Raw genomic sequence first — 57,671 nt, forward strand, 5'->3', positions numbered from 1 at the left:
GAAGGCCTCCTGCGCCACTTCGGTCAACAATCCCTGGTTTTCCACGAGCACCACGAATTGCCGCGCCAGCACCGCGGCCACCAGAATCCCGAGTCCCGCCAGCAGCGGTCCGTGCCGCATCATGCGCAGCGCATGGCCCAGCCCGACGGCCGCGGCCAGCAACAGCGGCAGGTAGGGCAGCCACAATCGGACGCGCGAGGTAATGTCCTGCCTCGTCGTCAGTGCCGGGGGCTCTTGGACGCTGACCAGGCCGGCCAGCGCCATCATTCCCAATCCGGCCACCCTGCTGACGTCGACCAGATCGCCGGTGTGATAGCTGCCGATCCCGGTCTGAAACAGCACCAGCATGTCGGCCAGCATGATCGTGGCGACGCCGCCGGCCAGCAGGCTCAAGCTGCGCCGCCCCCCGGGCCGGCCGCGCGACAACAGCAGAATCGCGGTCGTCATGAGCGCCACGTCGGCGATGACGTGGACCACTGTCGTGGGCCGTGAACTGCTGTCGGTCTGCAGTAGTTTGTCGAGAACGAACACCCAGCAGGCTACGAAAAGCGATACGGCCACGATGACGCCGTCGAGCGCCAGACGCCACACGTTGTGACCGCCGGGCTTGGACAGCAGCAGCATCGCCGTGAAGACTCCGATCGGATACAACAGCAGCACGACCTCCGCCGCCGCGGGGTGACTGGCGTGCTCGAAGTCCGGGCGTACGTCGTAGACGGCCCAGATGATTTCGCCGGCGGCCCACCCGGTCAGGGCCACCACCAGCGCCAGCCACCCGGACCTGTAGCGTCCGTCGGCGTGTCGCGCCGCGGGGCCGGCGCAGGCGGCTGCGAAGAGCAGGCACAGCACCGTCACGACGTGCACGACGGGACGGGTCGCGTATGGGCCCTGCCAGTCCCATACATACGAAGCGATGACCAGCGCCGCCGCCAAGCTGTAGGCGCCGACGACGGCGCAGGTGACTGCGACGCTCAGCCCGGTGAACGGGCACTGCGTTCCCGTCCAGCGCTTCATTCTTCGCTCCAGCTCGCCCATGCATTGATGCAGGCGAAGTACCCAGGAGCTTCACCGCACGCCATCACAGAATAAACTCACAGAATAAACTGGGGCCCGCGGTCTGGCTGGACTACTGCCGGCCAGGTCGGTTCTGTCGGGCGCTGTTCAGCTGCGCGCGTCGATGCGTGCCAGAGCCTCCCGCAGTATCCGGCCGGTGCCCTCCCGGTCCGGGTCCCGGCGTATCAGCATGCCCTTGGCGACCGACAGCTTGTCGCCGTTGCGCCGCGGCAGTACATGCAGGTGAATGTGAAAAACCGTCTGGAATGCGGCGCGGCCGTCGTTGATGGCGATGTTCGTCGCGTCGGCCAGGTCGGTCGTCTTGGCCGCGCGTGCGACGCGCTGGCCGAGGGCGATCATTCCGGCCAGGGTCTCCGCCGGCGTGTCGTCGAGATCGACACTGTGTCTTTTCGGAAGCACCAGGGTGTGGCCACGGGTGAACGGCCGGATGTCGAGGATCGCCAGGTAGCTGTCGTCGTCGTAGATCTTGATGGCCGGGGCTTGCCCGGCAGCGATCGCGCAGAATACGCAGGACATGTGGCCACGCTACTGGGTCGTGGTGATCGCGGTGGGTCACCGCATTGCCTTCGGTGAGACGCCGGGCGGTCAAGCGGAGCCAGACGCCGCGATACGACCACCATCAGCACCACCGAGCCCGCCGGATACGCTGCGGCAGTGGACCCTCGCGATCTTGCATTCGCAGGTGCGGCCGAGCAGGCGCGGATGCTGGCCGACGGTGACATCGACGCTCCGTCGCTCCTCGAGCTCTACCTGCAACGGATCGAGCGGCTGGACAGCGAACTGCGTTGCTACCGGACTGTGCGCTACGACGCCGCCCGCGAGGAAGCCGAAACGGCTCAGCAGCGTCTGGACGCCGGCGAGCGGCGCCCACTGCTTGGTGTTCCGGTCGCGATCAAGGACGACGTGGATGTCGCGGGTGAGGTCACCACCTACGGCAGCGGCGCGCACGGGCCGGCGGTAGCCGACGACGCGGAGGTGGTGCGCCGGTTGCGGGCTGCGGGCGCGGTGATCATCGGCAAGACATCGGTGCCCGAGCTGATGATCATGCCCTTCACCGAGTCGTTGACATTCGGTGCGACTCGCAATCCGTGGAACCCTCGTCGCACGCCGGGCGGTAGTAGCGGCGGCAGCGCGGCCGCGGTGGCGGCGGGTCTGGCGCCGCTTGCCCTGGGGTCCGATGGTGGCGGCTCGATCCGGATCCCGGCAACCTGGTGCGGTGTGTTCGGGCTGAAACCGCAGCGCGACCGGATCTCGCTGGAGCCACACGACGACGCGTGGCAGGGACTGAGCGTCAACGGCCCAATCGCACGATCGGTGCGCGACGCGGCATTGCTGTTGGACGCGACGAACACGGTGCCCGGTCCCGACGGCGAATTCGCCGCCGCGGCCGCACGCAGGCCCGGCCCGCTGCGAATTGCGTTGAGCACCAAGGTGCCGACGCCGATGCCCGTACGGGTCGGCAGGGCGCAGCTGACGGCGGTCGAGCAGGCCGGCGCGTTGCTGCGCGATCTCGGTCACGAGGTCGTGGAGCGAGACCCGGTGTATCCGGCCGCGCTGTATGCGAACTATCTGCCCCGGTTTCTGCGGGGCATCAGCGATGACGCGGACGCGCAGGCCCACCCCGAGCGTTTGGAACCGCGCACCCGGACCATCGCCCGCCTGGGTTCGTTCTTCTCCGACCGGCGGATGGCCGCGTTGCGCACGGCCGAGATCGGCCTGAGTACCCGGATCCAGGCGATCTTCGACGAGGTCGACGTGGTGGTCACGCCGGGCACCGCGGCCGGCCCGTCTCGCATCGGCGCGTATCAGCGCCGGGGTGGTGTGTCGACGCTGCTCTTGGTGGCGCAGCGGGTCCCGTATCAGCAGGTCTGGAATCTGACCGGCCAGCCTGCGGCTGTCGTGCCGTGGGACTTCGACGACGAGGGGCTGCCGATGTCGGTGCAACTGGTCGGCCGTCCGTATGACGAGGCAACGCTATTGTCGTTGTCCGCTCAGATCGAAGCCGCCCGACCGTGGGCGCACCGGCGGCCGCCGGTGTCATGAACCGGCGTTGACAAGCGCCGTCCAGGCGGTCAGTTTCGCCGACCGCGCGATCGCGTGCGCAGCGCTGGTCGAGGGCAGGCGACGGCAGGGCAGCGCGGGCCGGTCGGGAATGAGTCGCTCGAACAGGCGGGCCGCGGTCGCGCCGTTGAAGTACACCCGGTCGACCCCGGGGTAGGTGCTGAACAACCAGCCAAAGTCATTGGCCACCAAGCTTTTCGGGTCAATCGCGGCATCCGCGCTGCCGATCCGGCGGCAGCTGCGCAGTACGTCCCACAACGCCACCTCGTGTGACTGCAGCGCCGCCAGGCGATCGGGATAGCGTGCCGCGCAGTCGAATCCGAGAAGTTCCGCGACGATCGGCCAGAAGGCGTTACGTGGGTTGGCGTAGTATTCACCCGCGGCGAGAGAGCGGACGCTGGGGAAAGAGCCCAGGATCAGCACCCGGGCGCGGTGGTCGATCACCGGCGGGAGCCCGTCGAGCAGCGGTTCGGTCATCACCTCACATGATGACGTCCCCGGCTCTAACGTGGATGCGTGGCAGATCAAGCGGACGCCCCGAACCTCGACGACCTGCTCGACGGACTCGAGGGTCAAGCGCGCGCCGAGCGCGCCGACCTGGTGCGCTGGCTGCTCGAACAGGGCATCACTGCCGAGGAGATTCGGACGACCAACCCGCCCTTGTTGCTGGCAACCCGCCACCTCGTCGGCGATGACGGCACTTGTGTGTCGGCGCGGGAGATCAGCGAAACGTACGGCATCGACCTTGACCTGCTGCAACGGGTGCAACGTGCCATCGGGCTGGCCAGGGTGGACGACCCGGACGCGGCAGTTCACATGCGTGCCGATGGCGAAGCCGCGGCGCATGCGCAGCGGTTCGTCGATCTGGGTTTGAGCCCCGATCACGTGGTGTCCGTGGTGCGCGTGCTCGCCGAAGGCCTGTCGCATGCGGCGGAGGTGATGCGTTCCACCGCCTTGTCGGCGATCATTCGACCGGGTGTCACCGAATTGCAGATCGCGCAGGGATCGAAGGCCCTGGTGGGTCGGATCGCGCCGCTGCTCGGCCCGATGATTCAGCAGATGTTGTTCCTGCAGTTGCGGCACATGATGGAGACCGAAGCCGTCAATGCTGGTGAACGGGCCGCGGGCAAGCCGTTGCCGGGAGCCCGTCTGGTCGCGGTTGCCTTCGCCGATCTCGTCGGGTTCACCAAGCTCGGCGAGGTGGTCTCGGCCGAGGAACTGGGTCAGCTCGCCGGCCGCCTGGCGGATCTGGCCCGCGACCTGACCGCTCCACCGGTGCGCTTCATCAAGACGATCGGCGACGCGGTGATGTTCGTCTGCCCCGACCCGGCGCCACTGCTGGACACCGTTCTCAAGCTGGTCGACATGGTGGACAACGACAACGACTTTCCGCGGCTTCGGGCGGGCGTCGCGTTCGGCATGGCGGTGAGCCGGGCCGGGGACTGGTTCGGTAGTCCGGTCAACGCGGCGAGCCGGGTCACCGGGGTAGCGCGCCCGGGTACCGTGCTGGCGACGGATTCGGTCTGTGACGCCGTCGGCGACGACGCCGGGTTCAGCTTTTCTCTTGCCGGAGCCCGTCGGCTCAAAGGCATCAAGAGTGAAGCTAAGTTGTTTCGGGTGCGTAGCGACTAGCCGCGAGCAGTCGCAAAGTCGTACGGCGCGAGCCACTTTCGTGCGAGTTTACGTCTGCTCGCCGGAGGGTCGAAGGACCTGCACATGGGCAGGCCCGGCGTGACTCGTTGGGGCGTTGCTGACTCCGCCTACTGCGGGTCTGACGCGGCCGTTTTTCACCCTTCTTCCGGCGCTTGATATGCGGTCACTACCGGGCCTGCTTCGCCCCTAAAAATACAACTGCGCATGCCTGATGGCAACGGTTCGCAGCGGATTCGGAGCGGGCGCTCACCGGTAAGCGTTGTTCGCCGCTGGCGAAATATTCGCCGATACACGCGTAACGGTGTAATCATGTAATCATGAAAATTCATCATCACGGGCGCCGCCACGGGCGCCCCGGGGGCTGGCAGCAAGCCGAGCAACCCGATGCCAGCGGCGCACCCGAGTGGTTCGCCGGCCGTCTGCCTGAAGCGTGGTTCGACGGCGACCCGACAGTCATCGTCGACCGCGAAGAGATCACCGTCGTCGGCAAGTTGCCCGAAGCTGCCGAGGAAAGCTCCGAGCGGGCTGAGGGACGGGTGTCTCGCTTCCGGGAGGAAACCCGGCCGGAGCGGATGGCCATCGCCGACGAGGCGCAGGAGCGCTACGGACGCAAGGTCTCCTGGGGTGTGGAGCTCAACGGCGAACGGGCTCTTTTCACTCACATCGCAGTGCCGGTCATGACGCGACTCAAGCAGCCTGAACGGCAGGTGCTCGACACGCTGGTCGACGCCGGCGTGGCGCGGTCCCGCGCCGATGCACTGGCCTGGTCGGTCAAGCTGGTCGGCGAGCACAGTGAGGAGTGGTTGGCCAAACTGCGCGAAGCCATGTCGGCAGTCGACGATTTGCGCGCACAGGGTCCCGGCCTCTCGGGTTGACCCGGGGCGCCGGAGCCGCTACTTCTCCTTATTGACCTTCGCGATGATCTTGTCGGCGATCTGACCGCCTTGATCGGTGATCTGATACCCGCAGGCCTTCACGTCGGCAATCACGTTGTTGGCAACTTCCATCGCCCGCTGGCACTCCCAGCCGTTGGCGCCTTCCTGAGACGTCGCTACCGTGATCCTCGGCGAGGATCCTTGGACTTCGGAGAATGTCCAGCGGTAGGTCTTGCCCTTGTTAGTAACGGTGATCGTCTTGCCCGCGCAGTTCTTCCACCTGTTCAGCGAAGTCTGCAGGAAGGACCTGGCTTTGTCCGCAGTGGGGAAGGCGATGGCGGCCTGGTTGACCCAGTGGTCGTAGTCGTCGCCCGGCTCGGATGACACCAGCCCGCTGATCCCGGTGTATCCGCTGCCCGCGTAGGCCGGTTCCTGACTGCCATACACCGCACCCTGACAATCCGGCGCCGAGAGTGTGACCGGCGACGAGTCCATCGCCGTGATGGGTTCACCGGGTTGAATCGCCGATGCACCCATCACCGAGTTGATCTCCGAAGGGGTCAGCAGCAGCGAGCTGAGCCGGTCTTCGGCGATGGGCTTTTGTTTGACAACCGGGTCGGGGCGCGTAGCCACCCAGATGACCACGCCGCCGACGACGAGTACGAGAACAATGACAGCGGCGGCGATGATCGGCCACGGATTGCGCTTGCCGGATGTCGGCGGTCGATGTCCCTGGTTCCATGACGACGGGAGCGGACCGGACGCCATCGGCGTATTCGGGGGAGCGCCGGTCCAGCCGCCGCTCTGTCGGTACTGGGGATTGTTCTGGGGGCCCGAGGCGGGGATCGGACCGCTCACCGGACTCCATGCGGGATGGCCGGATGAAGCCGGCGGCCGCTGTTGCTGTTGCGGGATCGGACCGGAGGGTCCCGACTGCCCGGGGCCGCCGTACTGCGGCGTCATCGGCCGCTGCGACGGCGGCGGCGTGGTCGCGGAACCCGGACGCTGCGGCGGCGCCACCGTCGTGGCGGGCACGGTCGGCGGTGACGACGCCGTCGGAGGACCGGGCAAAGTGGCTTCCTGACTGCGACGCAGGATGTTCTCCGCGTGGTCCTGGTCAGGAGAACTGAGCGCTTCGTGGGCCGCCAGGGCCAGGTCGCCGGCGCTGGTGTAGCGGTCTTCGGGCTTTTTGGCCATGCCGCGCGCGATGACCGCGTCGAAGCTCTTGGGGATACCGGCGCGCGCGGTGCTGACCTGCGGCACCGGGTTCATCAGGTGAGCCGTGACCAGCGAACCGGCGCTGTCGGCGCGATACGGCGGCCCGCCGGTCAGGCATTCGTAGAGCACGCAGGCCAGTGAGTAGATGTCGGCGCGGTAGGTGACCTCGTCGTTGGAAAACCGTTCGGGGGCCATGTATTTCCAGGTGCCCACGGCGGTGCCCAGCTGGGTGAGCTTTTCGTCGGTGGTGGCGCTGGCGATGCCGAAGTCGACGAGGTAGGCGAAGTCATCGCGGGTGACCAGGATGTTGGGGGGTTTGACGTCGCGGTGCATGACGCCGGCGGCGTGGGCGGCGTCGAGGGCCGAGGCGATCTGGGTGATGATGGCCACCGCGCGCGGTGGGGTCAGCGGGCCGTAGCGTTTGAGGACGGCGTCCAGGTCGGTGCCCTCGATGAGACGCATTTCGAGGTACATCTGCCCGTCGATCTCGCCGTAGTCGTGGATCGGCACGACATGGGGTTCTTGCAGCCGGCCGGCGATGCGGGCCTCGCGCTTCATGCGCTCGCGGAAGACCGGGTCCTTGCTGAACTCCGCGGTCATGACCTTGACGGCGACCGTCCACTCTTTGACGGTGTGCTCGGCCTCGTAGACCTCGCCCATCCCCCCGCGGCCGAGCAACCGCTTGAGTTCGTAGGGCCCGAACATCGACCCCACCCGCGAGGCCTGCGTGTCGCTCATCGCTGATCCTCCCAACCAACCAATGTCGCCGACACTATCAACAACCTCCGGGCGGACGCGCCCAACGCAATCGCAGGTTGGGGCCACCGTCAGCGTATTGGCTACCTTGCGTTCACGTGGCTTATGTGCACTCGTGGCAAACCGGCGGCACGGACACCGATGCCGGGCTACGACGCGTGGACACCGCGTAGATTGAGGCGCCATTGGTTCTTGCCGACGGTCAGCGTGCTCCATCCCACGCCTCCGGTACGCGAACCAAACCCTGCAGCGGACGGGAACGCTATGGGATGGGCGAGATTGTGTTGGTCAAGAGTGGTTTGCCCACCACTTGTACAGCTGGTCGAGGGTGGGCACCTGCTGTTGCCCACCGACCAGCGCGTAGACCAGGGTCTGTTCGTTGCTCCACATCACCTGGGGGGAATCGCCCTTATACACGCCGCAGGCCATTTGCCCCAGGATGGTTTTCGGGTCCTGGGTGTGCCACCAGTTGCCGGGAGAGGCTTTTCCGCCGGGGCACTGTTGGATGGTGAAGGTCGTGGTGAACTGGCCGAAGGCTTTCTTCAGCGATGCCACGTCCGGATACAGCCCGTAGGCCGATACCCGGGGGCCGTCGGCGTCGGTGTTCTGCCCACATGACACCGACACCAACGCACCCGGCATCGTTTTGCTGTCCGTCGTGCAGGACCCGGCGGGGTAGCCCGTAGGCAGCAAACTCATCAGCCGGGCTTGCGCCTGCGGCGGAAGGCTTGACGACGGCGCGGAAGTCGATGTGGTCGGCCGGCTGGTCGCAGTGGTCGTAGATCGAGTTGTGGTGGTTCGTTGCCCGTGAACACCGTCGTCGTTCCTGTTGGCTGCCCAGATGCCCAGGCCGGTGAGCATCCCGACCAGGATGACGGCGGCGATACCCGCGACGATCGCCCACGGGTTGCGGGTGCGCCTCGGGGGAGCCGGGTTTGCGTTGTGCCATGGTCCGGCGAACGGCCGCGGCGTGTGCTGCATGGGCGCCGGACCAGCCGGCGGGGGTGGCGGTACCGGACGTGCCGGGGCCGCTGCGGGTACGCCGGGTTGGCGGCCGCCCGGAACGGGTGGGAAGGGACGCGGCGGCTCAGGCGTGCGGCGAATCGGTCCGGGTGGCGAGAAACGTTGCGTGGGCTGCTGTTTCAACAACCAGTCCGGTATCGCGGACTCCTGGCTGCGGCGCACGATCGCGGCGGCCTGGTCCCGGTCTGGCTCGCTGAGCGCTTTGTGCGCGGCCCGGGCGAGGTCGCCGGCGCTGGGGTAGCGGTCCGTAGGCTTCTTGGCCATGCCGCGGGCGACGACGGCGTCCAGTGACCGCGGAATGCCCTGTCGTGCGGCGCTGGGCCGCGGGATGGGATTGATCATGTGGGCACTGATCAGCACGCCGGCGTTGTCGGACCGGTAGGGCGCATTACCCGTCAAGCATTCGAACAACACGCATGCCAGCGCGTAGATGTCGGCCCGATGCGTTATCTCGTCGCTGGAAAAACGTTCGGGCGCCATGTATTTCCAAGTGCCTACCGCGGTGCCCAGTTGGGTGATCTTCTCGTCGGTCTTGGCGCTGGCGATGCCGAAGTCGACCAGGTAGGCGAAGTCGTCGCGCGTCACCAGGATGTTGGGCGGCTTGACGTCGCGGTGCATCACGCCGACAGCGTGGGCGGCGTCCAGGGCGGAGGCGATCTGAGTGATGATGGCCACCGCGCGCGGAGCCGGCAGCGGGCCGTATCGGGTGAGCAGGTCGTCGAGGTCGGTGCCCTCGATGAGGCGCATCTCCAGGAACATCTGCCCGTCGATCTCGCCGTAGTCGTGTATCGGCACGACGTGCGGTTCCTGCAAGCGGCCGGCGATGCGGGCCTCGCGCTTCATCCGCTCGCGGAACACCGGGTCGCTGCTGACGGTTTCGGACATCAGCTTGACGGCGACGGTCCAGCCCTTGACCGAATGCTCGGCCTCGTAGACCTCGCCCATTCCCCCGCGGCCCAGCAGCCTCGTGAGGTGGTAGGGCCCGAACTCAGACCCCACCCGCGAGCCCGGCGTTTCGCTCACCGCTGCACCTCACCGCCTCCCCGCCACGGCCAGTGACGCGACGAGATCAGCCGTCGCGATCCAATATCGTTGTGCGGCTTGAGCACCGGTCGGGCGACCCACCCTGCTGTCGGCCGGTCGACGTCGCTCAGCCGTACTTGGCCCACCAGTTGTGCAGGTCTTCGATGGTCGCCGGATCTCCGAAAACGTCACTGAGCATCAACTTGCCCTCATTGCTCCAGATCACGTTCGGGTGGTTCTTGTAGGTGCCGCACGCGATCATCCCGGCGGTGACGGTCGGGTCGCGGTCGTAGTGCCAGCCGTCAGGCGACGGACCCTCTCCGGGGCAGTTCGCGAGCTGGACCGCGGCGATGTCGTCGTTGAAGGCCTGCTTGAGTGCATTGAGGTTGGGGAACAGCCCGTAGATCGCCCGGCTGGGCCCGCCCTGGTTGATGTTCTGCCCGCAGTCGACCATCGCGATCGTGCCGGTCCATACGCTGTTGGGCTTCGGTGTCGTCGGTGTGCACGTTCCCGTGGGATAGCCGGAGGGCAGCATGGAAAGCAGCTTGCTCTGGGGGTCGCCGCCCGGTGTGGTGGTCGCCGGCGAACTCTTGGTCGGGGTCGGCTTGCCGGAGCTGGTAGTGGCCGAGGTGGTCGTATCGGCCGTCGTGGTGCTGTCCTCCTTGCGCGTGGCCAACCAGATGCCGACTCCGGCGAGGATGAGCACCACCACCAGGGCGGCGGCGCCGGCCACGATGGGCCAGGGACTGCGTTTTCCGCCCGAGGGCGGACCGCCCTGGTTCCAGGTCGGCGGGCCACCCGGCTGTTGCGGGCCGGACGGGGCACCGCCCCAGCCGCCACTCTGCCCGAAGTACTGGGGCGCCTGGGCGGGGATCGGGCCACTCGACGGGATGGGTCCGCTGCCCGCAGACCAGGCGGGGGCTCCCGCCGGTGTCTGCCGTTGCAGCGGTCCGGAACCGGCCTGGTCGCCATACGCAGGCGGCGGCGTGTATTGCGGCGGTGGCGGTGTGATCGGGGGCTGACCTCCGGTGGGCACCGACGGTGCCACCGCGGTGCCCGGCAGCGTCGACTCACGGCTGCGGCGCAGGATGTCCTCGGCGTGGTCCTGGTCGGGGTCGCTCAGCGCATCGTGCGCGGCGCGGGCGAAGTCGCCGGCGCTGGCATAGCGGTCTTCGGGCTTTTTGGCCATGCCGCGCGCGATGACCGCGTCGAAACCCTTGGGGATGCCCGCACGGGCGGCGCTGACCTGGGGCACCGGGTCCATCAGGTGCGCGGTCACCAGCGTGGTCGCGCTGTCGGCGCGATAGGGCGGGCTGCCGGTGAGGCATTCGTAGAGCACGCACGCGAGGGCGTAGATGTCGGCGCGGTAGGTGACCTCGTCGTTGGAAAACCGTTCGGGGGCCATGTATTTCCAGGTCCCCACGGCGGTGCCCAGCTGGGTGAGCTTTTCGTCGGTGGTGGCGCTGGCGATGCCGAAGTCGACGAGGTAGGCGAAGTCATCGCGGGTGACCAGGATGTTGGGGGGTTTGACGTCGCGGTGCATGACGCCGGCGGCGTGGGCGGCGTCGAGGGCCGAGGCGATCTGGGTGATGATGGCCACCGCGCGCGGTGGGGTCAGCGGGCCGTAGCGTTTGAGGACGCTGTCGAGGTCGGTGCCCTCGATCATGCGCATTTCGAGGTACATCTGCCCGTCGATCTCGCCGTAGTCGTGGATCGGCACGACGTGGGGTTCTTGCAGCCGGCCGGCGATGCGGGCCTCGCGCTTCATGCGCTCGCGGAAGACCGGGTCCTTGCTGAACTCGGCGGTCATCAGCTTGACGGCGACCGTCCACTCTTTGACGGTGTGCTCGGCCTCGTAGACCTCGCCCATCCCTCCGCGGCCCAGCAACCGCTTCAGGTGGTAGGGCCCGAACATCGAGCCCACCCGCGAGTCTGTTGCCTCGCTCATCGCTGATCCTCCTCAACCAAGCCGAATCCCGCCGACACTATCAACAGCCTCCGGGCGGTGCATCGAGCGCAACCACCGGCTTCAGCAACCATGACGGTAATCGCGACCGTGGGCGCTTGCCAATAAGACTGCCGACACCTGCACTGGAAATGCCGCACCTTTTTCCGTGCCGCCGGGGCCGGCGTTCGGCGCAGCCAGGTAAGGATCGCGAAAAGTATTGTCGCAAATGGCAACCCCGCCGTGGTGGCGGCCCAGGTCGGCGGCGCGCCGCCCCATGACCGTGCGGCTTCCGCGGCTGATGCGCCGCCATCACGAAATTCCTTGTGCTCGTTGAGCATTGATGCAACCGGTGTCAGGTCTGGGTATGCGCGGCGATCTGGAACGTGAATTCGTGGTCGCAGATCCGGATGTGGTCCCCGTCGTGGATGGTGGCGGCTGTGCGGATCCGCTGGTGCCGCACATGCACACCATTCGAGGACCGAAGGTCATTGATGATGTAGTTGGTCCCGGTGTCGACGATGACTGCGTGGTGCCGGCTCACATTCGCGCTGTCCAGGACGATGTCGTTGTCACTGAGCCGGCCTATCCGGGTCGACGCCGACCGCAGCGGATAGTCGCGTCCGGTGTTCACGTCGTGCAGGTAGGCCGTCACCTTCTGCGCGGCAGCCATGGTGCGCTTGTCCAGCACCGTCACGGTGCCGACGGCGGTCACCTTCGCGTTCTGCTTCACGTCCAGGGTCTCCTGGCGCAGGATCCGCTCGTTGAGCGCCCGCAGTGTCGGACCGGGATCGATGCCGAGGTCGTCGGCCAGTGTCGTCTTCACTCGACGGTAGGCATTCAGGGCATCGGATTGGCGGTCGGTGAGGTAGTACGCGGTGATCAACTGAGCCCAGAGCGGCTCCCGATAGGGGTGCTCGACGGTCAGGGCCTCGAGTTCGGTGATCACGCCCGCCGCCCGTCCGCACGCGATCTCTGCCTCGGCTTTGGCGCTGTGCGCGATGATCTTGTCCTCCACCAGTGCGGTGGCGAACGAGTTGACGAACTGAAAGTCCCTGAGGTCATCGAGTACCGGTCCGCGCCACTCGCTGAGCGCCGCCGACAGATGGCGGCTGGCCTCGTCGAAGCGGCCCGCCGCGGCCGCGTGCACGCCCGCCGTCTTCTCGGCGATGAAGCGGCCGAGGTCACAGGTGTTTTCGGGGATGGTGAGCCGATAGCCCGGTGGCGCCGCGGCCAGCACCAGGCGAGGGTCGACCCCCGCGGCGCCGACCAGCTTGCGCAGGTTGGACACGTAGGAGTGAATGCTGGCGCGGGCCCCGGATGGCGGCCATTCGTCCCACAGCGCGGTGATCAGCGTGTCGACGCCGACCGGCCTGTTGCGGTTGATGACCAGCATGGCCAGCACGGCCCGCTGCTTGGGGGTGCCCAGCGGCACCAGGGTGTGGTCAATGTTCATCTCCAGCGGTCCGAGCACACCGAACTCGAGGTGTTTGTCCACCATCGCGTTACCAGCCATTCCGGGTCCTCCTCGGCCGTCGATGCCTTCCGAGCAGCGAGGCGCCAGTACGGCGACCTTCCTCATTATTGTGTCTTGATCGTTGTCGGTCTTGTCATTGTGGGTCGTACGGCCTGTCGTGTTGAAGCATTGTCATGCGAAGTTCGCCGGATCCCAGGCCGATAGGAGCCGGCACGTCGCCCGCCGCCGGACCCGATCGCTGCACCGAAATGCCGTTCAGGCCACGACGTTCATCTTCTCCTGACACGAATTGTCTTACCTTTCAACGTCACTTGATCCCGGTCACGACCACGAAGGCTGCTCGCCGACGCCCTGGTGGACAACTCCAGCGGGATCTGCTCGTCGCGGCCGTTCGCCGCTGTCGACACCGGTGACCACCACCGCGCGATCGGATACCGGATTGCCGTCGTCGTCCTTGTTCTCAATGGGTTCCCCCCAGGACATTTCGGATTGACGCTGACGATGACGGCGTGGCCACCGCCGAGGTACTGCTCCACGGCTTCCATGCCGGTGGCGACGCCGTTCTTGGCGGCCGGGTCCTGACGGGATGTGGATCGGGCCCGGGTGCCTGGTGCTGCGTCGAATTGTCCCGCCGTTCAGCACGACTGAAGCGGCGGGCCGCCAACCCTGTGGGCTGGCTGCCCGCCGGTCCGTCAATCATTTGTGCGTTTCCTGGGTGACGGTCATGAAGTTGTGGCTGGTGGCCCAGGCCTTGACGAAGACCGCCATCGGAATCTGTTCGTCGCGACCGTCCTTGTTGCCGCTGTCGTTGAGGTGCACGATGCCGTTGGCGGTGTCGACGCCGGTCACCACCACGGCGTGGTCGGCGCGCGGCTGGCCGTCGTTGCCGCGGCTCTCGATCGGCTGGTTCCAGATCATTTCGGCGTTGAGTCCGACGATGATCGCACGCCCGCCGCCGAGGTACTGCTCGAGGGCTTCCATACCCGTGGCGACGCCGGTCTTGCTCGCGATGTCCGCATCGGTGTTGGTGGCGTGAATCCCGTAGTGCGCCAACAGGGCCGGCAGGTCATCGGGGTCGGTGCCCATCCCCGAATTGGGGTCGTTCTTGTCGGCGGGCTTGACATAGATCGAGCCCGGGTGGGAGGTGCTGGGAGTGGACTGGGCGACCTTGATGATGGAGTGTTCGGAGGGGAGTTTGCCGGTGATCTGTCCGACCACGTCGGCGCTGGACATGATGGCGCAGTCGTCGTAGTTCTGGTGACGCCAGTATTTGGCGGCGGCCGTCGGGTCGCCGTACATGGTGGTGGTGCCTGCTTCGGCAGGGCTGGCGAGTCCGAGTGCAAGCGCCCCGGCAATGGTGGCGCACAGGGCGGTCTTGGCGATCGAGGAGATCGTGAGGTGCTTCATCGTGGTGTCCTTTTCTCGGAAAGTCCTCGCTCCGCTGTCGCGGATGGCGTGTTGAGAAAAGGCTCAGACGTTGGCCTTTTTGTTATCTCTACGAATTCTTGGAGTGATCTGAGGTGTCTGCGGGGATCGGGCGGCTCAGGTGCGGGTCATCTCGTAGTAGGCGCCGCGCCGGGCCAGTAGCTCGGCGTGGCTGCCTTGTTCAACGATCCTGCCCGCATCGACGACGACGATCCGATCGGCGTCGCGGATCGTGGAAAGACGGTGAGCGATAATGAAACTCGTCCGGTCGCGGCGGAGTTCGCGGGTTGCCCGCGCGATGAGCAGCTCGGTGCGGGTGTCCACGGAGCTGGTGGCCTCATCCAAAATCAGCAGCTGTGGACGGGCAAGGAACGCCCGGGCGATCGTGATCAGTTGCTTTTCGCCGACGCTGACATTTCCGCCGCCCCCGCTGATCGGGGTCTGGTAGCCGGCAGGCAGCGTGTGGACGAAACGGTCGACGTAGGCCGCCTTGGCCGCCGCAACGATCTCGGCCGAGGTGGCGTCGGGCCGCCCGTAGGCGATGTTGTCCGCGATCGTGCCGTCGAACAACCACGTGTCCTGTAACACCATGCCGATCCGTGAACGCAGAGCGTGCCGATTCAGCGTTGCGATGTCCACGCCGTCGATCAGTATCGAGCCCGAGTCGACGTCATAAAACCGCATCAACAGGTTCACCAATGTGGTCTTGCCGGCACCGGTCGGGCCGACGATCGCCACCGTGCTGCCTGGATCGGCCACCAGCGACAGATCGTGAATCACCGGGTGGCCTGGCTGGTAGGCGAAGTTCACGTGGTCGAATTCCACCCGTCCGGGACCTGCAGCCTCCGGAATTTCGTCTGTGCGATCCGGGCTTTCCTCCGGCTCGTCCAGCAGCTCGAATACACGCTCGGCGCTGGCCACTCCGGACTGCAGCGTGTTGTACATCCCGGCAACCTGGCTGATCGGCGTATTGAACTGCCGCACATACTGAATGAAGGCCTGGATGCTGCCGAGGGTGATCTGCCCCGCGGCGATCTGCAGACCGCCGACCACGGCGACGGCCACGTAGCCCAGGTTGCCGATGAATCCCGTTGCCGGAGCTACCAGTCCGGAGAAGAACTGGGCGCCGAAACTGGCCTGATACACGTCGTCGTTGAGCTGGTGGAACTGCGCGCGCGCGGCGGCCTGGTGGCCGAAAGTCTTGACCACCGTGAACCCGCTGTAGGTCTCTTCGATGTGGGCGTTGAGGCGGCCGGTGCTGGTCCAGTGCGCCATGAACAGCCGCTTCGATCGGCGGGTGATCGTGCGTGTCGCCCACAGCGACAGGGGAACCGTGAGCACGGTAATCGATGCCAGCAGTGGCGAGATCCACAGCATCATGGTCAGCACACCGAACACCGTGAGTATCGCCGTCACCAGCTGACTGATGGTCATCGACAGCGACGTCTGCATGTTGTCGATGTCGTTGGTGACCCTGCTGAGCAGTTCACCGCGTTGTTGGCGATCGAAGTAGGACAACGGCAGGCGGTGCAGTTTGTCCTCCACGTCAGCACGCAACCTGGTGATGGTCCGCTGCACGGTGATGTTGAGCAGTCGCGCCTGTCCCCACAGCATGGCGGCGGCACACAGATACAGGATCAGGGCCAGCACCAGGGTGCGTGCCACCGCGCCGAAGTCCACGCCCTGGCCAGGTACCACGTTCATCCCGGACAACAGGTCGGCGAAGGCCCTGTCCCCGCGTGCGCGTGCCGCGGCCACGGCCTGAGCCTTGGTGATGCCGGACGTCAGCCGGCGGCCGACGACGCCGTTGAACAGCAGATCGGTTGCGTGCCCGAGGATCCGGGGAACGGCCACCCCGATCGCGGTGCCGACGATGCCCAGAACGACGACGGCACCGCTCAACCGGCGGTGCGGGGTCAGTCGTCCCAGCAGTCGGCGCGCCGATCCCCAGAAATCGCGTGAACGCATGTTGGGCGGTGCCGGGGCCGCGCCGCGGGGCCGGGCGCTCATCGGCGCCGTCACTGTGTGCCCCCGACTCCGGCGCTCATCGACTGCGAGGCGGTGAACTCCGCATACGTGGGGCAGTCGGTCAGCAAGGACTCATGGCTTCCGCTGCCGACGATCCTGCCCTTGTCGACCACGATCACCTCGTCGGCTTGGGCGGCGGTCGAAATCCGTTGCGTGACGATGATTATCGTTGCCGCAGCGGCCTCTTGGCGCAGCGCGTTGCGGACTCGCGCCTCGGTGTGGACGTCGAGCGCGGAGAACGCGTCGTCGAACAGGTAGATCGCGGGGCGGCGGATAACGGCCCTGGCGATCGCCAGCCGTTGACGCTGGCCGCCGGAGAAGTTGATCCCGCCCTGGGCGACGCGCATCTGCAGTCCGTGCGGACGCACGAATTCCGCTGCCGCAGCGACATTCAGCGCGTTCCACATCTGTTCCTCGGTGACCGACTGCCCCGGGGCAGCGCCGTAAGACAGGTTTTGGGCCACGGTGCCGGTGAACAGGTACCCACGCTGGGGCACCAATCCGATCGCGGACCAGAGTCGCTCAGTGTCGTAGTCGCGCACGTCGACACCGTCGATCACCACGCTGCCGGCCGTGACGTCGTAGAGACGGCAGATCAGCGACACCAGCGTGGACTTGCCCGACCCGGTGCTGCCGACGATCGCGGTGCTGGTGCCCGGCCGCGCGGTGAATGAAATATCCTGCAGCACAGGATAATCCGCCCCCGGGTAGGTGAAGGTCAGGCCGTTGAGCCGCACCAGGCCGGTGATCGGGTGTGCAGGGAACACGGGCTGCGGGGGGTTTTTGATGGCCGGGGAAGTCGACAGTACCTCGGTGATGCGTTCGGCGCAGACCGATGCCCGCGGTAACACGACCAACGTCATCGTCGCCATCAACACCGCCATCAGGATCTGGGCGAAATACGCCAGGAAGGCGATCAGCGATCCCACCTGCATCTTGCCGGCATCGATTCGCAGGCCGCCGAACCAGATCAGCGCGACACCGGATAGGTTGATGGTGAGGGTGGTCACCGGCAGCATGAGCGCCTGCCAGTTACCGGCACCGAGTGCGGCGTTGGACAAAGCCATGTTGGCCCGGTCGAACCTGTCGCGCTCGAAGCGTTCGCGGGTGAACGCCCGGACCACCCGCACCCCGGAAAGCTGGTCGCGTAGCACCCTGTTGATTCCGTCGATCAGGCGCTGCATGCTGCGGAACAGCGGCAGCATGTGCGAGATGATCCAGTAATTCGCCGCTCCCATGACCGGGACGCTCACCAACAGAAGCCAGGTCAGCGCCGCCTCCTGATGGATGGCCATGATGATGCCGCCGACACACATGATCGGCGCGGTGACCAGCACGGTGGCGCTCGTTTGTACGAGGAACACGATCTGCCGGACGTCGTTGGTGCTGCGGGTCAATAAGGTCGGTGCACCGAATCGGGCCGTCTCGTGTTCGGAAAAGCGCAGGACATGGTCGAACATCGCTGCCCGTAGGTCGCGGCCGAAACCGGTTCCGGTGCGTGAGCCGAAGTATGTGCCACCGATCGCGCACAGCACCTGCAGGCCGGTGACAACCAGCATCACCACTCCGAGTCGCACGATGGTGGCCGAGTCTCCCTTGGAGACACCGTCGTCGATGATCGCGGCGTTGACCGTGGGGAGGTACAGCGAGGCCAGGGTGCTCACGGACTGCAGCACCATCAGCACCGCCACCAGTGCGCGATACGGCGCGATGTACTGGCGCAGCAGTGCCAGGAGCATGGGGTAACTGTGTCACACCCGGTCGGTGCTGGTGCTGCGCACCATTGGCGCGCCCCATGCCTGCGTGTCGCACCGAAGTGCCTGCTCAGGTGGCGTGTCGGTGGTTGACCCTCAAGGCTGCGGCTACAGTGCATCGTGTGAAGCGGCAACAGCCCAAGAAGTGGGTGGGTAGTTGGGTAGGTAGTCGTGCGGCGTAACCGGGCGACGCAGGTAGCGGCTTTCGGAGCCGCGGCCACTCTGATCTTCGGGGTCGCAGGCTGCTCCGGTTCGGGTGACAAGCCGGGCGGGCCGGTTCCGTCGAGTTCGGGAAGCGCGGAGGGCAAGCATGGACCCTTCTTCCCGCAGTGCGGCGGCGTCGCCGACGAAACAGTGACGCAACTGACCAGGATCTCCGGACTGGTCAATACCGCCAAGAATTCGGTGGGCTGTCAGTGGCTGGCCGGCGGCGGCATCTCGGGACCACACTTCTCCTTCTCCTGGTACCGCGGCAGCCCGATCGGCCGCGAACGCAAGACCGAAGAGCTGTCGCGCGCCAGCGTCGAGGACATCAATATCAACGGTCACGGCGGTTTCATCGCCATCGGCAACGAGCCCAGCCTTGGCGACTCGCTGTGCGAGGTCGGAATCCAGTTCTCCGACGACTTCATCGAATGGTCGGTGAGCTTCAGTCAGAAGCCTTTCCCGCCGGCTTGCGACATCGCCAAGGAACTTGCCCGGCAATCGATAGCGAACTCGAAATGAGCCGGCGGGTGCGGGCCGCACTGAAAGTGACAGCGGCGCTGATCGCTGTGCTGATGGTGTTGACCGGGTGTTCCAGGTCGGTCGATGGCAAGGCGATGAAGGCGGGTGGCGCCGGTGTGCCGCGTAATGACAACTCCGAGCGGCAGTATCCCAATCTCCTCAAGGAGTGCGAGGTCCTGACGACCGACATTCTGGCCAAGACGGTCGGTGCCGATCCGCAGGACATTCAAAGCACGTTCGTCGGTGCCATCTGCCGATGGCAGGCGGCGAACCCGGCCGGCCTGATCGACATCACCCGCTTCTGGTTCGAGCAGGGCAGCCTGAGCAATGAGCGCAAAGTGGCCGAGGGTCTGAAGTATCAGATCGAGTCCCGCTCGATCCAGGGCATCGACTCAATCGTGATGCGTCCCAATGATCCCAACGGTGCCTGCGGTGTCGCCAGCGACGCCGCCGGAGTGGTGGGCTGGTGGATCAACCCGCAGGCGCCCGGTATCGACGCGTGTGGGCAGGCCATCAAGTTAATGGAGTTGACGCTGGCCACCAACGCCTGAGCCAAACCGGTTCAGCGGCAACGACTCTTAGGGAATTCGCCTGGAATTCGTCAATCGTCCTGGCATAGCGCGTCTCGACAGGCTAGGCTTTCGCTCTTCTTGGTCAGCGGCCTCGCTAGGAGTGACGGCATGTCCTATCTGATTGCTGTGCCGCAGGAAATATCCTCAACGGCAACGGACTTAACTAGTTTTGCCGCTGCGCTCGGCGCGGCCAACGGGGCGGCAGCCGTCGCGACCACTGGGGTGGTGGCCGCTGCTGCCGACGAAGTCTCGACGCAGATCGCAGCGCTGTTCACCGAACACGCTCGGGCTTATCAGGCACTGAGTGTGCGGCTGGCGGCGTTCCACGATCAATTCGTCAACGCAATGACTTCGGCTGCGGTCGCCTACACCGGCGCCGAGGCCGCCAGTGCTTCTCCTTTGCAGGTGGTGGGAGACGGCGTCCTTGGCTTGGTGAATGCGCCCACTCAGGCACTGCTTGGCCGCCCGTTGATCGGCAACGGCGCCAATGGCGCCGCGGGCACCGGTCAAGCCGGTGGGCCCGGCGGGCTGCTGTGGGGCAACGGCGGCAACGGCGGTTCCGGTGGGGCCGGCCAGGCCGGCGGAAATGGCGGGGCGGCGGGACTCCTCGGCAACGGAGGGGCCGGCGCATCGGGTGGTCCGGGGCAACTTGGGGGTAACGGGGGCGCGGGCGGGTGGCTTTATGGTCACGGTGGAGCCGGCGGCCAGGGTGGTGCCGCGCTCGCGGGTGTCAGTGGCGGGCTGCCCGGTCGCGGCGGTGATGGAGGTAGCGCGATCTTGTTCGGTGACGGCGGAGCGGGCGGGCAGGGCGGTACCGGCCTGGCCGGTGCCGCGGGTGTCAATCCCACCCCAACCGGGTCCGCCGCCACCGGCACCGCCGGCGGTGCAGTGACGGGTACCGGCGGCGTCGCTTCAGCGCCTGCCGGGGGTACCGGCAGCCCGGGCGGGGCAGGTCTGACCGGCGGAACCGGCGGTGCTGGGGGAACCGCCTTCAACATTGACGCTAAAGGTGCCCAGGCCGCCGGCGGAGCCGGCGGCAATGGCGGGGCCGACGGCGGCGCGGGTGGGTCCGGCGGGTCAGCGTCGACGGCTCCGGGCGTCTCCAATTTCGCCACCGGGGCTATCGGTGGCGCTGGTGCCCCGGGCGTAACCGCCGGGACCGCGGGTGGCGCCGGCGGGAACGGCGGGTCCGCCAGCAACGCTTTGATCAACGGCGGTGGCTTCGGCGGAGCCGGAGGCGCAGGGTCCGGGGGCAATGGTGGTGGCAACGGCGGCACCGGCGGAGCCGGGGGTCACGGTGGCGCGGGTGGATTCCTGGTCGGTAATGGTGGCGCCGGTGGCGCGGGAGGCGCCGGCGGTGCGGGTGGTGGCGGCGCCACGGGCGGTTCCGGTGGTGGTGGCGGCGACGGCGGCAACGCCTTAGGGCCAATTACGACTAGTTTCAACAAGGGCGGCGACGGCGGTGACGCAGGCGGCGGCGGTACCGGCGGAACCGGAGGCTTTGGCGGCGCGGGAGGCCAGGGCGGAGACGGCGGCAGTGGCGGGCGGCTGTTCGGTAATGGTGGCCCTAGTGGGGACGGCGGTGTCGGAGGAGTCGGCGGAGTCGGCGGCTACGGAGGGGTCGGTGGCTCCGGCGGTACCGGAGGCGCGGCTACGGTGGCCGTTTCGGGCAACGCGATCGGCGGAGCTGGCGGAAACGGCGGGGACGGCGGCACCGGAGGCACCGGCGGCAACGGCGGTGCGGGCGGCGCGCCCGGCGCTACCGGCGGGTCCGGGGGATTACTCGGCGGTGCGGGCAGCCGCGGTGCCCTCGGTGCGGGCGGCACCGGTGGGCTCGGCGGAACCGGCGGCGCCGGCAGTGCGGGCGGTCGCAACGGCGCCGGGGCGATCATCTTCGGGTCCGGACAAAACGGGAAAGCGGGCGGCGCCGGCGCATCCGGCAACAACGGCTGACTCACTCTCTAGCGGGGTACCTGAAACTCGACGAGGGCAGCGTTGCCGGGCGCCACGCCGGCCCAGCGACCTGAAACCTGTAGCACCGCGATGCCCGACGTCGGGAATTTCCTTGAAATGCTTTCCGCTGCAACGACGTTGCTGGTGTCGGTGTCCGCGAGGATCAGTGCCACCGACGATGTCGTCGGCTCGTGTCCGACGATGAGCAAGGTAGCGACGTCGTCGCCGACTCGATTGATCTCGTCGATCACCGTGCCGGGCGTGGCACCGTAAAGCTGCCTGAGGTAGTGGGCCGGCGCGTCGATCCCGCTGCATGCCAGGGTTTCTCGGGTACGTACGGCTGTCGAGCACAGCACGGCATCGATGGTCGGCGTGTTGGCACGCAGCCAGTCGCCTCCCAGCCCCGCTTCCCGGCGACCGCGTGGCGCCAGCGGCCGGTCATGGTCGGGCACCCCATCGGGGTACGCGGATTTCCCGTGTCGCATCAGGATCAGGGTGCGCCGTTCATTCACCGGCCCACGTTAGCCACTGGGGAACGGGGCGTACTCAGCGCCCCCGGTTGCCTGGGAGCGTCCGCACAATGACGTCTGGCGCGCCGTGCTTTTTCTGCACGCGCCGGCGGGCTGACGGGTGAGAGCCTGAAACCAGAGTGACGCACGGGATTGCAGTGCATCCCGGATCACACCCGGGGCCGGACCCTCCGATCAGCCTGCCGGGACTTGTCGGCGCCCAGCCATACACTCCCGATGCAACGCCGATCACGCTCTGGAAGGGGGTCGAAGACATGCGGTTCCTGCACACCGCTGATTGGCAGCTGGGCATGACACGGCATTTTCTTGCCGGGGAGGCCCAGCCGCGTTATTCGGCGGCCCGTCGGGACGCGGTGGCCGCACTGGGGGGGCTGGCCGATGAAGTGGGTGCGGAGTTCGTCGTCGTCTCGGGAGACGTCTTCGAACACAACCAGTTGGCCCCGCAGGTCATCGGCCAGTCGTTGCAAGCCATGCGCGCCATCGGTATTCCCGTCTACCTTTTGCCCGGAAATCACGATCCGCTGGATGCGTCGTCGGTCTACACCGGCGCGCTGTTCACTTCCGAATGCCCACACAACGTCGTGGTGCTCGACCACGCCGGCGTACATGAGATCCGGCCCGGCGTGCAGATCGTCGCGGTACCGTGGCGGTCCAAGGCGCCCACTACAGATCTGGTCGCCGGGGCGCTCGAAGGCCTGTCCGCCGACGGGGTCACCCGGGTTCTCGTCGCGCACGGCGGCGTCGACGTGCTCGACCCCGACCCTGCCAAGCCCTCGCTGATCCGGCTCGCCAGTATCGAAAAGGCATTGTCGGACGGGAAAATTCACTATGTCGCCCTCGGTGACAAGCACTCGCTCACCAGGGTCGGGGACAGTGGCCGGGTCTGGTACCCGGGTTCGCCGGAGGTCACCAACTATGACGACGTCGAGGCCGACCCCGGACACGTGCTGATCGTCGACATCGACGAGACCGATCCCGGCCGCCCCGTCACCGTCGAGTCCCGGCACATCGGCAGGTGGCGCTTTGTCACATTGCACAATCAGGTCGACACGAGTCGGTGCATTGCCGATCTGGATCTGAACCTGGATCTGATGCCTGACAAGGACCGCACCGTGGTGCGCCTGGCGTTGACGGGATCGTTGACCGTGACCGACCGTGCGGCGCTCGACGCGTGTCTGGACAGATACTCGCGGTTGTTCGCCTGGCTCGGGCTGTGGGAGCGGCACACCGACCTGGCCGTCGTGCCGGCGGACGGGGAGTTCGATGACCTCGGCATCGGCGGGTTCGCGGCCGCCGCGGTCGACGAGTTGGTCGCGACGGCCCGTGCAGGTGCCGCCGGCTCCGTCGACGCCCAGGCGGCGCTGGCGCTGTTGCTCCGTCTGGCAGATCGAGGTGCGGCGTGAAATTGCACCGGTTGATCCTGGCTAACTACCGTGGCATCAAGCACCGCGAGATCGAATTTCCCGACCAAGGCGTGGTCGTGGTGTCCGGGGCCAACGAGATCGGCAAGTCCTCGCTGATCGAGGCACTCGACCTGTTGCTCGAATACAAGGACCGCTCGACGAAGAAAGATGTCAAGCAGGTCAAGCCGGCCAACGCTGATGTCGGCTCGGAGGTAACCGCCGAAATCAGCAGCGGCCCCTATCGTTTCGTGTATCACAAGCGGTTTCACAAGAGGTGCGAGACGGAGTTGACAGTGCTGGCGCCGCGCCGCGAACAACTCACCGGCGACGAAGCGCACGAGCGGGTTCGCGCGATGTTGGCCGAGACGGTTGATACCGAGCTGTGGCGTGCCCAGCGGGTGTTGCAGTCCGCGTCCACTGCGGCGGTCGACCTTTCCGGATGTGATGCGCTGTCGCGTGCCCTCGACATCGCCGCCTCGCAGTCCGTCGGCGACGCCGCGCTGTGCGGCACTGAGCCGCTGCTCATCGAGCGGATCGACGGCGAATACGCGCGGTACTTCACTGCGACCGGGCGCCCGACCGGGGAGTGGTCCGCCGCAATTTCCCGGTTGGCCGACGCCAAGGCCGCGGTGGCCGAGTGTGCGCAGGCGATGGCCGAGGTCGACGACCGGGTGAGCCGCCACGCCGAGTTGACCCGGGAAACGTCGGAATTGGCGCAGCAGCAGGTAGCCGCTGGGCCGCGGCTGGCTGCAGCGCAGGCTGCGGCCGACCGAGTCAAGGCGCTCGGCGATGAGGTGAGGGAAGTCAGATTGATCGCCGCCGCGGCCGCTGCAGCCAGCAATGCGTCCAGCGCAGCGCACACCAGCCGTCTAGCGCTGATCGCCGAAATCGATTCTCGCGCAGCAACAATCGCCGCATTATTGGCCCAGAGCGAAGAGGCCGCCGGGCGGCAGGCGGCGACGGCGCGCGAAGCCGCAGCCTGCGATGCCGCGGCCCGGGAAGCAGCAGCGATCCTGGCCGCGGCACAAGAACGCGCCGAGGCCGCTCGCAGAACTCTCGACCAGATCGCCGGGCGTGAGGAAGCCGACCGGCTGCGCGCCCGGCTGACCAAGATCGAGGGACTCGAACGCGACCTCGAGCCGATCGGGAAAGAGCTGTCCGAGATCGTGCTGACCGATGAGTTGCTGCATCGCATCGAACAGGCTGCGGCGGCAGTGGACCGCGCCGGTGACCAGCTGGAAATGATCTCCGCAGTCCTGCAGTTCACCGCCGCCACCGACATCGAGCTGGGCGTCGGCGATCAACGCATCGTGTTGCCCGCCGGGGACAGCTGGTCGATCACCGCGACCGGTCCCACCGACGTCGAGATTGCCGGGGTGCTCACCACCCGGGTGATCCCGGGCGCTGCCGCCCTCGATGTCCGCGCCAAATACCGCGATGCGCAACAGGATCTCGTCGCCGCGCTGGAAGCGGCCGCAGTGGCCGATGTCCCGTCGGCGCGCCTGATCCATCAACGGCAACATGAATTGTGCGCCACTCGCGAGCGACTCGCCGCGACAGTGGCCGGATTGTGCGGCGACGAACGGGTCGACGAGCTGCGAGCCAGGCTGGCGCAGCTGCATGCCGGCCAACCTGCGACTCCGGATCTGTTCGCCACGGACATCGCCGGCGCCCGCGCGGAGCGGGATGCCGCTGAAGCGGCTCACTCAGCCGCGCAGGCCGAGTGTGAATGTCGGCGGCAGATCGCGACGTCGGCTGCCCGCCGTCTCTCCGAGGCGACGACGCAGGCGATGGTCCTGTGCAACGATGCCGCCAAGCAACGCGCAGAGCTGGACGCCGCGGCGACTCGGCTGGCCGCAGAGCGGGCGGCGGTGACCGATGAGGCGCTTGCCAACACGGCCGAGGCAGAGCGTCATGCCGCGCAGAGTGCCGCAATGCGTGTGTCTGAACTGGACTTGGCCCTGGCGGCTGCGGAGCCGGACACGATCGCCGCCGAACTCGCCGAGGCGATGAAGGTGACTGAAGGCCTCCGCGAGCGCCATGAAGCTGCGATCGCCGCGTTGCGTCAGATCAGCATCGAACTTGCGGTGCTGCGCAGCGAGGGGCGGCAGGGAAGGCTCGATGCCGCCGAGATCGAGCTGGAACACGCCACCTGCCAGCATGCCCGGGTCGGTGCGCGGGCCAGGGCCGCGCAGTTGTTGCGGTCGGTGATGAGCCGGCACCGCGACAACACGCGCAAACGCTATGTCGAGCCCTACCGCGCCGAGCTGCAGCGCCTCGGCCGCCCGGTGTTCGGGGCGACGTTCGAGATAGACGTCGACAGCGATCTGCGAATCCTCAACCGCACCCTGGACGGTGTCACGGTGCCCTACGAGTCATTGTCGGGTGGGGCGAGGGAGCAGCTCGGCATTCTGGCGCGGTTGGCGGGTGCATCCCTGGTCGCCAAGGAGGACACCGTCCCCGTGGTCGTTGACGACGCCCTGGGCTTCACCGACCCGAACCGGTTGGCCAAGATGAGTGAAGTGTTCGACACGGTAGGCTCGCACGGCCAGGTCATCGTCCTGACGTGCAGTCCCACCAGATACGACGGTGTCACGGGGGCGCATCGCATCGATCTGAACGCATAGTGCCTGTGCTCAGGCAGGCATACACTGGGCGAATGGTGGCGACCCGGTCCCCGCAAGCGGGTGGGGGCCGCTCCCACTTGCGGGGGCGTACCCCAAGTGCCCGGCTGATGGCCGAAAACCAGGATGGGCGATGGACATCCAGCGTGACTACGTAGTCATCGGCACCGGCTCGGCCGGCGCCGTCGTGATCAATCGACTCACCGCCGACCCGGCCACCGAGGTGGTGGCGCTCGAAGCCGGGCCGGGTGATACCAACAGGTTCATCGGAATCCCCGCGGTCTTCTCCAAGCTGTTCCGCAGCGAGGTCGACTGGAACTACCTGACCAAACCTCAGCCTGGACTCGACGGACGTCAGATCTATTGGCCCCGAGGCAAAGTCCTGGGCGGTTGTTCGTCGATGAATGCCATGATGTGGGTGCGCGGCTTCAGCGCGGACTACGACGAGTGGGCCAAGCGAGCCGACGAACAATGGTCCGGCGCGGCTGCCCTCGAGTACTACCGCCGCATCGAGGACGTCAGCGCGGCATGGCATTTCGTCAGCGGTGACGACAGCGGGGTCACCGGCCCGCTGCACATCTCCCGTCAGCGCAGTCCGCGAGCGTTGACCGCGGCCTGGCTGGCCGCCGCCCGCGAATGCGGCTACCCCGCGGCGCGGCCGAATTCCACATCGCCAGAGGGCTTTTGCGAAACCGTCGTCACTCAGCGCCGAGGTGCCCGCTACAGCACCGCCGACGCTTACCTCAAGCCGGCGATGAGCCGCAAGAACCTCACCTTGCTCACCGACGCCACGGTCACCCGGATCCTCTTCGACGGCGGCAGGGCGGTCGGTGTCGAATACCAGCGGGCCGGTCAAACCGCCGTGGTGCACGCCCGTCGCGAAGTGGTGCTGTGCGGCGGCGCCGTCAACAGCCCGCAACTGCTCATGCTCTCCGGCATCGGAGATCGCGACCACCTCGCCGAGCACGGCATCGAGACCGTGCACCATGCACCGGAGGTGGGACAGAACCTGATCGACCACCTGGTGACACCCGTAGGCTTCGACGTCGAGGACGACACGCTGTTCGCCGCGGAGAAGCCCAAGCAGTTGCTCAACTATCTGTTGCGGCGCCGCGGCATGCTCACCTCCAATGTCGGTGAGGCGTACGGATTCGTCCGCAGCCGGCCCGAACTCGAGCTACCCGATCTGGAGCTGATCTTCGCGCCCGCGCCCTTCTACGACGAGGCGTTACAGCCCGCCGCGGGGCACGGAGTCGTCTTCGGTCCGATCCTGGTCGCACCGGAAAGCCGCGGTCAGATCACACTGCGCTCGGCCGATCCGCACGACAAACCGGTCATCGATCCGCGCTACCTCTCCGATCCCAGAGATCGCGCCGCGATGATGGTGGGGCTGCGGATCTGTGCCGAGATTGCCCGGGCGCCGTCGTTGCGGGACGTGCTCGGACCGGTGGTCCGGCCCCGAAACTGCGGCGAGCTCGACGACGCGACCCTCGAGCTCGCCCTCAACGACTGCTCGCACACGCTGTATCACCCGATGGGTACCTGCCGGATGGGCAGCGACGGCGCCAGTGTGGTTGACCCGCAGCTCAAGGTCCGCGGGGTCGACGGGTTGCGGGTCGCCGATGCCTCAGTGATGCCGAGCACGATCCGCGGACACACCCATGCGCCATCGGTGCTGATCGGTGAAAAGGCCGCTGACCTGATCCGAAGCTAACCCACAGCCAGCCGACGTGCCGGGCGCCGGCGTTCTGTGCACAATGGCACGCATGACGGGTTGTCACCGATGACCATGAACGCGAAACGGCGCCGGGTGCACGAGAAGCTGGCGAAGCTGCCGGGTGTACGCCCGGTCCGCCGGCCCGTCTCGCCGGGCAGCGCTGAGGAGTTCGATCTCTTTTACGTGCGTACCGGTCGCAAGTCGGCGCACCCCTTGGTGGTCATTCCGGGCGGCCCCGGGGTGGCGTCGCTGCGGTTGTATCAGGGTTTTCGCCGTCGTGCGGCCGCCTCCGGTCTGGACGTCATCATGATCGAGCACCGCGGGCTGGGAATGTCGCGTCACGACGACGCCGGTGCCGACCTGCCGCCGCAGGCGCTGACGATCGACCAGGTGGTCGACGATGTGGCCGCGGTTCTCGACGACGCGCACGTGGACTCCGCCGTCATCTACGGCTCCTCCTACGGCAGCTATATCGCCGCGGGCGTGGGTGTCCGCCATCCACATCGGGTGCACGCGATGATCCTGGACTCGCCGGTCTTGTCGGCCCATGACATCGTCGCCGTGCGTGATGCGATCCGCGGCGTTCTGCTCGGTGGCGACAGCCCCGAAACCGTCTCCCTGGCGCCCAAGGTTCGGCGCCTGGTGGAAGCCGGGGTGATGACGCCATCAGCGGGACAGGTGGCGGCGACGGTGTACGGCTACGGCGGCGCATCGATGCTCGACCATCAACTCGACCTGTTGCTTGACGGACGAAAGATGTTGTGGCGGGCGTTGGTTCGGTTCACCACGATGGGCGTCAGCCGCAAAGTGCCATATCGGTACGAAGCCGATCTGGTGAGCCGCATCGCCTTCCGTGAACTAGACTACGCCGCCGAGCCGGACGGCCTGCCGCTCGATCCGGCCATGGCAGTACGCGAAACCTTGGATATGACAGCCGATTTCGAAGCCGAACCCTACGACTTGATCGCGGAGCTGCCGAAGTTCAGCTGGCCGACGGTGGTGGTCGGCGGTGGCCGCGATCTCGTCACTCCGTTGGTAGTGGCCGAGCGCGCGACGTCGCTGTTGCCCAACGCCGTGCTGTTGCGGATGCCCACCATGGCGCACAGCGCGCTGGACTTTCGTGAACCGGCCACCCTGGCGATCGCCGGCGCGGTCTGTCGCGGCGAATTCGGCGGGCTGGCCGGACGCGCCCGTGAGCTGGACGCGCTCCCGGCGCGGCTGCCGATGCGCGTGCTGTGGAAGGCGATTGACGTGGCGGCCACCGTGGAGGCGGCGGTGCCGCCCTTGCTGCACCGGGATCAGCGCATGAACCCGATCGCGGTGTAGTCCAGGTCGGCGAGTCCCCGCGCGCCGAAGTTCGCGAGATCACTACGGACTGCGACGGTGCCAGGGGACTGGATAATGGGCAGGCTGAACCCTTCGTCCCACACGAGGCGGTCGACGTCGTTGGCCAACGCGCGGGCCCGTCCGGGATCGAGTTCCCCCAACGTCTGCTCGATCTTGGCATCGATCTGCGGGCTGCCGATCTTGCCGAAGTTGCTGTCCCCGTACGACGCGTAGATCTGGGTCAGTCCGGACAGCGGGAAGGCGTCGCCCTGCCAGCCGAACAACGCGATATCGAAGTCGCCGACGTTGACGTAGTTGCTGAAAAAGCCGCTGCCGGAGCGGCCCTGGAGTTCGAGTTTGACACCGATCTCGGCGAGGCTGTGCTGAGCGATCTGGGTGAAGACCTTCGCGTTAGGTGATTCGTAGAACAGCAGGCGAACCACCAGCGGCTGCCCGTTCTTCTCGCGAAATTCGCCGTTCATCTTCCAGCCCAGCGAGTCGAGGTCCCGTTTTGCCTGCTGGGGGTCGTAGGGAAGGCTGTTGTCCTGATATCCCTCCTGGCCGGCGACGAATACGTGATTGTTCAGGGGCACCGGGTTCGCGATGAGGCCGTGCAATGCGACATCAGCGATCGTCTTTCGATCGATGCCCTTGCATACCGCCAGCCGCAGCTCGCGATCGTGCAGGATCGAGCCGGTGGCGCCGTTCATCGTGAAATGGGTCCAACTGGGCGCCGACGCGCTTCGGATCGCTATACCCTTGGTGTGCTGGGCGATGACGAGTTGGTCGAGCGACCCGACTCCGGTGGCATCGATGGTGTTGTTCTGTAGTGCGGGCAACGCCGCAGACGGATCGAGCACCAGGTATGTGATGGTATCCAACAGCGGCTGCCGGCCCCACCATCGAGGGTTGCGGGTCAACGTGATTCGCTGCTTGGCCCGGTCCAGCTTGGACACGATGAAGGGGCCGGCGGATAGGGCCGGTGCATCAAGCCAACCGCTGTTGAATGCTTCGGGGGTGCCCGTCACGCTGGCGGGCAGTAGCATCCCGTTCCCGGCGAACATGCCTCGCCACTCGGCGTAGGGCTTGGCGAAGGTCACGATGGCCTGCCGATCGTCGACACCGCGGGTAACCGAGGCGACGCGTTCGGAGCCATTGGTCAGGGCGATCTCGAACGCCTTGTCCGCACCGCTGGTGGCGTGGATCTGGCTGGCAATGTCCTGCCACGTGATCGGCGTGCCGTCAGACCAGACCGCCCTGGGATTGATGGTGTAGGTGATCACCTGCGGGTTGGTCCCGGTGAGCTCCACGTTGGTGAAGTAGTTGGTGTTGACGCTCGTCGAGCCGTCCGGTCCGATGGTGAACGCACTGGGCAAAGTAGGTTTGAGCAAGCTCGCCGTCTCGGCGCTGTTGCCGTCGATGTGCAGGACGTTGAAGTTGGGCGGGAAATCGCTGAGCGCCAACCGCAAGTCGCCGCCCCTGCGCAACGTCGCCGGATTCTGCGGGTTGATGTCGCTATCGCCGCCCAGCACCGCGTTCGCGGACCCCGGCGGCGGTACCGAGACACCTCCCGCGCACCCCGACAGCACCAGAGCAGCAATGAGAAACGCCATGACCGCACGGCCGCCCCTGTTCGTCGGGCCGGTGCGGTCAGACATTGCCCGCCTCCGTTCGCGGTACCGCGCCCAACAGGCCCCGGGTGTACTCGTGCTGCGGATTGCCGAACACCTCCTGGCTGTCACCCTGCTCGACCACGATGCCGCGATGCATCACGACCACCCGATGGGCCAGGTGTTTGACCACTGAAAGATCATGGGAGACAAACAGATACGATAAACCGAACCGGTCCTGCAGGTCCAGCAAGAGGTTGATGATCCCGGCCTGAATCGAGACGTCAAGCGCCGACACCGGTTCGTCGAGGGCGAGAATTCTGGGCTGCAGTGCCAGCGCACGTGCGACGCCGATCCGCTGCTTCTGCCCACCGGAGAACTCAGCGGGGTACCGGTCGGCGTCGGCCCGGCGCAGTCCCACGGTTTCCAATAGTTCGGCTACCCGAGTGTTGGTGTCGCTCTTGTTGAACCCGTTGGCCAGCAACGGTTCGGCGAGCAGGTCGAATACCGGCAGTCGCGGATCCAGCGATGCCGCAGGGTCTTGAAACACCAACTGGATGTCGCGCCGCAGTGATCGGCGATCTGCCTTGCTGAGGGTGGCCACGTCCGCTCCAAGCATTTCGATCGAACCGGATTGCGGCGCAGTCAGTTCCAGGATCTGGTACAAGGTCGTCGATTTGCCCGAACCGGATTCACCGACGATGCCCAGCGTCTGGCCCTGCAGCAGTTCGAAGCTGACACCGTCTACCGCGCGGACTTCGCCCACGTTGCGGCGGAGCAGCACACCCTTGGTCAACGGGAACGTCTTGACCAGGTCACGCACTTTGACGACGACTTCCGAGGTATCGATCGTCGCGCCGCGCACGGCGGTGTCGACGCCGTATATGTCGGCGGCGCTTCGCCCGGCGGCCTGATCGGTGCGAATGCAGGCGGCACGATGATCGGCGCCGACTTCGACCAATTCCGGTTCGGCGCTAAGGCATTCGTCGATGACCAACGGACACCGCGGCGCGAACGGGCATCCGGGATCCAATCCGACGAGCGACGGCGGAGCGCCCGGTATCGGCACCAATCGGGTGCCCTGAGGGGCGTCCAGGTGCGGAACCGAGCCCAATAGACCGATCGTGTAGGGCATCTGGCGATCTCGGTACAGGTCGGCCACCCTGGCCGATTCAACGACTCGACCGGCGTACATCACCAGTGCGCGGTCGGCGAACTCGGCGACCACCCCGAGGTCGTGGGTGATGATGAGCACCCCGGCGCCGGTGACGTCGCGGGCCGTCTTGAGCACTTCAAGGATCTGGGCCTGCACGGTTACGTCGAGGGCGGTGGTGGGTTCGTCGCAGATCAACAGATCGGGATCATTCGCGATGGCGATCGCGATGACGACGCGTTGCCGTTCACCTCCGGAAAGCTCGTGTGGAAAGGCCCGGACCCGTTGATGGGGCTGCGTAATGCCGACCAGCTCGAGAAGTTCGATCGCGCGCTGGCCGGCGGCCTTTCTGGAGACACGCGGCTGATGCACTCGAATCGCCTCAGCGACCTGATCGCCGACGGTGTAGACAGGCGTCAGTGCCGACATGGGGTCCTGGAACACCGTGCCGATCGACTTTCCACGGAACTTTGACATGGCGCCGTCGGCAAGCCCCAGCACTTCGGTGCCCTGCAGCCGAATCGAACCGCTTACCCGCGCGTAATCCGGCAGCAGACCCACTGCCGCCATTGCCGCCGCCGACTTACCGGAACCGGATTCGCCCACCATGGCCACCACTTCACCCGGGTCGACCCGATAACTGATGCCACGTACCGCGGTCACGGGAGCGTTGTCGGTGGGGAAGGTGACGGCCAGGTCGGTCACCTCGAGCACTGGACTCATGCGCCACCACGCCGCAGGTTTTTGGCTGCGGGATCGAAAGCGTCTCGGAGTGCGTCACCGGTGATGTTGGCGCAGAACAGAATCAGCACCAGCACCCCGGCCGGTACCAGGAACACCCACGGAAAGGTGGTGGCCGACTGGGTGCTGTCGGCGATCAGCGTTCCCAGCGAAACGTCCGGCGGTTGGACACCAAAACCGAGGTAGCTCAAGCCGGTTTCGGCGAGAATGGCCGCCGAGACGTTCAACGTCGCGTCGATGATCAGGATGGACGCCACGTTGGGTAACACGTGCTGCAGGATGATCCGACGGCTGGATACACCCATATACCTTGCCGCGCGGATGAATTCGCGCTCCCGCAGGCTCATCGTCAAGCCCCGCACCATGCGCGAGCTGACCATCCACCCGAAGCCGGCCAGCAGCAGGATCAGCGAGATGATGTTTGCCGAGTTCTTGGTTCGCGGCGAGACGATCAGAATCAGGTAGAGGGACGGAATCACCAGCATCAGGTCGACCAGGAACATCAGCGCACCGTCGCGCCATCCACCGAAATATCCCGCGACCGACCCTACGGCTGCGGCGATACCCGTGGAGATCACCGCTACACAGACACCGATCAGCATGGACTTCTGCATCCCGCGCAGGGTTTGTGCGAGCAGGTCTTGTCCGAGCGCGTTGGTTCCCAGCCAGTGCCGGCCGTTCGGCGGCTGCAGCAATGCGTCGAAATCCAGGTCCTGGTAGGTGTACGGCAGTAATGGGGGCAGCAGGTAACAGCCGACGAAAAGCAGCACCAGGATTGCCAGCGCGACCATCGCGGAGCGGCTGCGCAGCAACCTGCGCAGCACCAGGGTCCGCCGCGAGGTGAACTCCGTCGCTGTCGTCTGTTTGATGACGGTCATGACACTCGTACCCTCGGGTCCAGTGCCGCGTAGAAGATGTCGGAGAGCAGGCCCGCCAGCAGGACGACCGTGCTCAAGAAGAGCGTGATCGCGGCAACGATGTTGGTGTCCTGGGTGGCGACGCCCCGGATCGTCCATTCGCCCATGCCGTGCCAGCCGAAGATTTTCTCGACGAACACGGCCCCGCCGAACAGCCCGGCCACGCTGTAGGCGAACAGTGTCGCCATGGGGATCAGGGCGGTGCGCAGCCCGTGCTTCACCAACGCGCGCCGGCGTGTCAGGCCCTTGGCGCGGGCGGTGCGAATGAAATCCTGGCCGAGCACGTCGAGCATCGCGTTGCGTTGATAACGGCTGTAACCGGCGGCGGCACCGAGCACCAGCGTGAGTGTCGGCAGCACCAGATGCTTCAGCCGGTCCGCCACGGCCGCCCAGGTCCCGTCGTCGATACCAGGTGATGTCTCGCCGGTGTAGTCGAAGAGCTGGATGCCCAACGCCCAGTTGATCCGCAGCGCGCCGATGATCAGCAGGTTGGCCATGACGAACGACGGCGTGCTGATGATCAACAGGGCGATGATGGTGACCATGCGGTCACTGAACCGATACTGACGAATCGCGCCCCACGCTCCGAGCGCAATGCCCAGCAGCGTGCCCACCACGGATCCCACGACGAGCAACCGCAGACTGACCCCGACACGGCGGCCCAACTCGGTGCCTACCGGTTGACCGGTGACGGTCTTGCCGAAATCTCCCTGCACCGCCCGCGATACCCAGTGTGCGTAGCGCAGCGGAATAGGCCGGTCCAGGCCGAGATCGTGGGCCTTCGCGTCGATGACGGACTGCGGCGGCCGGGGACTGCGCTGCATCAGGCCCTCAAGCGGGTGAAACGTCACCGACGTCAGGCAATAGGTGAGAAAAGTGGCCAGCGCCAGCAGCACGACGTATTTGAGTAGCCGGCGCAGCAGAAAACGCGTCACTCCCTACCACCCCTGCCGCATGGGGACAGGGTAGCGAGCCGCGGCCAACGTGTCGTGGGGCGGCCCGGCCATTCCGATCCCGCTGATCCGCACCGGTGAAATGCCGCCGCGCAGTTGTTAAGATCCAGCGGTTGTCGAACTGCGCAGCAAATGATTTTCCGCGATTACCAAGGGAGCCCTGCGTGACTGTTACCGACGATTACCTGGCCAACAACGCCGCCTACGCCAGCAGCTTCCAGGGGCCTCTGCCATTGCCGCCCAGCAAACACATCGCAGTGCTGGCGTGCATGGATGCCCGCATCGACGTCTATCGCGTGCTGGGCATCAACGAGGGGGAGTCGCACGTCATCCGCAACGCCGGCGGCGTGGCCACCGACGACGCGATCCGTTCGCTGGCCATCTCCCAGCGATTGCTGGGCACCAAGGAGATCATCCTGATCCACCACACCGACTGCGGGATGCTCACCTTCACCGACGACGACTTCAAGCGCAGCATCCAGGAGGAGACCGGCATCAAGCCGCCGTGGGCGGCCGAGGCCTTTCCGGACGTCGCCGAGGACGTCCGCCAGTCGCTGCGACGGATCGAGCACAGTCCCTTCGTCACCAAGCACGAGTCGCTGCGCGGATTCGTGTTCGACGTCGCCACCGGCAAGCTCGAAGAGGTCACCCTCTAGGCCGAGCAGACACAAAATCACGTTGGAGCCAGTGCTCCAACGCGATTTTGCGCCTGCTCGCGGGGGCCCGGCTCGCGCGGGCGCCTGCTCGCGGGGGCCCGGCTCGCGCGCCGCGGCCCGAGCGCCCCGCCCCGCAGCATCGATCACCCGTCGTCGTGGGCGGCCTGGAAGTCCACCACATGCTGCGCTACCTCGACAACGTCTTCGAAACGCGCGACGTGGAACAGCGCATCACCCTGGTGGACGATGGGCAGCTGGCTTCGCCCAATGACCAGCCCGGAATGGTCCGCGCTCACCGCGATCTCGGCGTCGCCGAAGGGATCGCTGATCGTGCCGATCTGCTCGCCGCGCTCGACTCGGGCGCCGAGCGGCTTGGCGGCGCGGAACATGCCGCTCTCGGGCGCGCGCACCCATGCGCTCGAACGCGCCACGAACGGCTCGGCGCCGGCGCGGTGTCGGCGTGGCGGCGCAAGCATGCCGAGCGCACGCATCACGTTGACGATGCCCTGCACCCCAGGGCGTATCGCCATCTCTGCAAAGCGCAGCGCCTCGCCCGCCTCATAGAGCAGCGTCGGGATCCCCAACGCTGCGGCCGCCTCGCGCAGCGAGCCGTCGCGGACCGCCGCATTGATCAGTACCGGCACTCCGAAGCTGCGGGCCAGCGCGAGGGTCTCGGGGTCGTCGAGGTTGCCGCGGATCTGCGGAAGGTTGTCGCGGTGGATGGCCGCGGTGTGCAGGTCGATGCCGTGGGTGCAATTGGCGACGATCTCGGTCATGAACCGGTCGGCGAGTTTTGCCGTCAGCGAACCGCGCCCCGAGCCCGGGAACGAGCGGTTCAGGTCGCGCCGGTCGGGTAGGTAGCGCGAGTGGTGCAGCACCCCATAGACATTCACGATCGGTATCGCGATCAGCGTCCCGCGCAGCTTCGCCAGCGCAGGCCGACGCAGCAGGCGGCGGATGATCTCGACGCCGTTGAGCTCGTCGCCGTGCACCGCGGCGCACACGAACAGTCGCGGGCCGTCCCGCCGGCCGCGTATCACCTGCACCCGCATTGTCAGCGGCGTGTGTGTGTAAAGCTGCGGGATCGGTAGCTCGACAGTGGCGCGGGTGCCGGGCGCGATCGACTCGCCGCCGATCAGCAGGTCGGCGCTCAACCTTTGCCCCGCGTGTTGGTCTTGCCGTGCCGGGCGTGCTTCTCGATGAACTCGATGATCAGCTTGGCGACGTCGCGCTTGGTCGCTTCTTCGATGCCTTCGAGGCCGGGCGAGGAATTGACCTCGAGCACCACGGGTCCATGGTTCGAGCGCAGGATGTCGACGCCGGACACGTTCAAGCCCAGGCGCTGCGCGGCGCGCACCGCGGTCGAACGCTCCTCAGGTGTGAGCCGGACGAGCGACGCGGCACCGCCCCGGTGCAGATTCGAGCGGAACTCGCCGGCCTTGGCCTGGCGCTTCATCGCCGCGACCACCTTGTTGCCGATCACGAAGCAGCGGACGTCCGCGCCGTGCGCCTCCTTGATGTACTCCTGAACCAGAAAATTCGCCCTCAGTCCGCGGAATGCCTCGATGATCGCCTCGGCCGCGGAGCGTGTCTCACACAACACGGTGCCCTTGCCCTGGGTGCCCTCGAGCAGCTTCACCACAAGCGGTGCGCCGCCGACGATCTCGATCAGCTCGGAGGTGGCATCGGTGGAATGCGCGAAGGCGGTAACCGGCAGGCCGATCCCCGCCCGCGCCAGGATCTGCAGCGAACGCAGCTTGTCGCGCGAGCGGGTGATCGCGACCGACTCGTTCAGGCAGTACGTCCCCATCATCTCGAACTGACGCACCACGGCCGAGCCGTAGAACGTCACCGACGCGCCGATCCGGGGGATCACCGCGTCGAAGGACTCGAGCTCCTCACCGCGGTAGTGGACCGCGGGATCGTGCGAGGCGATGTCCATGTAGCACTTGAGGTGGTCGAGTACCACAACGTCGTGCGCGCGATTTTCGGCGGCCTCGACCAGCCGCCGGGTCGAGTACAGCTTCGGGTTGCGGGACAAGATCGCGATTCTCATCGCCGTTCCCCCGGCAGTCGGTGGGCGCCAAGACGCGGGCGTCCTGACAGGTAGGAGCGGGACGGGTCGACGTGGAAGCGTCCGCGCAGCGCCGTGCGCCCGAGCAGCATCCGGAAGCGCATTGTCTCTCGGTCGGTGAGCGTGATCTCGGCAAGGAAGCGCTCGCCGAATACCTCGACCGTGGTCTCGATGACGAAGCGTTGCTCCCGGTGCCCGCCCGAATCGGCGACCACGCGCTCGTCCAGGACATCGGCAAAGCAGATCTGTTCGATGCTCGCGTGCTGCAGCGGACGCATGCCGAATCGCACCCGTCGCCGCCCGTTCTCGACCAGCGGCTCGACAAAGAACGCGTGCAGCGCGGAAGTCCGCGCACCGGTGTCCACCTTGCACTTGATGTGTTCGATCCCCAGGTCGGGAAGCGACACCCACTCTCGCCATCCGAGCAGCGTGCATTCCCCATTGTCGATGTTGCCCGCCATGGACGTGTAAGACTCCGACCGGAACCGCGTTGGACAGGAGCGCCGAGGACCGCGCGATCACATCGGCGTGGGGTAGCAGCCGGAATCTATCACCCGCACCGGCGAGAACCCGTGCGCCCCACGGACTCTGTCCCGGCGCGTCCTCGATGCCACCGCGACCACCCGCGCACGGGGGCGCGAGCAGGCGCGAACTCGCACGATTTGTGCCCAAATCGTGCGAGTTCGCGTCTGCTCGCCAGCCATCATTGACACTGCCATTGGTGACTGGTTCTATTATTGGCATTACCGCAATTACGGTCAATTCAACCAACTTAACCGGGATATGAGGCGCATGAGTACCGACGTCACTACCGGCCCCGCCGCCGGGCAATACGAACTGAGCCATCTGCGCTCGCTCGAGGCCGAGGCGATTCATATCATCCGGGAAGTGGCCGCCGAGTTCGAGCGACCGGTGCTGCTGTTCTCCGGCGGCAAGGACTCGATCGTCATGCTGCACCTGGCGCTCAAGGCTTTTCGGCCCGGCCGGCCGCCGTTCCCGGTGATGCACGTGGACACCGGCCACAATTTCGACGAGGTCCTGCAGACCCGCGACGAGCTGGTCGCCGAAGCCGGGGTGCGCCTGGTGGTGGCCTCGGTGCAGGACGACATCGACGCCGGGCGGGTGGTGGAGACCATCCCCTCGCGCAATCCGCTGCAGACCGTGACGCTGCTGCGCGCCATCGCCGAGAACAAGTTCGACGCGGCGTTCGGCGGCGCCCGCCGCGACGAGGAAAAGGCGCGGGCCAAGGAGCGGGTGTTCAGCTTCCGCGACGAGTTCGGTCAGTGGGACCCGAAGGCGCAGCGACCCGAACTGTGGAACCTCTACAACGGGCGCCACCACAAGGGCGAGCACATCCGGGTCTTCCCCCTGTCCAACTGGACCGAGTTCGACATCTGGTCCTACATCGGCGCCGAGAAGGTCAGGTTGCCGTCGATCTATTTCGCTCACCGGCGCAAGGTATTTCAGCGCGACGGAATGCTGCTGGCCGTGCACCGGCACCTGCAGCCGCGCGCGGACGAAGAGGTGTTCGAGGCCTCGGTGCGGTTCCGCACCGTCGGCGACGTCACGTGCACCGGATGTGTGGAATCCGAAGCCGCCACCGTGTCGGAGGTCATCGCCGAGACCGCGGTGTCACGATTGACAGAACGCGGAGCCACCAGGGCGGACGACAGGATATCGGAGGCCGGCATGGAAGACCGGAAGCGGCAGGGGTACTTCTGATGACGACACTGTTGCGCCTTGCCACCGCGGGCTCGGTCGACGACGGCAAGTCGACGCTGATCGGACGGTTGCTCTACGACTCCAAGGCGGTGATGGAGGACCAGTGGGCGGCCGTCGAGAAGACCTCGAAGGACCGCGGTCACGAGTACACCGACCTCGCGTTGGTCACCGACGGCCTGCGCGCCGAGCGCGAGCAGGGCATCACCATCGACGTCGCGTACCGTTATTTCGCCACTCCCAAGCGGAAATTCATCATCGCCGACACTCCCGGGCACATCCAGTACACCCGCAACATGGTGACCGGCGCCTCGACAGCGCAATTGGTGATCGTGCTCGTCGATGCGCGACACGGCCTGCTGGAGCAGTCGCGCCGGCACGCATTCCTGGCGTCGTTGCTGGGCATCCAGCACATCGTGCTTGCCGTCAACAAGATGGATCTGATCGGTTGGGACAAAGAGCAATTCGAGGCGATCCGGGACGACTTCCACGCCTTCGCGGCACGTCTGGACGTGCAGGACGTCGCCACCATCCCCATCTCCGCGCTACACGGCGACAATGTGGTGACCAAGTCTGGCCAGACGCCCTGGTATGAGGGACCGGCACTGCTGTCCCACCTCGAAGAGGTGTTTATCGCCGGTGACCGCAACCTGGTGGACGTGCGGTTCCCCGTTCAGTACGTCATCCGCCCGCACACCCTTGAGCATCAGGACCACCGCAGCTATGCCGGCACCGTGGCCAGCGGCGTGATGCGCCCAGGCGACGACGTGGTGGTGCTGCCCGTCGCCAAGACCACCCGGATCGCCGCGATCGAAGGGCCGAACGGGCCGGTGGCAGAAGCATTTCCGCCGATGGCCGTCTCGGTGAGCCTGACTGACGACATCGACATTTCACGCGGGGACATGATCGCCCGCACCAACAATCAGCCCAGGGTTACCCAGCAGTTCGATGCGACCGTGTGCTGGATGGCCGACGGGTCGGCGCTCGAACCCGGCCGGGATTACGTCATCAAACACACCACCCGGACAACGCGCGCGCGGATCACCGGACTGGACTACCGGCTGGACGTCAACACCCTGCACCGCGACAAGACGGCGACGGCGCTCAAACTCAACGAACTCGGCCGGGTTTCGTTGCGCACCCAGGTGCCGCTGCTGCTCGACGAGTACTCCCGCAACGCCAGCACCGGGTCCTTCATCCTCATCGACCCCGACAACAACGGCACGGTGGCCGCCGGCATGGTGCTGCGCGATGTCGCGGCCCAGAATGCCAGCCCCAACACCGTAAGACACAAATCGTTGGTCACCGCCGGTGATCGCGCGACCCAGGGGAAGACGGTGTGGCTCACCGGTTTGTCCGGCGCGGGCAAGTCCTCGGTGGCCATGCTGATCGAACAGAAGCTACTCGAAAAGGGCGTTCCCGCTTATGTTCTCGACGGCGACAACCTGAGGCACGGCCTGAACGCCGACCTGGGCTTCAGCATGGCCGACCGGGCGGAGAACCTGCGCCGGCTGGCGCATGTGGCCACGCTGCTGGCCGATTCCGGTCAGATTGTGCTGGTACCGGCGATCAGCCCGTTGGCCGAGCACCGCCAGATGGCCCGGAAAGTCCACGACGACGCCGGATTTGAGTTCTTCGAGGTGTTCTGTGATACCCCGCTCAAGGAGTGCGAACGGCGCGACCCCAAGGGCCTGTACGCCAAAGCGCGTGCCGGGGAGATCACCCACTTCACCGGCATCGACAGCCCTTATCAGCGGCCGAAGAACCCCGATCTGCGGCTGACCGCCGACCGTAGCGTCGAAGAGCAGGCGCAGAGTGTGATCGACATGCTGGAAGCGCGCGCGTAGCCGGCGAGACGGTTGCGGGTGGCACAATCTCGGGCATGCGGATGTCGGCCAAGGCGGAATACGCCGTGCGGGCGATGGTCCAACTCGCGACGGTCCCCAGCGGCACCCTGGTCAAGACCGACGAGTTGGCCCAGGCGCAAGGCATTCCGCCGCAGTTTCTCGTCGACATCTTGACGAATCTGCGGACCGACCGCCTGGTGCGCAGCCATCGGGGACGGGACGGCGGATACGAACTCGCCCGTCCGGGGACCGAAATCAGCATCGCCGACGTCTTGCGCTGCATCGACGGGCCGCTGGCCAGCGTCCGCGACATCGGGCTCGGTGACCTGCCCTACTCCGGCCCCACCGTCGGCCTGACGGACGTGTGGCGGGCGTTGCGCGCCAGCATGCGGTCGGTACTGGAAGAAACGAGCCTGGCCGACGTTGCCAACGGCACCCTGCCCGAACATGTCGCGCGAATGGCCGACGACTACCGCGATCAGGAGAGCCGACGGCACGGTGCCTTCGGCCACTAGCCGTCCGGGCCCGAGCCGTAGGGTCGGGTGAGGATCTCCATTGCGTGCCCGCCCGGATCCCGGAAGTACACCCCCCGGCCGCCGTCGCGGGTGTTGATCTCGCCGGGTCGTCTCGCCCCCGGGTCGGCCCAGTGCGCCAACCCGCGGGCTGCGATCTTGCGGTAGATCGCGTCGAAATCCGCTTCGGAAACGAGGAACGCGTAATGCTGCGGGCGGATTTCGTCGCCGTCGGCGACGTCGGCGTAGTCCAGGCTGGCGCCGTGCTCCAGCGCGACAACCAGGAAGGGGCCGAACGGGGTCGGCTCAGGCAGGTCGAACAATTCGGCGAGGAACTCCGCGGATTCCCGCTTGTCGCGGGACGCGACGATGGTGTGGTTGAAACTGATGCTCATAGTCCTCGCCATCCTCCCCTCTCGGCGGCGAGCGTGCACATATGCCTGACCATCGCCGGTCCAGCCGTGGCCTTGGCCGTCGCGAGCGCCCGCGTGTTGCCGCCGACACGCCGCCGTGGCCGGCATTTCGCGGACCCTCGCCGCAACCGAAGACCGCAACGACCTACTTCGGCGCCGTGAGCTCCAAAGCGATGTTGTCCGGGTCGCGGAACTCCAAGATGTAGGACGGCCCGATGTCCTTGATCGGCTGGTGTGCGATACCTAGCTCGTCGAGATGTTCTGCGGCAGAGTCTAATTCGGCTTTGGTGCTGGCCCGGAAGGCGATGTGGTCCAACCCGCACCGGTTCTCGTCGAAACGGTCGTCGGCCACCGGTCGCAAGCCCAGCAGCGCACCGCCCATGTCGTAGATGACCCCACCGAACAGGAAGCCCAACCTGCGGCGGGTCGCCTCGTCGGCATTGTCGGGCGCTTCGATCAGCACCGGCCAGTCGAACACGCTTTCGTAGAACCGTCGGGATCGCTCGATGTCGGTCACGGTGAGCCGGACGTGCGCGATCGACGTGCTGGTTAAGGCCATTGACCCATGCTGCCAGAATCACTGAGGTGCAGATAGGTATGACGATGCCCGTGATGGAGCCCGACCTCGATGCGGCGCTGCTGCCGCAGTGGGCGCAAGCGATCGACGAAGGTCCGTTCTCGTCTCTGTGCTGGGGGGAGCGCATCGCCTTCGACAATCCGGACAGCCTGACGCTGCTGGGTGCGATATCCGCCTGGACGCAGCGAGTGCGACTGGTGACGACGGTGATCGTGCCGCAGCTGCACGACCCGGTGATGCTGGCGAAGGGGCTGGCGACGGGCGACATGCTCAGCGGCGGGCGACTGACGGTGGGGATCGGGGTCGGGGGCCGGCACGAGGACTACCACGCCGTCGGTGCCGACCCCAAGACGCAGACGATCCGCGGCATGGCCGAACGGGTTGCGGTGATGAAACGGGTGTGGGCCGGCGAGAAGACCACTGAGTCGGTGCGGCCGGTCGGCCCCTCGCCCGTGCAGATCGGTGGCCCGCCGCTGCATGTCGGCACCATCGGACCCAAGACGGTGCGCAGCGCCGCCGCCTGGGCCGAAGGAATGGCCGGAACGACTCTGGATCTGGACGTCGCCAAGCAGAACGAGCTGTTCGATGTGGCGCGCACCGCGTGGGCCGAGGCCGGCAAACCGCCACCCCACCTGACGACCTCGTTCTGGTTCGCATTCGGTCCGGCCGACGAAGCCCGCGGGCAGGTGCACCGGCATCTGCGGCGCTACATGAACTGGATCCCCGCCGAGTACGTCGACGCGATGGCGCCGATGACCGGATGGGCCGGGACCGAGGACGAACTGGTCGCGGTGCTGCGCAGGTTCGCCGACATCGGGACGCACGAAGTGCAGCTCATTCCCACCAGCTCGGATATCGAGCAGTTACGCCGCGCGGCCGACGTCGTCGCCGCGTTGTAGTCAGCCTGCCCGCACCTTGTCGGCCGACTGTTCCGACGGCCGTCCCTTGCGCAGGGTGGCCAGCAGTTCGCGGTAGGGGCCAACCAGGTAGACGGTGTCGCCCCCCTCCAGGCGTGCGTCGCGGCGCGGGTGCAGCTTGACCTGTCCGTCGGGCTGAGTGATCGCGATGACGCGCGTTTGCGTGGACAGCTCATGCATGGGCAGGCCGTCCAGCTCGCTGCCGGACGCGACGTGCATGCCGCCCACCATGAACGAGCGTTGCCCGACGGAAAACGTCCCCAGGACCTGCAGTCCCATCGCGGCGCCGATGAACCAGGGCGCCGCCAGGTCGACCGTCGAGCGGACGTTGTCGAATCCGAACCGCTGCGCCACCGCTGACCCCAGGCCCCGGTCGTAAACCCTCAGCACCAGCGGAACGTCTTTGCGGTGCAGCTTGCGTTGCGAGTGGGTGCCCAGCATCTCCCGCAAGACGATTCCCACCTCGATGTTGACCATGTCATCCTGGGTCAAAACGGCTACCGCGCGGGCTTTTTCGATCCCCGCATATTCCAGCGTCTGGCGCAGTGTCGCGTCGCCGAAGATCACCGGCACGTCGAGTTCGGCCGCCGACGCCAGGTACCGGTTGTTCTCGTCGAGTTCGATGACGGCGACATCGCGACCGGCCGCGATCAGGTCACTGACCACTCGGCTGCCGAAGGACCCCAGTCCGACGACGATGATGTGATTGCGCATGTGGCGCACCAGCGAGCGCCCGGCCGAGCGCACGAACCGCCGCGACAGCAACAGGTCGGCGACGAAAGCCACCAGCAGGGCGGTGGTGGTCACCCCGGCGAACATCAAGCTGATGCTGAACAGCCGCAGCCAGATCGGCTGGTTCGCGAAGCTGAAGTCGCCGTAACCCACCGTCGCGATCGTTTCGGTGGTGAAGTAGAGCGCGTCGATCCAATTCATGCCCGGCCTCTGATAGCAGAAGCGCAACACCACGGTCGACCCCACCAGCAACGCGAGCGCCGCCGCCAGCATCCGAAAGAACATGGGGTTCACTTCGTCGCGCACGGTGCGCACGGCGTCGATGCCACGGTGCATCCGAGGCCGGCCGGGGCGATTCGGAACGGGCCGGGGGACCGTAATGCCGCGAGCCGCTATCTCGTCGGCGGTGCCGATCATCACCGTGCAGTCACCGGCGCGTACCTCCAGATCCCGGCCCGGACACGCCACCACCTCGCCGGCACCGGGAGAATCCTTACCCGCGATTACCGCCACCGGCGCCAGGTCTCCGTAGATCTCGCGCAGGGTCGCATCCCGCGGCGCTTCGGACCGTGAGACCACGAACTCAATGCCGGCCGCTTCGAACGGGTGCGCGGTGTAGGCCAGAACCGATTCGACCACCGAGGGTGCCGCGAGGTCGGCGACGTCCAGGATCGCACCCGGCCCGTTGCCGGCGGCCATCGCCTCGCGCAGCACGTCGTTGGCCAGCCGTGCCACCACCCGCACTTGCGGATTGGCTTTCCTTGCCAGCAGGGCAATTTCGAGGTTCTTGGCGTCGTCGTCGCCGACGCACACCACTGCGTCGGCGTGCGCGAGATCGACCCCGGCAAGGTTATCGCCAGTCAGCATCACGACATTGGCGCCGACCTTGTTGAGTTCCTCGATGATCGTTGCTGCCAGCGCGTCGTCACCGCTGACAATGATGTGGCGCACCATGTCCCGCCCGCTCCGCCATGAATTGTCCCGCATGAACACCCACTCCTGATGACACGGGCGCCGTCCGGCTTGCAATGACTATCGGCCACCGCTCCTGTCAACGCCAGCACGACGCGCCCGAGCGCCGCACCGGAACTCATCTTTGTCGCCAGTGCGACGACCTGCAATTGCACGCGCGCAGCTGCCGCCTCAGGCCAGGTGGGCGCCGGCGGGTTGCGGCGCTGCGGTGCATCAGCACCGCGGAGCGCGTCCGGCCAGGGGACCGCGGTGTCCAGCTCAGCGGGCCGAGGAGGGAACCCGGCCTCGCGCAACCAAGGCAAACGTAGCCGGCATCTCGATACCCCTGGCGTCGTCCCACTCACCGCGTCGCGATCGTGAGCAGCACCAGCCGGTCACGCGGCGTCGATGTCACCGGCCGTCCCAGCGCATGGTTGCGACGTCACCGGTCGCGATACTGGTGGTGTGCCTTTCATCGAAACCGTCGCCTCACGCGAGGCGTATCGCAACCAGTGGATGGTGCTGCGCGAAGACGACATCCGCCGCCCGGACGGCAGCCGAGGCATCTACGCCGTGGTGGACAAGCCCACCTACGCGCTGGTAATCCCCTACGACGGAACGCGATTCCGGTTGGTAGAGCAATACCGGTACCCGGTTGCCGCGCGCCGGTGGGAGTTCCCCCAGGGCACCGCCCCCGATCGGGCCGACCTCGAACCGGCCGCGCTCGCGGAACGGGAGCTGCGTGAGGAAACCGGTTTGCGGGCGGCATCGTTCGAAGTACTCGGGCACCTCGACGTCGCACCCGGAATGAGCAGTCAGCGCGGATGGGTGTTTCTGGCCACCGGGATATCGGAGGGGCACGCCGAACGTGAGCACGAGGAGCAGGACATGCGCAGCGCCTGGTTTCCGCGCGAGCACGTCGAGCAGATGATGTGCGACGCGGTGATCACCGACGCGCAGTCGATCGCCGCCTACGGCCTGTTTCTGTTGCGGGGCCGATGAGTTGACCCGCCGGCGGCGGTCTACCTCCGTATGACGATCACACGGCGCAATCTCGACGGCTACGGGACACCGCCTATTGAATGGGACGGTGTCAAGGCCGTCATGGACAGCCAATTGTCGCAGGCTCCGGGAACCGGAGGCCCGCACCGGCACACCACCTGGCTGACCAGCATCAATCCCGACGGCAGCCCGCACGTGATGCCGGTGGGCGTGCAACCGGCGAACGGCACCTGGTATTTCACCTCCGGTCCGGCCACCCGCAAGTCCCGCAACCTGGCCCGCGATTCCCGCTGCACCATCAGCGTCGCCACCGAGCCATTCGATCTCGTCATCGAAGGAGTCGCCGAACGCGTCACCGATCGGGACGAATTATCCCGCTTGGCAGAAATCTTCGCCGCAGACGGCTGGCCTGCGGAGGTGGACGGCGATGCGCTCACCGCGCCGTTCAGCGCGCCGTCGGCGGGTCCGGCGCCGTGGCATCTGTACCGGGTGCGACCGTCCACAGTGTTCGCGCTGGGAACATCCGAGCCATTCGGCGCGACCAAGTTCGAATTGGGTTGAGTGGGATCGTTTCCGCGTCGATATCGGGTTGCGTCCTGCGACCGAGAGCATGGTCAGGATGGGTATGGGTTCCAAAGCCGCACTGGTCACCGTGTTCGGCGTGGTCGTACTGGCCGGCGCCGTGCCGGCGCATCCGGCCACGCCGTCGTGGAGTGGCAAATTCTCGCTGGTGCGGTACGCCGCCGACAAAACCGGCACCAGCGCCGCCGCCGGCCAGGCCGAACCCACATTCAGCGCCGACTATGTCTTTTCCACCGTGTGTTCCGCGGCCTCCTGTGTCGCGACCGCGAACAACGGCCCCACGCCCAGCAATCCGACGATCTCGGTGCCGTCGCATTACACCTGGGACGGGTCTCGATGGGTTGAGCGTTTCGATTTCCAATGGGATTGCTATATGGGAGAGGGGCTTTCGAAAGTATGGGCGCCCGCGAAGTCGTGGGCGTACTACACCCCGCAGTCCGACGGCTCGTTGCGCGGCACCTGGCACACCGACATCACCGGCGGGCCGTGCCAAGGCAGCCTCGAGATGCCGGTGGCAGCGTTTCGTGTCTGAGCGGTCCGCGCAACGAGACGCCGCCGCACGGGTTTTGTGCGGCGGCGAACCGGGTTGCGGGATCAGGTGGTGGTGACGTACTGCGGGCAGTACGCGTTAGCGGCGTCGACGGCGAAGGTGTTGGCGCCTTTGGTGCTCAGACCGGTCCGTTGGGCCACACCGGCGATCACCTGCTTGCTGGACTGGCCGGCGTCGAGTGCGCTGCACACGGCGTGGGCCTCGCTGATGGCGCGCGCGTTGCTGGGCGGAGTGATTCCGTCGGCCTTGATCTGCGCGATGAACGCGTCGTCGACCGTGCCCGCGCCAGCGGTGCCGGCCAGTCCGAGGGCGGCCAGGCCGAGCGTGGCGGCGGTCAGGGTGGTGCCGGCCAGGGAAGCGGTGAAACGACGAGTGAACATTGGTGTCTCCGTGTTGCTGAGGTGGTGGTGAACGCTGTTTGCGTTGACCCAAGCCTCATGCGCACGGCTTGTGAATTTCTCAATGGATTCTTGATGAACCGGTGATCAGAGTCCTTGCGCCATGAGCCAGCCGTACATTCTCTCGGCCACCGCCCGCCAGCCGCGCTCCAGCATCATGTCGTGCGCCATGTTCGGGAAGATCTCCACTTCGGCGCCGTAATGCGATGCGGTGGAGAGGATTTCATTCGATGTGACAATCGCGTCGTGCTCGGCGCCCAGCACCAGCATGGGGACACGGCGCACGCGGTCGGTGTCGACGAGATCAAGCATCAGCATGTCCAGAAAAGCGCGATAAGACTCGTCTTGCAGCCGCTGTTGATATGAACTGACCTCCGCGTCCGGCATGGACGCGGAGAAGAACAATTCTCTGGCCAGTGCCGGCGTGGCAACCAGCGGTCCCAGGCGGAGTTCGGCGTTGACCCTGGCGAACACCAGCGGGTGGCGACGCGCAATACGCATGGTCCCTCGTCGCACCCCTCGGGGTGGAATCGATGCCAGCAGGATCGCACCGGCGGGGTCGTACCGGTCCAGGCAGTGCTGTACCACGAAGCCGCCCATCGAATGACCGATCAGCACCGGCGCGGTGGGCAGTTGCGCCGCCGTTGCTGCGACGTCGCCGGCGTAGTCGCTGATGCCGGTCCGCCGCAGACGTTCACCGCCCGGACTTCCGCCGTGGCCGCGCAGGCTCACTGCGACGCAGCGGTACCCGCGGCCCGCGAAGAAATCCAGGAAGTGCTCGTCCCAGCACCATGCTGCGTGCCACGCGCCGTGCACGAAGAGCAGCGGTACCGGATGCTCGCCGGTGCACTCACCCTTGACGACGGCTTCGAGCACGCGTCTGTCAACCGGCGGCGTTGGGCCGCAACGGCGGACAGGCGCCCCCATAGTCGGATGCCAACTCGAAATGCCAGATCTCGTTCGCATAGATCTGGCACAGCCCGTATGCCGATCCGTTGCGGATCAGCCAGTAGTCCGCGTCCGTGGGCCCGACATCGACCGCCCTGCCGATCACATGCTTGGAGGTCTCCGGGGAGGCCACGTACTGGCTGGCGATGGCGGCGCTGCCGTAGTGCGTGACGGCGTCGTCGAACAGTTGCCGCTGAAACTCCGGTGACCGCCATCCCGACGTCAAGCCCAAGGCGATGCCGTCGGTCTTGGCGCCGCGTGCGGCCTGTTGAATCGCGCCGAGCAGTGCCGGGTCGAGCCGGTTCACCGCCGGGTCGGCAAGGTCGAAGGTGCTCAGCTCCTGGCCATCGGGCACCCAACCGCCGGCTGTGTCGTCATTGCCCGGCGCGGCTGCGGCCGGTGTGGTCGGTGCGAAAGCGGCCAGCGTCACGCCCGCCACCATCAGAAGCCATTTACCCGTCATCGCCTTGTACCTTGGCGATTCCGGTCTGATGCGTCAAGCCGAACCGACCCCTCACGCGGCCAAAACCGTCGTCACCAGCGGCTTCAGCGTCTCGAACAGCGGCTGGCGGTCGCGCAGGTAGAAGTGGCCGCCGCGCAGGATCTGCACCGAAAAGTCCGCGGTGGTGCGCGAACGCCATTCACGCAGATCGGATTCGCTCACCAGCGGGTCCTCGCTGCCACCGAACACATGAATCGGGCAGGGCAGTTCCGCGGTGTCCTCCTCCTGGTCGGTCATGCACAGCCGTAGGTCATGCCGAGTGGTGCTTACGGCCCGCTCATGCAGCGTGGGCCACCTGGTCAGACCGGTGGGCCACCCGCCCAGGTCGGAGAACAGCGTCACCAGCTGCTGGTCGTCAAGTCCGTCCACCAGGTGCAGCGGCGGCGGAAGGTGCGGCGGGGCGTAAGCGGACAGGAACACCGCGCGCGGCAGGTTGGCCCCTGCCGCCGCCCGCACTGACGCCAGCCGGTAGGCGAGCAGGGCGCCGAAGCTGTGGCCGAAGAACATGTGCGGTTCGTCGAGGAAGGGGCGAAGCTGCTCGTTGACCTCCTCGACAAGGTGGCGCATCGTGTCGAAGCGCTCGCGGTTGGCGATCTCCACGGGCACCACCTCGACGGCGGGCGCGAGGGCCTTCTGCCAGGCTTTGAATGTCAACCCACCGCCGCCGGCGTGGTGGAAGCAAAACATCCTCATGATCGTCGCCTTCTTCTCGTGGCTGGTGAGATCCACGATCAGCGATGCGACTTGACGGATCCTTGGCGGATTCTTGGGGCATTCTTGCGGTCTGGGTTCGCCCCCGCCTCAACGATGGAAGAAGCCGGAGTACCCGCTCAGCGTGCCGGGGTATTCGTTGAGATTCCCGACACCGGAGTTGCGGAAACCGCTGTTGAAGAAGCCCGAATTCTGGAAGCCGATCCCGTTGTTCACGGTGTTGAAGAAACCGGAGCCACGGTCGCTGGAATTTCCGACACCCGAGCCGCCGAAGCCCGTGTTCGAGAAACCTGAGGTATTCGGGGCGACATTCCACGCGCCCGAGGTCTCCTCGCCCTGGTTCGACACGCCCGAGGAATCGTCGCTGTGATTGAAGAAGCCGGAGGTGCCGACGCCGGTGTTGCCGAAGCCCGAGCTGACGCCGGGACCGTTGCTCGAGCTGCCGAACCCGGTGTTGACGTTTCCCGAGTTGAAGCCGCCGGTGTTGATATCTCCGGAGTTGCCGAACCCGGTGTTTCTCAGGCCGGCGTTGGAGAAACCGCTGTTGCCCTCGCCGGAGTTGAAAAAGCCGGTGTGCCAGCGGCCCGAATTGAACGAACCGGTGATCTGCCCGGCCAGGTCGTCGCGGGTGGCGGAGTTGAAGAAGCCCGTGGTGTAGCGAGCGGAGTTGAACGCACCGGTGGTTTCACTGGCCGAGTTTCCGATGCCGGTGGCTTCCAGGTCGGAGTTCCAAAATCCGGTGCAGGTACCACCGGTGGTTTGAAAACCTGTGTTGTTCGTCCCGGAAATCTCGAAGCCGACGTTGTTAAAGCCCGAATTGAAGATGCCGACGTTGTTGTTACCGGAGTTGAAGAATCCGATGTTGCCGTTCCCGGAATTGCCGAAACCGATGTTTCCGCTGCCGGTGTCCAGGCCGCCAATGCCGATCTGATGGTCGCCGGTCAGGCCGATTCCGATGTTCCCTTTACCGGTGTTGCCGAAGCCGATATTGCCGTTGCCGGTGTTTCCGAAACCCCAGTTGTGATCGCCGGTATTGCCTGAGCCGCGATTGAAGCTGCCGGTGTTGGCGCTACCGATGTTGGAGTTGCCGTCTCCGTTCGCGATGCCGACGTTCCCGAAACCGATGTTGCCGTTGCCCCTGTTCCCGCCACCGGTGTTCGCGTCGCCCTTGTTGCCGAAGCCGACATTCTGGTTGCCGGTGTCGCCACCACCGAGATTGCCGGTGCCGGTGTTGCCCCCGCCCGCATTCGAGGCGCCGCTGTTGCCGCCGCCGACATTGGACGTCCCGGTGTTACCGCCACCGATGTTCGTGTTTCCAGTGTTTCCCCCGCCGACATTGGAGTTGCCGAGGTTCCCATTGCCCAGGTTGGTGGCGCCGTCGTTGCCGTTGCCGACGTTGTTGATTCCGGTGTTGCCGACTCCCAGGTTCGCGTCGAAGAGATCCCCGAGACCCAGCGCGCCGGCGACCTGTCCGCGCAGGCCGCGCAGGGCCTGTTGCCAGGGCGCCAGCGCCGCGACCGCGGATGCGGCACCGGCATGGTATTCGGCCATCGCCGCCACGTCCTGGGCTCACATCTGTTCGTACCGGCCTTCAACGGCGGCGATGGCGTGGGCGTTCTGGCCGAACAGATTGGACATTACCAGTTGCACGATGCGAGAGCGGTTGAGCGCCACAGCGATTGGCGGGACGGTGGCCGCTTTGGCGGCTTCGAACACACTCGCCACCGTCCGTGCCCGCGCCGCCGCGTCGGCGGCCTGGGCCGCGGATGCGGCGAGCCAACCCGTACAGGGTGCGGCCGCGGTGGCCATCGCGCCAGCAGCCGGACCCTGCTACGCGTTACCGGTCAACCCGGCCGTCACAGAACTGAAGGACGACGCTGCCGCCTCGAGCTCGCAGGCCAGGCCGTCCCAGGCGACCGAGGCAGCCAGCAAGGGTTGCGGTCCCGCGCCGATGAACATCCGGGCAGAGTTGACTTCCGTTGGTAACGCACAAAAGTTGGCCAGCATCGCCTCTCCTGGGTCCGTCTCGAGCCGGGGTGCACAATCCCGAAAGCTCAATGACGAGGTCAGAGTAGACGTTTGCGGTCGATTGCCGGTGTGGAATCAGTGAGACTGCCCCACAGCAATCTCAAGTTAGAACGCGGTACCCGTTTGTCGTACACCACCCCTTCGAGCCGACGTTTCGGGCCGAACTGACGGCGCGCTACGCCACTCCCGAGCTTCCCGCCGAACATGCGCCTGCGATCCGGGTGGTGACCTCGGGTGACCCGGTCCGTCAGGCAGTGAGCCTTCGCCGTACCTCGCGGGTGACGTCGAGGTGCTCTTGCACCGTGGCGAGGTCGGCCTCGAGAGTGGTGGTGTCGGGCATGGTCGCCGCGGTTGCGTAGCGCGCGACAGCGGCTTCGATGGACTCGACCGCGGTCGTGACGGTGGCCAGCAACTCTTCCCGGTGAGCCGGCGGAAGCTGTGCGATCGCGACGAGGTGGTCGTCGAGGTCGACCGCCATCTGCTCCAGGTCGGCGCGCAGCACCACGGTTGTTCCGGTGTCGATCGCGTTGACGGCGTATAAGGCACGCATTGCGTCACGCAGTCTGCGGTGCAGTCGGGCTTCGGGATCGTGCGATACGGCCCACGACCGGGGCGCACGGGTGGTACGGCCCGGAATCAGCTGATTGGCGCCGCGGATGGCCCGCTGCTGGCGGCGGTGGACAATCGTCACGACCGCCACCGCCAAACCCATCAGCAGGGTTAGCGTCACGATCACCACTGCGGCGATGTCCATCGGCTACCTCCTGTGAATGTTCCGGCTCGGCGGGCTACTCGAATGATGGCCGTGTGCGCGGAAATACATCCAGATCGCGATCACGAGTATCGCGACCAGTACCGCACACGTGATGGCGATGGCCAGCTTGACCTTGCTCCACGGCCGGTCGCCGGCCACCTCCCCGGTGAGCCCGTTGATGGCGACCTGGAAGGGGCGGTTGCTGTACATCACGGTCAGCAGCCAGATCGGTAGCAGGATGTGCTTGAAACCCAGGTAGTTCCATGTCGTTCGCAATTGATGGATGCGCTGGCGGTCGCCGCCGATGTCGGAGCGCACCGTCCGCTCGACGGCCTGCTCCATCTCCTGCTGCGCCTCGGGCAGCGCCTGCTCGGCGTCTTTGTCGTAGGTGCGGCATAGGTGGCCCGCGACGAACTCCGGGGAGTATGCGCGGGCCTGCTCGACGGGCCATGGTTCGAGCTGTTTGATCCGCTTGCGGTTGAGGTTCTCACTGTCGTTGGCCAGCACCGGCAGGTCGGCGAAGACGTTGTTGACCTGGCCGGACACCCGGTACCACGAGGTGCGCGTCTCGTAGATGGGGTCGCCGTCGCTGTCGGTGCCGACCCGGACTTCGTAGTCCTCGCCGCGCTCGCCCTGGTACCAGGTGTCGGTGTTGGCGTCGTAGGTGAAATAGGCCGTGTACAAGCTGGAGAAGGCGCCGATCTCGCGGTACCTCTTGAAGTCGGTCGGCGCGAACCAGCGCTTGGTGACCCACTTTTCGATGAGCTGGCGGGCCTGCTTCTCATCGATGCGAAAGGGCACCACGCCGTCCACCGGCAATCGCGCCGGAGCGTTGTGCACGTCGTCGCGCTGGATCGGCGTCGCGCAGTAGGGACACTTGGTGGAGGTCAGGCTTCCCGCGAATTCCGTTATGCCGCCGCAGTTTTGGCATTTGACCTCGCGCATTCCGGATACATTCGGGCCCTGCTGCGTGTGTTGCGCCTGTCGCAGTTGTTGCATCGCGCCGCGCAATTCGCGTGATCTGACGGGGGTGTTCGGTGCGGTGACGTCGTAGTAATTGCCGCAGTTGGGGCAGCGCATCTTCTGGCTGGCGATGTCGAAGTTGAGCTGGCCGCCGCAGGACGCGCACGGGTAGGTGAGCGTGCGCTCGGTTTGGTGGAACATCGCGGGGCCGGCGGGCGCTCCGGCGAAGGGGCGCACCGGCGGCGGGGCCGCCGGAGGCGGCGGAGCCTGCCGGGGCGGCAGCGGCGGCGGGCCTGCCTGGGGACGCGGAAGCGGCGGGGGACCTGCGGGCCGCGGCGGCAAGGGTGGCGGGCCAGCTTGCCGGGGCGGCAGCGGCGGCGGCTGGTGTGGCGCACGCGGGCCGCCCGCCGGATCGCGCGGGTGGTAACTCATTGCTGCGGAAGCGGTGGCGGCGTGCCGGGCAGCGGAGGCGGTGTACTGAACAGCGATTGCAGCGCCGGCACGCTCGACGCCGGCGCCCAGTTCGCCATTCCTTCGGTCCACACGACGGTGTCACGGGTCAACTGCCCGCTGGCAACGAATTGCCGCAGCGCGTTGATCGGGTAGGGACCGGCAGGCTGACCGCCCTGGTCGAAATGGAACAGCTGCTGGGTGGGCAACGGCGGCGGCGCCCCCTGCACCGGCTGTTGACTGGCCGCGAATTGTTGCGGCTGGGCCTGTGGTTGAGCAGCGTTGGCCATCTGAGCGCCCAGCGCGACGCCCAGCCCGGCCTGGATGGCCGAGCCGGCGGCACCGCCACCTTCGTTTTGGGCGGCGGCCAGCATCGCATCGGCCCGGCGGGCCTGTTCGTAGCGGTTGAGATCGCCCACGTTGTTCAGGAAACCGCTCTCTTCCAGGCCGCGCGCGACGCCGCGGGTCATCGCCTGCTGAATCTCCTCCGGCAGCGAGATCGTCATCGTGACGGCGTCGATCCCCAGGCCGAAGGCCTGCACGCGCTGGGCGACGAACTCGCGTAGCTTGTCGGACAACTCCACCTGGCGGCCCTGCAGGTCGATCGCACCCAGGCCGCTGCCCATGACCATGTCGTTGAAGGCCAGGGCGATGTTGCGACGGATCAACTCGGTGACCTGGTCCATGTCGACCACGCTCTGGGTGCCCAGCACCTGTCGCAGGAAAACGGTGGGGTCGGTCACCCGCACCACGGTGGTGCCATTGGCCCGTACCTGCACCATCTTGAAGTCCGGGTCCCGTACTGTTACGGGTTGCGGTGTGCCCCAACGCAAGTCGGGATACGGCCGGGTGTTGACGAAGTAGACCTCGGAGCGGAACGGACTGTTGAACCCGTACTTCCAACCCTGCAACGTCCCCAGGATCGGCATGTTCTCACTGGTCAGCGTGTAATGCCCGGGAGTGAACTGGTCTGCCAGCTGTCCGCGGTAGACGAACATGGCGCGCTGGCCCTCTCGGACGATCAGCTGAGCCCCGTTCTTGATCTCGTTGTCGTATCGCGGGAATCGCCACGCCAGCGTCGTGTTGGTGTCGTCGAGCCACTCGATGATGTCGACGAATTCGCCCCGGATCATGTCTCGCATGCCCATGGTCTTTGGTCCCCTCCTCGGCGCCGCGCAGCGAGCCTGATCTTCGAATATCCTGGCGAATCTTACGCGGCAACCGTGGTGTTGAGATGGCCGTTGCCGCACAGCCTTGCTCCGCCGAAGCGCGGTGTGACGACAAGGTTCCCCGAGCGTTCTTGGAGGATTCTTGGAGCCGTAACCGCTAGGGTTCGCACGCGACGTTTCGGATCAGGGCCGCCGTGCGCAGCGGCTGTTCGATCATGACGAGGTGACCCGACGGGGCGACGGTGACGTGTTCGGCGCCCAGCGTGTGAGCCAACTCGATCTGCTGGGCCCGCCAGCGACGGGTGCGCCAGCCCGTGTGCGCTGTGACCACCATGCGCCGCACCGGCGGCAGTGCGTAACGGGCCCGCAACGTGCACACTTGCGCCGCGAGCTGGCGATAGCAGGCGTATTCGGCGAACAGTTCCGTCACGAACACGGGATCGTCAGCCGCACGACGTATTTCAGCAACGGTCTGTGCGTCAAGTCCGCTCGGGCGACGTCGTTGCACGAGCGCCAGGCCAACCCGTCCCAGGGGTTGGGCGAGGTGCAGCTCGGTCAGCAGCAGAGCAACCATATGGGCGGCGACGAGCTTGACGCGCAGCGGCAGCGCGAGCCGGCCGAGGTCGGCGGCGATGCTGGAATCGAGGAGCAGCAGGGCCCGGGTTCGGTGCGGATGCAGTCGCGCAAATGCTTCGGCGTAGAAGCCGCCGACCGAATGCCCGACCACCACGGCGCCCTGCGCAAGCCCGACGGCGTCCAGGACACCCCGGATCCGATCGGCCTCGTCCCGCACGGTGGGACTGCCCGACCGGCGCGTCACCGGTGTGCCGGGGCGGTCGAATCGCACCACGGTGTGATCGCGGGCAAGGTCCGCCACGGTGTCCGCCCAGTGCAGTGCTCGACCGCCCAGGCCGCTGCTCAACACCACCACCGGACCTGTGCCTCCGTCGACCAGGATCCGCACTCGATACCCGCCGATTTCCACATCGGTGGTCCGGCTCACCGGCCGGTACCGCTTCGCACCCGAGCGGTGCGAACGGCCACGTAGATCAGCCATCCGGCGAACGCCGCCAGCTCGGCGCGTTGGGCGACTCCCACCATGCCGACGGCATCGGTGTGGTCGATCAGGATGGCGACACCGGTCCAAATCGAGGTCCCGGCCAGCGCCGCCAACATGAACAGTCCGGTGCGGCGGATCGGGGCCGGTGCGCATTCGCGGAAATCGGTGATGGCGAAAGCCAACAGCGACGCGAGTGCAGCGGCGAGCGCCAGCCCGCTGCTCAGCCAGTGCAGCTGGTGACTCAACGGCACCGCCCCGGAAGCCTCACGCGCTGCGCAGGCCGCGTTCGAACTCGGCGCACAGACCAGCGTCCACACCGTGCTGTCCAAGGCGGTCGCAAGGGCGAAGACCCCCAGCGCCGACCATCCTGCCTTGCTCCACCGTCCGCCCTGCCCGCTTAGCAGGGCGGCGGCGGTGGCCACGACGAGGACCACCGCGGTGGCTTGATCGCAGCCCCTGAACCACTCGCCATACGGTTGATCTGCGGCGGAGAGTTCACTGATGTACAGGTCCGGGTCGGGCAGCGTGCGGGTGAAGGCGATTTCGAGGAGCCAGTTGGAGTACAGCACCGCACCGACAGCCGCTCCGGCGACGGCGACCCATCGAAGCGTGCGCAGCCGCTGGTAGCCGATGCCGGCCACGGAGTCGGATCGCGGCTGCACTGCCATAAGGCCATCATGCCGTGCGTCACACCGGGACGGGGCTGCGGAACCTTCGGGCGTGCCGCGGACCCAACCGCGGCGCTACGCCAGGTCTGAGGCGATGTCGGCCGAGGCGTCGTCCGCGTACTGACGGACACCGGTCTGCAGGGCCTTGCGCATCGTCTCCGGCCGGTGTTCGTAGGGTGCGGTCGCGTCGATGAATCGCTGCACCACCTCGACGAAGCGGTCCGGGTGATCTCCGTGCGGCATATGTCCGGACTGCTCGAAGATCTCCAGGCGGGAGCCGGGGATCTGTTGGTGGGCCAGCCGTGCGTGGCTCGCCGGGATGATCAGGTCGTCCTCGCCCCAGATGATCTGCACCGGGAGGTCGTGCATCAAGTAGGTCCGGTCCAGCATCGTGACGAACTGGCCGCGGGTGTCGACCACAGCGCGCAGCGTGCGTGCGAACGCCTCCACGGCACCGGGTTTGCGCAACCCACCGACCAGGCGCGGCAGGCTGGCCAGATCGCGGGTGAATCGGGTGGAGCCCACCACGTTTCCGACCGCGCGGCTGACCAGTCCCAGGGCGGGGACCGCACCGGGCACTCGCAGCGCCGAAAGCATCTCAGCGCCCATCGGCATGGCCGCCAAGCGCAATGCCATGCTCACGTCCTCGGTCACGCCGCCGGCGCTCACCAGCACGACGCGTTCCACGAATTGTGGATACTGGTAGGCGAACTGGGCCGCCAGGCCGCCGCCGAGCGAGTGCCCGACGAGCGTGACCCGGTCGATTTCCAGGGCGGTCAGCAGGTCGCGCAGCCCGTTGGCGAAAGCCGCCAGCGAGTAGTCGGCGCGCGGCTTGTCCGACTCGCCGTGACCGAGCATGTCCGGGGCGATGACGGTGAACCGCTGAGCAAGCTTGGCGTGCACCGGCTCCCACGTGGTGGAGCTGTCTCCGACGCCGTGCAGGAGCACGAC

At 66.5% G+C, this 57,671-nt stretch carries 48 protein-coding genes and 3 pseudogenes (2 of these 51 cut by a window edge); 18 read left to right on the forward strand and 33 right to left on the reverse strand.

The annotated features are described in order from the left end of the window. Both ACX9NE_RS06675 and ACX9NE_RS06680 read right to left on the reverse strand, forming a co-directional pair. Positions 1-1,014 carry the start of a diguanylate cyclase domain-containing protein gene (locus ACX9NE_RS06675; RefSeq protein WP_459360910.1) on the reverse strand. It extends 2,973 nt beyond the left edge of the window, so the window shows 1,014 of its 3,987 coding nt (coding positions 1-1,014); the start codon lies at positions 1,012-1,014; its stop codon lies beyond the left edge, outside the window. 147 nt (positions 1,015-1,161) lie between these two features. Then, a complete protein-coding gene (locus ACX9NE_RS06680) occupies positions 1,162-1,590 on the reverse strand; it encodes an HIT family protein (protein WP_459360911.1) in 429 nt (142 codons plus the stop codon). Positions 1,591-1,728: 138 nt separating this feature from the next. On the opposite strand from ACX9NE_RS06680, the gene ACX9NE_RS06685 reads away from it, so the two are divergent. Then, the gene (locus ACX9NE_RS06685) at positions 1,729-3,117 is read left to right on the forward strand and encodes an amidase (RefSeq protein ID WP_459360912.1); all 1,389 of its coding nucleotides are present in this window, start codon (positions 1,729-1,731) and stop codon (positions 3,115-3,117) included. Here the strand turns inward: ACX9NE_RS06685 and ACX9NE_RS06690 are convergent. Beyond that, a complete protein-coding gene (locus ACX9NE_RS06690) occupies positions 3,112-3,612 on the reverse strand; it encodes a DNA-deoxyinosine glycosylase (protein WP_459360913.1) in 501 nt (166 codons plus the stop codon). The two genes, ACX9NE_RS06685 and ACX9NE_RS06690, sit on opposite strands and share 6 nt — an antisense overlap. Positions 3,613-3,651: 39 nt before the next feature. Here ACX9NE_RS06690 and ACX9NE_RS06695 point away from each other — a divergent pair, with 39 nt between their 5' ends. Both ACX9NE_RS06695 and ACX9NE_RS06700 read left to right on the forward strand, forming a co-directional pair. Further along, positions 3,652-4,767, forward strand: a complete 1,116-nt coding sequence (locus tag ACX9NE_RS06695) for an adenylate cyclase regulatory domain-containing protein (protein WP_459360914.1) — start codon at positions 3,652-3,654, stop codon at positions 4,765-4,767. Positions 4,768-5,105: 338 nt separating this feature from the next. Beyond that, positions 5,106-5,663, forward strand: coding sequence for a hypothetical protein (locus tag ACX9NE_RS06700; protein WP_459360915.1), 558 nt, complete (start codon positions 5,106-5,108; stop codon positions 5,661-5,663). Positions 5,664-5,681: 18 nt separating this feature from the next. On the opposite strand, the gene ACX9NE_RS06705 is transcribed toward ACX9NE_RS06700, so the two are convergent. From ACX9NE_RS06705 to ACX9NE_RS06740, 8 genes and pseudogenes are all read right to left on the reverse strand, one after another. Continuing rightward, positions 5,682-7,619 carry a serine/threonine-protein kinase PknH/PknJ gene (locus tag ACX9NE_RS06705; RefSeq protein WP_459360916.1) on the reverse strand — a complete coding sequence of 646 codons (1,938 nt, stop codon included), beginning with the start codon at positions 7,617-7,619 and terminating at the stop codon, positions 5,682-5,684. A 306-nt stretch (positions 7,620-7,925) separates the two neighbouring features. Next, positions 7,926-9,683, reverse strand: coding sequence for a serine/threonine-protein kinase (locus ACX9NE_RS06710; protein WP_459360917.1), 1,758 nt, complete (start codon positions 9,681-9,683; stop codon positions 7,926-7,928). Between the two features lie 127 nt (positions 9,684-9,810). Beyond that, entirely contained in the window at positions 9,811-11,631 is a 1,821-nt protein-coding gene (locus ACX9NE_RS06715) for a serine/threonine-protein kinase (RefSeq protein ID WP_459360918.1), read from the reverse strand. Positions 11,632-11,983: 352 nt separating this feature from the next. Further along, positions 11,984-13,144 carry an ATPase/transcriptional regulator EmbR gene (embR, locus tag ACX9NE_RS06720; protein WP_459360919.1) on the reverse strand — a complete coding sequence of 387 codons (1,161 nt, stop codon included), beginning with the start codon at positions 13,142-13,144 and terminating at the stop codon, positions 11,984-11,986. Positions 13,145-13,374: 230 nt separating this feature from the next. Further along, positions 13,375-13,686 (reverse strand): annotated as a pseudogene (locus tag ACX9NE_RS06725) (hypothetical protein); the annotation flags it as partial. Between the two features lie 115 nt (positions 13,687-13,801). Continuing rightward, positions 13,802-14,512 (reverse strand): C39 family peptidase, encoded by a 711-nt coding sequence (locus ACX9NE_RS06730; protein WP_459360920.1) that lies wholly within the window; start codon positions 14,510-14,512, stop codon positions 13,802-13,804. A 135-nt stretch (positions 14,513-14,647) separates the two neighbouring features. Beyond that, positions 14,648-16,552 carry an ABC transporter ATP-binding protein gene (locus tag ACX9NE_RS06735; protein ID WP_459360921.1) on the reverse strand — a complete coding sequence of 635 codons (1,905 nt, stop codon included), beginning with the start codon at positions 16,550-16,552 and terminating at the stop codon, positions 14,648-14,650. Further along, positions 16,549-18,297: an ABC transporter ATP-binding protein gene (locus ACX9NE_RS06740; RefSeq protein ID WP_459360922.1), complete on the reverse strand. Its 1,749-nt coding sequence runs from the start codon at positions 18,295-18,297 to the stop codon at positions 16,549-16,551. The genes ACX9NE_RS06735 and ACX9NE_RS06740 overlap by 4 nt, the downstream gene beginning before the upstream one ends. Positions 18,298-18,483: 186 nt before the next feature. Here ACX9NE_RS06740 and ACX9NE_RS06745 point away from each other — a divergent pair, with 186 nt between their 5' ends. From ACX9NE_RS06745 to ACX9NE_RS06755, 3 genes are all read left to right on the forward strand, one after another. Further along, complete coding sequence (locus ACX9NE_RS06745) at positions 18,484-19,038, forward strand: DUF3558 domain-containing protein (protein WP_459360923.1); 555 nt, start codon at positions 18,484-18,486, stop codon at positions 19,036-19,038. Beyond that, entirely contained in the window at positions 19,035-19,589 is a 555-nt protein-coding gene (locus tag ACX9NE_RS06750) for a DUF3558 domain-containing protein (protein ID WP_459360924.1), read from the forward strand. Before ACX9NE_RS06745 ends, ACX9NE_RS06750 begins: the two co-directional genes overlap by 4 nt. A 129-nt stretch (positions 19,590-19,718) precedes the next feature. Next, positions 19,719-21,563: a PE family protein gene (locus ACX9NE_RS06755; protein WP_459360925.1), complete on the forward strand. Its 1,845-nt coding sequence runs from the start codon at positions 19,719-19,721 to the stop codon at positions 21,561-21,563. 8 nt (positions 21,564-21,571) lie between these two features. Here the strand turns inward: ACX9NE_RS06755 and ACX9NE_RS06760 are convergent, their stop codons facing one another. Next, a complete protein-coding gene (locus ACX9NE_RS06760) occupies positions 21,572-22,075 on the reverse strand; it encodes a SixA phosphatase family protein (protein WP_459360926.1) in 504 nt (167 codons plus the stop codon). Between the two features lie 272 nt (positions 22,076-22,347). On the opposite strand from ACX9NE_RS06760, the gene ACX9NE_RS06765 reads away from it, so the two are divergent. From ACX9NE_RS06765 to ACX9NE_RS06780, 4 genes are all read left to right on the forward strand, one after another. Continuing rightward, positions 22,348-23,496, forward strand: coding sequence for a metallophosphoesterase family protein (locus tag ACX9NE_RS06765; RefSeq protein WP_459361110.1), 1,149 nt, complete (start codon positions 22,348-22,350; stop codon positions 23,494-23,496). Beyond that, a complete protein-coding gene (locus tag ACX9NE_RS06770; protein ID WP_459360927.1) occupies positions 23,493-26,123 on the forward strand; it encodes an AAA family ATPase in 2,631 nt (876 codons plus the stop codon). The genes ACX9NE_RS06765 and ACX9NE_RS06770 overlap by 4 nt, the downstream gene beginning before the upstream one ends. A 130-nt stretch (positions 26,124-26,253) precedes the next feature. Further along, positions 26,254-27,834, forward strand: a complete 1,581-nt coding sequence (locus ACX9NE_RS06775; RefSeq protein WP_459360928.1) for a GMC family oxidoreductase — start codon at positions 26,254-26,256, stop codon at positions 27,832-27,834. Between the two features lie 69 nt (positions 27,835-27,903). Beyond that, entirely contained in the window at positions 27,904-29,163 is a 1,260-nt protein-coding gene (locus tag ACX9NE_RS06780) for an alpha/beta hydrolase (protein ID WP_459360929.1), read from the forward strand. Here the strand turns inward: ACX9NE_RS06780 and ACX9NE_RS06785 are convergent. From ACX9NE_RS06785 to ACX9NE_RS06800, 4 genes are read right to left on the reverse strand one after another with little or no spacing between them, the layout of a single operon-like run. Continuing rightward, on the reverse strand, positions 29,136-30,776 hold the full coding sequence (locus ACX9NE_RS06785; RefSeq protein WP_459361111.1) for an ABC transporter family substrate-binding protein: 1,641 nt from the start codon (positions 30,774-30,776) through the stop codon (positions 29,136-29,138). The two genes, ACX9NE_RS06780 and ACX9NE_RS06785, sit on opposite strands and share 28 nt — an antisense overlap. A gap of 37 nt (positions 30,777-30,813) precedes the next feature. Then, positions 30,814-32,649 (reverse strand): dipeptide ABC transporter ATP-binding protein, encoded by a 1,836-nt coding sequence (locus tag ACX9NE_RS06790; RefSeq protein WP_459360930.1) that lies wholly within the window; start codon positions 32,647-32,649, stop codon positions 30,814-30,816. Beyond that, positions 32,646-33,545 carry an ABC transporter permease gene (locus tag ACX9NE_RS06795; RefSeq protein ID WP_459360931.1) on the reverse strand — a complete coding sequence of 300 codons (900 nt, stop codon included), beginning with the start codon at positions 33,543-33,545 and terminating at the stop codon, positions 32,646-32,648. The genes ACX9NE_RS06790 and ACX9NE_RS06795 overlap by 4 nt, the downstream gene beginning before the upstream one ends. Next, positions 33,542-34,519 carry an ABC transporter permease gene (locus ACX9NE_RS06800; protein ID WP_459360932.1) on the reverse strand — a complete coding sequence of 326 codons (978 nt, stop codon included), beginning with the start codon at positions 34,517-34,519 and terminating at the stop codon, positions 33,542-33,544. Before ACX9NE_RS06800 ends, ACX9NE_RS06795 begins: the two co-directional genes overlap by 4 nt. A 182-nt stretch (positions 34,520-34,701) precedes the next feature. On the opposite strand from ACX9NE_RS06800, the gene ACX9NE_RS06805 reads away from it, so the two are divergent. Beyond that, on the forward strand, positions 34,702-35,193 hold the full coding sequence (locus ACX9NE_RS06805; protein WP_459360933.1) for a beta-class carbonic anhydrase: 492 nt from the start codon (positions 34,702-34,704) through the stop codon (positions 35,191-35,193). Positions 35,194-35,336: 143 nt separating this feature from the next. Here the strand turns inward: ACX9NE_RS06805 and ACX9NE_RS06810 are convergent, their stop codons facing one another. From ACX9NE_RS06810 to ACX9NE_RS06820, 3 genes are read right to left on the reverse strand one after another with little or no spacing between them, the layout of a single operon-like run. Continuing rightward, positions 35,337-36,347 (reverse strand): succinylglutamate desuccinylase/aspartoacylase family protein, encoded by a 1,011-nt coding sequence (locus ACX9NE_RS06810; RefSeq protein ID WP_459360934.1) that lies wholly within the window; start codon positions 36,345-36,347, stop codon positions 35,337-35,339. Beyond that, positions 36,344-37,249: a 30S ribosomal protein S6--L-glutamate ligase gene (gene rimK, locus ACX9NE_RS06815; protein ID WP_459360935.1), complete on the reverse strand. Its 906-nt coding sequence runs from the start codon at positions 37,247-37,249 to the stop codon at positions 36,344-36,346. The genes ACX9NE_RS06810 and rimK overlap by 4 nt, the downstream gene beginning before the upstream one ends. Then, positions 37,246-37,728 (reverse strand): ATP-dependent zinc protease family protein, encoded by a 483-nt coding sequence (locus ACX9NE_RS06820; RefSeq protein WP_459360936.1) that lies wholly within the window; start codon positions 37,726-37,728, stop codon positions 37,246-37,248. Before ACX9NE_RS06820 ends, rimK begins: the two co-directional genes overlap by 4 nt. Before the next feature lie 281 nt (positions 37,729-38,009). Between ACX9NE_RS06820 and cysD the strand changes: the two are divergent. From cysD to ACX9NE_RS06835, 3 genes and pseudogenes are all read left to right on the forward strand, one after another. After that, positions 38,010-38,989, forward strand: a pseudogene (cysD, locus tag ACX9NE_RS06825) (sulfate adenylyltransferase subunit CysD). After that, positions 38,989-40,833, forward strand: a complete 1,845-nt coding sequence (gene cysC, locus ACX9NE_RS06830) for an adenylyl-sulfate kinase (protein WP_459360937.1) — start codon at positions 38,989-38,991, stop codon at positions 40,831-40,833. Before cysD ends, cysC begins: the two are co-directional and overlap by 1 nt. A gap of 35 nt (positions 40,834-40,868) precedes the next feature. Then, a complete protein-coding gene (locus ACX9NE_RS06835; protein ID WP_459360938.1) occupies positions 40,869-41,348 on the forward strand; it encodes an Rrf2 family transcriptional regulator in 480 nt (159 codons plus the stop codon). Here ACX9NE_RS06835 and ACX9NE_RS06840 read toward each other — a convergent pair. Beyond that, a complete protein-coding gene (locus ACX9NE_RS06840) occupies positions 41,345-41,740 on the reverse strand; it encodes a VOC family protein (RefSeq protein WP_459360939.1) in 396 nt (131 codons plus the stop codon). The two genes, ACX9NE_RS06835 and ACX9NE_RS06840, sit on opposite strands and share 4 nt — an antisense overlap. Positions 41,741-41,903: 163 nt before the next feature. Next, positions 41,904-42,317, reverse strand: coding sequence for a VOC family protein (locus tag ACX9NE_RS06845; protein WP_459360940.1), 414 nt, complete (start codon positions 42,315-42,317; stop codon positions 41,904-41,906). Between the two features lie 38 nt (positions 42,318-42,355). On the opposite strand from ACX9NE_RS06845, the gene ACX9NE_RS06850 reads away from it, so the two are divergent. Continuing rightward, complete coding sequence (locus ACX9NE_RS06850; RefSeq protein ID WP_459360941.1) at positions 42,356-43,234, forward strand: LLM class flavin-dependent oxidoreductase; 879 nt, start codon at positions 42,356-42,358, stop codon at positions 43,232-43,234. Here ACX9NE_RS06850 and ACX9NE_RS06855 read toward each other — a convergent pair whose 3' ends face one another. Beyond that, positions 43,235-44,971, reverse strand: coding sequence for an NAD-binding protein (locus ACX9NE_RS06855; protein WP_459360942.1), 1,737 nt, complete (start codon positions 44,969-44,971; stop codon positions 43,235-43,237). A 372-nt stretch (positions 44,972-45,343) separates the two neighbouring features. Here ACX9NE_RS06855 and ACX9NE_RS06860 point away from each other — a divergent pair, with 372 nt between their 5' ends. The 3 genes from ACX9NE_RS06860 (at position 45,344) to ACX9NE_RS06870 (ending at position 47,051) form a co-directional block, all read left to right on the forward strand. Then, on the forward strand, positions 45,344-45,937 hold the full coding sequence (locus ACX9NE_RS06860; protein WP_459360943.1) for an NUDIX domain-containing protein: 594 nt from the start codon (positions 45,344-45,346) through the stop codon (positions 45,935-45,937). A 30-nt stretch (positions 45,938-45,967) separates the two neighbouring features. Continuing rightward, positions 45,968-46,498, forward strand: a complete 531-nt coding sequence (locus ACX9NE_RS06865; protein WP_459360944.1) for a pyridoxamine 5'-phosphate oxidase family protein — start codon at positions 45,968-45,970, stop codon at positions 46,496-46,498. Positions 46,499-46,562: 64 nt separating this feature from the next. After that, positions 46,563-47,051: an Rv2253 family sensor-like surface protein gene (locus ACX9NE_RS06870; RefSeq protein WP_459361112.1), complete on the forward strand. Its 489-nt coding sequence runs from the start codon at positions 46,563-46,565 to the stop codon at positions 47,049-47,051. 62 nt (positions 47,052-47,113) lie between these two features. On the opposite strand, the gene ACX9NE_RS06875 is transcribed toward ACX9NE_RS06870, so the two are convergent. The 11 genes and pseudogenes from ACX9NE_RS06875 to ACX9NE_RS06925 all read right to left on the reverse strand — a co-directional run. Then, positions 47,114-47,449 carry a DUF732 domain-containing protein gene (locus tag ACX9NE_RS06875; RefSeq protein ID WP_459360945.1) on the reverse strand — a complete coding sequence of 112 codons (336 nt, stop codon included), beginning with the start codon at positions 47,447-47,449 and terminating at the stop codon, positions 47,114-47,116. 105 nt (positions 47,450-47,554) lie between these two features. Then, entirely contained in the window at positions 47,555-48,343 is a 789-nt protein-coding gene (locus ACX9NE_RS06880; protein ID WP_459360946.1) for an alpha/beta hydrolase, read from the reverse strand. 7 nt (positions 48,344-48,350) lie between these two features. Continuing rightward, positions 48,351-48,878: a M15 family metallopeptidase gene (locus ACX9NE_RS06885; protein WP_459360947.1), complete on the reverse strand. Its 528-nt coding sequence runs from the start codon at positions 48,876-48,878 to the stop codon at positions 48,351-48,353. A gap of 51 nt (positions 48,879-48,929) precedes the next feature. Beyond that, positions 48,930-49,646 (reverse strand): thioesterase II family protein, encoded by a 717-nt coding sequence (locus tag ACX9NE_RS06890; protein ID WP_459360948.1) that lies wholly within the window; start codon positions 49,644-49,646, stop codon positions 48,930-48,932. Positions 49,647-49,718: 72 nt separating this feature from the next. Beyond that, positions 49,719-51,635: pseudogene (locus ACX9NE_RS06895) on the reverse strand (PPE domain-containing protein). Positions 51,636-51,903: 268 nt separating this feature from the next. Continuing rightward, positions 51,904-52,410: a hypothetical protein gene (locus ACX9NE_RS06900; RefSeq protein ID WP_459360950.1), complete on the reverse strand. Its 507-nt coding sequence runs from the start codon at positions 52,408-52,410 to the stop codon at positions 51,904-51,906. A gap of 3 nt (positions 52,411-52,413) precedes the next feature. Further along, complete coding sequence (locus tag ACX9NE_RS06905; protein WP_459360951.1) at positions 52,414-53,805, reverse strand: TFIIB-type zinc ribbon-containing protein; 1,392 nt, start codon at positions 53,803-53,805, stop codon at positions 52,414-52,416. After that, entirely contained in the window at positions 53,802-54,971 is a 1,170-nt protein-coding gene (locus tag ACX9NE_RS06910; protein ID WP_459360952.1) for an SPFH domain-containing protein, read from the reverse strand. Before ACX9NE_RS06910 ends, ACX9NE_RS06905 begins: the two co-directional genes overlap by 4 nt. Before the next feature lie 178 nt (positions 54,972-55,149). Beyond that, positions 55,150-55,995, reverse strand: coding sequence for an alpha/beta fold hydrolase (locus tag ACX9NE_RS06915; protein WP_459360953.1), 846 nt, complete (start codon positions 55,993-55,995; stop codon positions 55,150-55,152). After that, positions 55,992-56,720: a DUF998 domain-containing protein gene (locus ACX9NE_RS06920; RefSeq protein WP_459360954.1), complete on the reverse strand. Its 729-nt coding sequence runs from the start codon at positions 56,718-56,720 to the stop codon at positions 55,992-55,994. Before ACX9NE_RS06920 ends, ACX9NE_RS06915 begins: the two co-directional genes overlap by 4 nt. Positions 56,721-56,795: 75 nt before the next feature. After that, a protein-coding gene (locus ACX9NE_RS06925; RefSeq protein ID WP_459360955.1) for an alpha/beta fold hydrolase crosses the window boundary here: on the reverse strand, positions 56,796-57,671 show its 3' portion. 120 nt of this gene lie beyond the right edge of the window; only the last 876 of its 996 coding nucleotides appear in the window; its start codon lies off the right edge, out of view; the stop codon is at positions 56,796-56,798.

It is taken from the genome of Mycobacterium sp. ML4 (assembly GCF_054515735.1).

Excerpts from the sequence above, each read along its gene's own strand:
- ACX9NE_RS06875 (WP_459360945.1), bottom strand. The coding sequence starts at position 47,449 with ATGTTCACTCGTCGTTTCACCGCTTCCCTGGCCGGCACCACCCTGACC.
- ACX9NE_RS06775 (WP_459360928.1), top strand. The coding sequence starts at position 26,254 with ATGGACATCCAGCGTGACTACGTAGTCATCGGCACCGGCTCGGCCGGC.
- ACX9NE_RS06860 (WP_459360943.1), top strand. The coding sequence starts at position 45,344 with ATGTCACCGGCCGTCCCAGCGCATGGTTGCGACGTCACCGGTCGCGAT.
- ACX9NE_RS06690 (WP_459360913.1), bottom strand. The coding sequence starts at position 3,612 with ATGACCGAACCGCTGCTCGACGGGCTCCCGCCGGTGATCGACCACCGC.
- ACX9NE_RS06755 (WP_459360925.1), top strand. The coding sequence starts at position 19,719 with ATGTCCTATCTGATTGCTGTGCCGCAGGAAATATCCTCAACGGCAACG.
- ACX9NE_RS06900 (WP_459360950.1), bottom strand. The coding sequence starts at position 52,410 with ATGGACATCGCCGCAGTGGTGATCGTGACGCTAACCCTGCTGATGGGT.
- ACX9NE_RS06750 (WP_459360924.1), top strand. The coding sequence starts at position 19,035 with ATGAGCCGGCGGGTGCGGGCCGCACTGAAAGTGACAGCGGCGCTGATC.
- ACX9NE_RS06870 (WP_459361112.1), top strand. The coding sequence starts at position 46,563 with ATGGGTTCCAAAGCCGCACTGGTCACCGTGTTCGGCGTGGTCGTACTG.
- ACX9NE_RS06765 (WP_459361110.1), top strand. The coding sequence starts at position 22,348 with ATGCGGTTCCTGCACACCGCTGATTGGCAGCTGGGCATGACACGGCAT.
- ACX9NE_RS06790 (WP_459360930.1), bottom strand. The coding sequence starts at position 32,649 with ATGAGTCCAGTGCTCGAGGTGACCGACCTGGCCGTCACCTTCCCCACC.
- embR (WP_459360919.1), bottom strand. The coding sequence starts at position 13,144 with ATGGCTGGTAACGCGATGGTGGACAAACACCTCGAGTTCGGTGTGCTC.
- ACX9NE_RS06820 (WP_459360936.1), bottom strand. The coding sequence starts at position 37,728 with ATGGCGGGCAACATCGACAATGGGGAATGCACGCTGCTCGGATGGCGA.
- ACX9NE_RS06855 (WP_459360942.1), bottom strand. The coding sequence starts at position 44,971 with ATGCGGGACAATTCATGGCGGAGCGGGCGGGACATGGTGCGCCACATC.
- ACX9NE_RS06715 (WP_459360918.1), bottom strand. The coding sequence starts at position 11,631 with ATGAGCGAGGCAACAGACTCGCGGGTGGGCTCGATGTTCGGGCCCTAC.
- ACX9NE_RS06840 (WP_459360939.1), bottom strand. The coding sequence starts at position 41,740 with ATGAGCATCAGTTTCAACCACACCATCGTCGCGTCCCGCGACAAGCGG.
- ACX9NE_RS06845 (WP_459360940.1), bottom strand. The coding sequence starts at position 42,317 with ATGGCCTTAACCAGCACGTCGATCGCGCACGTCCGGCTCACCGTGACC.
- ACX9NE_RS06680 (WP_459360911.1), bottom strand. The coding sequence starts at position 1,590 with ATGTCCTGCGTATTCTGCGCGATCGCTGCCGGGCAAGCCCCGGCCATC.
- ACX9NE_RS06920 (WP_459360954.1), bottom strand. The coding sequence starts at position 56,720 with ATGGCAGTGCAGCCGCGATCCGACTCCGTGGCCGGCATCGGCTACCAG.
- ACX9NE_RS06740 (WP_459360922.1), bottom strand. The coding sequence starts at position 18,297 with ATGCTCCTGGCACTGCTGCGCCAGTACATCGCGCCGTATCGCGCACTG.
- ACX9NE_RS06785 (WP_459361111.1), bottom strand. The coding sequence starts at position 30,776 with ATGGCGTTTCTCATTGCTGCTCTGGTGCTGTCGGGGTGCGCGGGAGGT.
- ACX9NE_RS06910 (WP_459360952.1), bottom strand. The coding sequence starts at position 54,971 with ATGGGCATGCGAGACATGATCCGGGGCGAATTCGTCGACATCATCGAG.
- ACX9NE_RS06835 (WP_459360938.1), top strand. The coding sequence starts at position 40,869 with ATGCGGATGTCGGCCAAGGCGGAATACGCCGTGCGGGCGATGGTCCAA.
- ACX9NE_RS06705 (WP_459360916.1), bottom strand. The coding sequence starts at position 7,619 with ATGAGCGACACGCAGGCCTCGCGGGTGGGGTCGATGTTCGGGCCCTAC.
- ACX9NE_RS06850 (WP_459360941.1), top strand. The coding sequence starts at position 42,356 with ATGACGATGCCCGTGATGGAGCCCGACCTCGATGCGGCGCTGCTGCCG.
- ACX9NE_RS06780 (WP_459360929.1), top strand. The coding sequence starts at position 27,904 with ATGACCATGAACGCGAAACGGCGCCGGGTGCACGAGAAGCTGGCGAAG.
- ACX9NE_RS06730 (WP_459360920.1), bottom strand. The coding sequence starts at position 14,512 with ATGAAGCACCTCACGATCTCCTCGATCGCCAAGACCGCCCTGTGCGCC.
- ACX9NE_RS06885 (WP_459360947.1), bottom strand. The coding sequence starts at position 48,878 with ATGACGGGTAAATGGCTTCTGATGGTGGCGGGCGTGACGCTGGCCGCT.
- rimK (WP_459360935.1), bottom strand. The coding sequence starts at position 37,249 with ATGAGAATCGCGATCTTGTCCCGCAACCCGAAGCTGTACTCGACCCGG.
- ACX9NE_RS06700 (WP_459360915.1), top strand. The coding sequence starts at position 5,106 with ATGAAAATTCATCATCACGGGCGCCGCCACGGGCGCCCCGGGGGCTGG.
- ACX9NE_RS06905 (WP_459360951.1), bottom strand. The coding sequence starts at position 53,805 with ATGAGTTACCACCCGCGCGATCCGGCGGGCGGCCCGCGTGCGCCACAC.
- ACX9NE_RS06795 (WP_459360931.1), bottom strand. The coding sequence starts at position 33,545 with ATGACCGTCATCAAACAGACGACAGCGACGGAGTTCACCTCGCGGCGG.
- cysC (WP_459360937.1), top strand. The coding sequence starts at position 38,989 with ATGACGACACTGTTGCGCCTTGCCACCGCGGGCTCGGTCGACGACGGC.
- ACX9NE_RS06865 (WP_459360944.1), top strand. The coding sequence starts at position 45,968 with ATGACGATCACACGGCGCAATCTCGACGGCTACGGGACACCGCCTATT.